Source organism: Clostridium magnum DSM 2767 (assembly GCF_001623875.1).
Taxonomy (GTDB): Bacteria; Bacillota; Clostridia; order Clostridiales; family Clostridiaceae; genus Clostridium_AM; species Clostridium_AM magnum.
The window spans coordinates 288,358-346,028 of record NZ_LWAE01000005.1; the positions used below are offsets into that span (position 1 = coordinate 288,358).

Here is a 57,671-nt window from a genome sequence, read left to right on the forward strand (position 1 = left end):
TGAAGGCCAGAGAAAACGGTTTGCTTTACAAAGCACAATGGTACTTCGGAAAATGTGTATAGCGAAATTTGGATGCCGGTAATAGAAAAAATAGTAATAAGTGTTATTATGTCTATGAATTTAATAGACAGGAGAAAGTAATGGATGAGTTTATTCGCAATGCAACTATAGAAGATTTTAAAAGAGGGTATGTATGGGATAGTAAAAAAGCAGAATTTATTTGTTTAATATGTGGAGAATACATTGGTCAAAATGATGATAGTGTAAAAAAGACATTCTACAAACCATGGAACACCTATTCAAAGAATGCTTATGCTAGGTAAGAGATATACTGGATTGACTGAAATTCAAAAAGAGTTTTTAGAAATGGTATCAAATAAATAGAAGGACAAGGAAATTGCAATGAAGCTCTCCTGCGCGGAATCAACAGTAAGGAATATGAGATTTGCATTAAGAGAAAGGGCAAGACAGGCAAGGGCATTTTTAGCGATTATGGAACTAGTTGAGGATAAGATGCCTAAAATAGCAAACCCTAAGCTTCGTGTTTTCCCTGTTAAAGAAGAGAAAAGAAAAGCAGTGTTACCAAGATTTGCTGATTTGTTTGGGCCTGATAAAGAATATACAGAAACTGAAGTAAAGAAAATTATTGAAGCTATTTATGAAGATGATGCAACAATACGACGATACCTGGTAGACTACGGATATTTGAGTAGGACTAATGATGGAAGAAAATACTACAAGAATTGTGAGGAACGTATTATGAGCAATATAAACATGATATAAAATTTTGTTTTGCAGTACTATAATAATGAGTGAGAATAAGCAGGTATGAAATGAAAAATGGAGGTGTTATGAATAAACGAGCGAGAATTAAAACAGCCTTTTTATATGGTGTTTTCATTTGTTACATACTTTTGTTAATTAAAATATTGTTGTTATCAAGAATTTCGCATTCGGAGCTTAGGTCAATCAATCTCATTCCTTTTCATAGTATAATGAAATACATAGCTGGCGGCTCTGCCACTATAAAAAGATTCGCTTTTGGTAATGTGGTTGGCAATATAGTTATCTTTACTCCTCTTGGTACATATTTGTCATTATTCAAAAATGATAAAAGAGTAATAACCAATCTGTTGTTTATATTTATAGTGAGTTTCTTCGTTGAAATTATTCAGGGGCTTTTAGGCATTGGAGCATCAGACATTGATGATATAATTTTAAATTGTTTGGGTGGATTGATTGGTATTTTAGGGTATAAGTTTTTATTGTTTATATTACGAGATGAGAAAAAAGTACATACTGCAATCATAATACTATCTGCTATCGGATTACCTCTTATATTATTTTATTTATTAATGGTGAGAATGAGATTCTAAATATCTTTATTCCGTAAAAGTATAAACCAATAAAGTAGCAAGTGAGTCCAACATGTCCTCACTAGGAACCTAGGGTGAAAAAATTTCCACTCAGGGTTTCTTGTGAGCGAGACTATGCGCGAGGCTGACTTGCTACTAAATTTAGAGTAACTTAACCAGCTCATTTAACTCTTGAGATAAAGCCTTTGCAAGCGTAAAATCAGTATTTTTTAAAGCCAATTCTATTTTTGTTTCAACTAATTTTTTCTTTTGTTCAATTTCTAAATAGTCTCTGTCAAAATGACTAGCATAAATCATCTTTCTAAATTTTCGTATACTCATTTTTCTAACTGTCTTATCTTCAATGATTAAAACAAAATCCATACAGTTTACTATAGTATAGAAATCATGAGAAATCATTAGAATTGCACCGTTATAGTTTTCTATGGCTTTTTCCAGTGCCATTTGTGAATAGGTGTCTAAATGACTTGTGGGTTCATCAAGAAGTAACAGGTTTGCTTTACTAGCAGAAACTTTAGCCAATTGAAGCATGTTTTTTTCTCCACCAGATAAAGACCCTATCTTTTGATTAATGGCTTCTTCTTCAAACCCATAGTTTGAAATATATGCTCTAATCTCCTCATAGTTTTTAAAACCAGAATCTAAAAACTCTTCAAGTATCGTATTGGATTCATTTAGTGTTTTGCCTTGAAGTTGAGATAAATAAGCCACTTCAACCTGTTCATTTATCTCAATAGAATCATGATTATTTTCAAAGATTTCTCGTAGTAAAGTCGTTTTCCCAGTACCATTTGAACCGATAAGGGCTACTTTATCAGTAGATTTAATCTCAAAGTTAACATTTTCTAGAACCATATCATCAAAGGCAACACTGTAATCATTAACCTTTAAAACAATGGTTTCTTCCAATTCATTATTTGTAAATAAACTGATATTGGGCTGTTTAATATTTACAAATGGTGCTTTAATTCTACGCTTTTCTAATCTTTCTTGAATTTTAACTCTAGCATTTAGAGATTTCCCTTTAGCAGATTCAGAATTTTCAGTTGCGATAACTCTTAGTTTTTTTATTAACTTCTCGTTTCTCTTAAGTTCTTCATTATCAGCAATAGCTAGTTCTTGTAACTCAATTTTAGTTTGAAGTAATGAGAAGTTGTAATCTATATAGCTTCCATCAAACTCTTGGAGCTCCATATTTTCAAGGTGCAGAATTTTGTTAAAACAATGATTCAATAGATATCTGCTATGCGTAATAATTAACATTGTTCCTTTGTGTGAATTAATTAGATTTTTAAGAGAATTAAGGTTTTCAAAGTCTAAAAACACATCGGGCTCATCCATAATCATTAAGTCTGGACTATTTAGCATTTCCTTAATTACTTGAATAAGCTTGAATTCCCCACCACTAAGTTCAGATATCATTAAATCTTTACACTTGATTAAGTTTGCAAGATTTAGGTTTTTATTAATGTTGTTTTCGAAATCATCTCCATTAATTGCATCAAATGCATCTAAAGCTTGTTGGTACTTTTCTAGTAAAGAATCAATATCGGTGGATGTTTCCATTTCAGCACAAATAGATGTTATATCATTTTGTAGTTTAATAAATTCTTCTCCTATATATTGGAAAACCGTAGTTTCTTTTGTTTTGTCTAGTTGTGAGAATTGACTTACATACCCAATTCTACAATTTGGGTCTATTTCTAACTTACCATCGAACATATATTTTTCTGGATCCATAATTATATCTATAAGTGTACTTTTTCCACTGCCATTTGTTCCTATAAAGGCACAATGCTCTCCATCCTCTAATGTAAATGAAATGTTATTAAATAGGTCCTTTTGCGGAAATGAGTAGGACAAGTTATCAACTTTTATCATATTATTACCTCTCTTTATCACTAAAAAAGAGCCTATAAAAATAAGCTCTTCAATATGTTCTCTTATCATTTGTAATTTTACACTTGATTTTTATGCAGTAAAGATACTCTACTGAGTTTAACATTGATAGCATAACACTTTTTTCGACTAAGTTCAATCATTTCATATCATAAAAGTTAATTTATCAAAGTTAGTAAGCGTAGAAGAGCTAAATAAGATTAAAAGCATTCCTCATGTAGTAGCTTTAGAACCAGTACTTGAAACAGGAGTTGAAATAACAAATGGCTGGAGAAGTAAGGATGTGGGATTTACTGCACTTATAAAAGAGCCTCAAATGTATAAAGTTGAAGATAAAAATAATAAACCTATAAACCTTCCAGATGGTGGCATACTTATAGCAGAAAAACTTGCAAATACTCTGGGGTAGAGACAAATGATAGAGTTAATATAAAATTTTTTTATCCTGGAAAGGAGAAAAAGGAGGTACCCGTTAAGGGGATAGTAGTTCAATACACTTCTATGGACAATTTAAATAGTTTACTTGGAGAAGGTATGGTTGCTAATTCTGCAGTGCTTAAGTTAGATAATCGGAATTATGAAAATGAGGTTAAAAGCAAGCTGAGAGATATGGCAGCAGTGAATTCTGTGGAATCAAAGACAGATGCTCTTAATGCTCCTTTGAAAAACATGGGGGCAACAAAGTCCTCCATAGGAGTAATGATTATAAAAGGCAAAATTACTAAAATAGCCCCTGAAGCAAAAAATATAACTTCATCATTGGGGGTAAATCAAAAGAGAGTCCCAGTAACTATTGAATTAAACGACACTGCAGGATTACTAAAGCCAGGTTATGATTTAGATATAAAGGTTATAACTGAAGTTAAAAAGAATACTTTAATAATTCCTGATACCTCTGTATTTGATTATAAAGGAAATTCCTGTGTATTTGTTGTTGATAACGGTAAAGCTGTTATTAAACAAATAAAGAAAGGTATAGAAAGTGAAAAATTAATTGAAGTTATAGGCGGGCTAAAATCCGGAGAGAAAGTACTGCTTAAACCAGATAATAATATAAAAGATGGAATGAAGATTAACTCTAAGTAAAGTTAAGCCTAGAGCCCTATACATTACTTATAGAAAATTAGTAATTTAGCGGCTTTAGGCTTTAGAATAAAATTAGGAGAGATTGCGATTGATAGATAAATTTGAAAGTTTGCCACAGGAGAAAAAGAAAAGAATATTAGATGCTTGTATTGAGGAATTTGCATTAAATGGGTATGATAAAGCTTCTACAAATTCTATAGTAAAAAAAGCGGGTATTTCTAAGGGGCTATTATTTCATTACTTTGGAAGTAAGAAAACTCTTTTTCTATATGTATTTGATTATTGTGCTAATTATCTGATAGAATAATATTATTTAGTAAAGAATTCAGAGCCAAAGGACATTTTTGAGAGAATTATGTGGGCTGGCATACTAAAAATAAATCTGCTTCATGAGGAACCTCACATGTATAAGTTAGTTCTTTTAGCTGTTTCAAACTCACCGGAGTCAGTTAGGCAGGAACTTATGGAAAGATATAACACTACCTATGTAAAGCACATGCCTCAATTTTTCGTAGATATAGATACGTCAAATTTTAGAAAGGATATTAATGCACAAAAAGCCATAGAGCTAATTATGATGTGTGTGGATGGAATTTCTAATAGATATATTCAAAAATATAGGAACATATCTGTAGATGAGGTTCTTAATAATGTAGAGAAGATTATGGAAGAGTATAAGGAATATATGGATATCTTGAAATTTGGAATATATTCTTAAGCAGACGAGAACTAATGTGAATTTAATTATATACTGTAAGAATGAGGAAGATGATAATGATTTATTTAAGTGTTTTTACGTTTCCAAATGATGAGATGGAGTTTGATTTTTTAATGGAGGAAAAGAGAACCTGCTATGATTCCTTTTATCCATTTAAAATATTATCAAAACATGGTTTTGAGAGAATTGATTTTGAGCCAATTACGATTTTATATGGTGGAAATGGTTCAGGAAAATCAACGGCATTAAATGTTATAGCAGAAAAGACAGGAATCAATCGAGATTCTATATATAATAAATCTAATTTCTATTCCGACTATGTTAATATGTGTGAAATGCAGCTTGAAGATGAAATTCCTGAAAATAGCAGAATTATAACAAGTGATGATGTATTTGATTATATGTTGAATATTCGTAACCTCAACGAAGGAATTGATCAAAAGCGAGAAAAACTTTTTGAAGAATATCTGGATGCGAAATATTCTCATTTCCAAATGAAGTCTATGGCAGATTATGACCAATTAAAAAAAGTAAATACTGCTAGAAGTAAAACCCAGTCACGATTTGTGAGAAGTGAATTGATGGCTAATGTGAGAGAATACTCAAATGGAGAAAGTGCATTTAGATATTTCATTGAAAAAATTGGCGAAAATGGACTGTATATATTGGATGAGCCTGAAAACAGTCTTTCTCCAAAACGTCAGATGGAATTGATGAAATTTATTGAGGACTCTGCACGGTTTTTGGGATGTCAATTTATTATATCAACACATTCACCCTTTTTGCTTGCCATGAGTAGAGCAAAAATATATGATCTCGATGAAGATCCAGTTGATGTAAAAAGATGGACGGAATTGGAAAATGTCCGTGCATATTATGAATTTTTCAAAAGATATGAAAGGGAGTTTTGACATTGTTGAGCATAGGTATATTATGTGTGTATAATCTACCTAATATTTCCCTGTGTACTACGATTGACCTTAAATATTTACAGGTTATTTTAGAGAGGCAGATTAATTCAAAGTTTACTTTGGGTTATCTGCCTATAATTTTTTTCTAAAATCACTGCCTACCACTGCTCTAAATGCGTATATTACTTGAAAGGAGATTATCAAAAGTCAAAGGATAATCTTTGTAATTATCACTCATATAAGAGTACTCTGACTAATGGCCTTTATGTTTTTCTTTTTCTTTTCCTGACTTAATTTAAATAGCCTTTCTTTTTTCTCGTCTTTTCTTTCTCTTGAAGTTATTCTTCTTTCTTCTTTGTTTACCTCATATTGAAGCTTAATTGCAAGTTGAGCTTTTGTACCTATACCTCTATTTTCTATTTCTTTTCTAATTTCTCTTTGGAGCCTTTTAGGATTTATTTTTTTTTCTTTCGTTTCGCCAATTTCATCAAGAATTAAGGATTTACTAAATTTCAAGCTGTAAAAGTTCTTCAGTATAAAATCATATACCTCATAATCCTTTGGTTCAGAACCAAATATAACCTTTGAAACTTCATAATTTTCTTCATGAATTTTTTCAAATACTCCTACCCAAAAAGCTTCTTCAAAAAATACAGTTAATTTAATGCTGGTATTCATTTTATATTTCCTCCCGTTAGATAAATTAAAATAGAGAATGGACGACCCCAGGAGGGAAGGATACTGCTATCTACAAAATATAGATAGGTTCGGACTACCTACCGAAACTGTGTTTTTATCTCCATGTACATATTATCATAGATTCAGCTTAATAAGCAATTTTCTCAAACAGAATTAATCAAGAAAATTAAGACATAATTTTACTTTTAGCAGTGGCAATATGCTATGATTCAAAGAACAAAGAACAAAGAACAAAGAACATAGATGTAAAATTGAAGAGATTTAAGAATACGCACAGTGATATATAAAGCTGTGCGTATTTTAAAATTTTAGACTTGAAACCAACATTCTTTTAAAGTTTTTATGGCATTTGGTATGTCTTCTATTTTTATTCCAGCAAAGCCTATAAAAATGATTGGTAGGGAATTTGCCGGAGGGTTTATCCAGTTAACTAAGGTTGGATTTACTTTAACACCTGCTTTCAAAGCTTTTTCAACCAGTTCTTGTTCCTTCATTTTTGTGTTAACTTTAAGTAATATATGAAGACCAGAATCAGAACCAATAACTGTTACATTTTCTCCTAAGTGTTCTGTTGCAGAGTTTACCAATATTTCTTGTTTTTTCTTATACGATACTCTTAATTTTCTTAAATGTTTTTCCCAATACCCTTCTTGCATAAAAATTTCAAGAGACTTTTGTAGTAATCTAGGTACAGGCTGTTCATAAATTCTATATTCTTTTTCATAAATATCAAGAAGCCTTTCTGGAAGTACTAGATAACTTATTCGCATTGATGACATTAATGATTTTGAAAAGCTTCCAAGGTATACGACCCTATTTATCTTGGCAAGTCCTTGTAATTATGGAATAGTCCTCCCTTTGTACCTGAATTCTCCATCGTAGTCATCCTCTATTATAAGTCCATCTTTCTCTTCAGACCATTGAAGCAGCTTTAGTCTTTTTGATATAGGCATAACCATACCATAAGTATATTGATGAGAGGGAGTAACATATACAATTTTTGATTCACTTTCATGCAAAAAATTAATATCTATGCCGTCTGTTTCTAAATTAATAGGAGTAATATTAAAATTAAAATGTTTAAATACAGCTTTTGCACCTAAATAACTAGGTTCTTCAAAGGCTATAGACATATGAATGTTTGAAAGTATGTGGGCTAATAAGGTTAAGGATTGTTGGGTTCCTGAAGATATTATTATTTGATTGGGTGAGCAAGTAACTCCCCTAGAATGATGAGTAGCAAGCAAAAACTGTCCGTTATACTTCCAGTTTTTGCAAGAGGGTCAGACACCATGACCGTACAGCATCCAAAACAATTTAGAGTACATCCATTACTTTTCATAAGAAACAAGAATCATCCTTATTACTGAAATCACACAATAAGGATGGTGCTTTTATATCTTAGATAGAACTCAGTTAGATTTTCTACTGCACTGCAATTGCAAGGTGTTTCTCATCTTGTTATAATAGTGATGGTTGCCAAGCCTATCTTTTCTTATTCTTACTTTTAATAAACTTATTAACTGCCTTCATTGCTCCCATACTACCAAACATTTGATTTATTTTTTCTCTCTCCAGTTCTCTTGAGTTGAGGCCGCTATACTTTATCTATTTTTGGAGCTTTTTGTAACTTTCTAAACGATCTATATCAATTAATCCATTTTCTATAGCTTCTCTAACTGCACATTTTGATTCATTTTCATGACGATAATCTGAAAACTTACATCTTTGAGCAAACTCTTCTATATCACTGGAGGATTTATCTAAATCAGCACTTACTATTCCAAGTTCCCTCATTCCAGGAGTATCTATCACAACTCCTCCTTGCAGTACTAAGAATAACTGTCTATGGGTGGTAGTGTGTTTTATATAAAAACTGTAACTTCTTTGTAACCACTCCTATGCAGAAAAACCTTATACTTTAGATAAGTTATCAAACAGCGGCATGGGATGTATATAGTTCCAAAGAATAAAAAGTAAAGGGTTGTTTGTTAACAAAAAAATAGTTAGGAGAATAATTATGATGAATAAACTTGAAAAGAAATTTAAGAGATGTTTGGTAGTATCTATGGCAAGTATTATTGCTATAAGTTTGATGGGGTGTGAGTGTAAAGAATTAGCTAAAGGGGATGCTGTAAATAAAGAAACAGTAGTGGAGAAAAATTCAGTAAATCAAAATAATAAGCCTGTAGATAAATCAAAAATTGATGATGGAAAAAGGAATTTTAAAGACTATATAAGCCTATTAGGTCTAAGTAAAGAAAAGCTTATCAGTACCCTTAAGGAAAAACCTAGTTCCATTGGAGAAGGTGGAGTAGAATTTAAAGAGGCTGGTATTAGAGTTTGGTTTGATAAAAAAAGTAATACACAGGTAGATCAAGTTTTTACTATGAGAAAAGATACAAATCTAATAGTATAGATATTAATAAGGATGGGGTTACAGAAGTGGGAGGGATGTATATTCCTAAGGGTTTTGAAGATGCAGCAATGGCTGAAATTCCTTTCATTTATACTTATGTTGTCTACCGAGGGGATGGAACAAAACAAACCATTGAAGAACGATACAATGATAACGGTCAGCACTTTTATATTACAATCCCGTCTAAATGGTATGCCAAGGTAACAGTTAAAAAGCTTGATAAAGGGGTTGAGTTGATAGCTAATGAAGATCAGAAGACTTTATTTGAGGTAATATCAGACGTATTCGTAGAAAAATTGAACTTGATCCATCAAATCCAAAGTATTTATGTACAGATTGGGGATATGGCTACTTATGGAAGGAGTAAAACTATGAAGCGTAAGGTCATTCTTTACTTTATGATCATCATTCTGCTCACCTTAGGACTTGTGATGATAGGGTTTGGTATTGGGATTAGGCAATATTATTATCAAGGAATTGTTAATACATTTCAAAACCAAGCGGAGGCAGTACCCTTTGTATGGGCAAAGCAAACCAATTTCACTAACACCAATTTGATGGATTTTAGTGATAAAATTATTAAAAATTATCAGTTTAAAGGAGCGGAATTACAACTATTAAAAAGAAGTGGGCAATTGATTCAATCATCTACAGGTTTTTATGAAGATAAAACCTATTCAGTAGATCCTTCTGTATTAGCATTGAAAACTATTTATAAAATTGAGAAAAATGGATATTCAGGTGAGAAAGTCATGTCTGTATATACGCCTCTTGCCTTTGATGGTCAAGTAGTGGGAGTTTTACGATATGCCACATCTTTAACAAAAGTGAATTTCTTAATTATCAATCTATTGGCCTATGGAATGATTATTTGCACAGTTGTTGCAGTTATTGTATTTGTTGTAAGCTTACACCTGGGGAATATCATAGTTAGGCCATTAAAGGATATTATTAATTTTACAAAGAAAATAGCTGCGTGGCAGTACAAGGAAAAAATTGAAAATGTTTATCCACATGAGTTTGGAGAAATAGCAAAAACACTTAATTATATGGGAGATGAAATATTAAAAACAGATCGTTTAAAAAATGACTTCATTTCATCAATTTCACATGAACTTCGAACGCCTTTGACAGGAATCAAGGGATGGATTGAGACAATGCAATCTCCAAATGGAGTGACAGATGAGGAATTAAAATTTGGATTAGAAATTATTAATAGTGAATCAGAACGTCTCATAGTTCTAGTAGAGAATCTTTTGGATTTTTCAAGATATCAATCTGATAGGATTAAGCTAATTCTATCAGAGGTTAAAGTAGATAAACTTATTCGTGAGGCGACCTTTCAACTTCAAAAGAAAGCAGAAAAAAAAGAAATCAGATTTATAGTTGAAACAATGCCTGTAATTATTACAGCAGACAGCGACAAGTTAAAGCAAGTTATGTTGAATATATTGGATAACGCTATTAAGTTTTCCTATAAAGATAGTACGATTCATGTTACTCAATCAGTTAACCATAACTTTGTTTTAATCAAAATTAGTGATACTGGTATTGGTATTAAAGAAGAAAACCTGGAACATGTCATGAAGTCATTCTATAAGATTGATCCTAAATCCATTGGTGCAGGGTTTGTAGTAAATAATATTATTTCCAGTTTGTGCCAGAGGATCATGGTGTCTGACCCTTTTGAAGAATTTGTGAACAAGTTCTGCTTGCTAAAGTAGTTGTTTAATACAATTTTATTTTATCTGGCCATGGTTCTTGTTTTGATATTCTCCAAGTTTTGTCTATGTATTGATGAGTATAAGCTTGTTCAACTAAGTGATATTTGTAGGTACCTTTTTCAGTTAATTCATAGCCCTCTTTTGTTCTGCGAATAAGCCCCGTAAACATTCCAAGCCATAATTCAAATTTAAATATATGCTCTAATTCCTTATTAAAAAGTCTTTTAAAGCTTTCAGTGTTAATTTTTAAAGTATAGGAATTCCAAAATAGCCAGTAAAGAGCATGGGTTCTTTTAGTGAAATTTAGAGTGAGAGAAGTTGGTATCTTATCATTATTAACACATTTTATATACTCTAATACTGAAAAAGTGTTAACCTTAAAGAAATCCTCTAAAAGAGTAGTAGCACTTGGACCAAAACCTATAAAGTTATCTCTTGTAATAGAAGAATATTTAGGAACACTTTTCTTGCCAAAAGTCCATACAGCAGTTCTGGTACATTGGAGCTCTTCACTTATTGTTTGAAGGTATTCCAGAAGTTCTTTTTTATGTTTTCTTCATAAAGGTTTACTTTTATTATTGGCATAGGAAAAATCAATAAAGGGATAGGTGGAAACTTGAGTTGCGCCTGAATTAAATGCCGTAATAAAATCACTTTTTAGATCTTCCTTAGTTTGTTCTTCTATGCCAAAGATAAGATCCACATCGATGGTAGTAAAGCCTGCAGCTGCTGCCATTTTTACTTTTTCAGCACCATTAATATACTCTCTGCCTAAAATCCTTAGGCATTTTTCTTCAAAGGATTGAATACCTATACTAACCATGTCAAAACCAATATTTTTAAGCTTCAAAAGAGTTTCTTCCTTAATATCTCTTGGGTGAAGTTCTATACCTATATTGGATTCTATATTAAAGTTACTTTTAAGTGCAGTTAAAATATCAGAAAGCTCTTCAAGCATAATGAAACTATTCCTACTTATTTTAGAAAAGTGTTGGAAAATTCACGTTCTCATCACTTAGTCAATGTTCAATGGTTTGAAGGACTGTTAAAAGATATAAAAATTCAAGGAGACTGAAGCTTAAAATGGCTGCACATATGAATTAGTTCTTAGTTATGTGCAGGCGTATTATGTCTCAATTGTTTAAAATTTCTACCAGTTGATATATAATATTATTAATAAATCACTTAGTAAAATATATAATATAAGAGGTGTAGATATGAAAAATATAGTATTTCTTAATTCAAGTAAAATAGATTTTGATAACAAGCTGGACTTTTCATTATTTGATAAGTTAGGTAAAACTACTAAATATGAAGATAGTAGCAAGGAGGAAATTTTAGAACGAGTTAAGGATCAAGAGATAGTAATTACTAAAGAGATGACAATTGAGAGAGACTTAATTGAAAAATTTCCTCCTTGTGTTAAATTGATCTGTGAAGCTGGTACTGGCTATAATAACATTGATATAGAAGCTGCAAGAGAAAGAAATATAACTGTATGTAATATACCGGGTTATAGCAGTGAAGCAGTAGCTCAGTTAGTTATTACATTTATATTGAATTTAACTTCATCACTTTCAGAGCAGCAAAGAATGATTGAAAATAAAAATTATGATAACTTCACTAAGTATCTTAAGGTGCCTCACTTTGAAATACAAAACAAAACTCTTGGAGTTGTTGGTACTGGTGCTATTGGTCAACAGGTAATAAAAGTAGCTAAAGCTCTTGGAATGAACATAATTATATACAGTAGAACTCAAAAAAATTTAGGAGATCCAGCTATTAAATTTGTAAGTCTTGAGGAACTCCTTAAAGAAAGTGATTTTGTCACTCTGCATTGTCCATTAACAAGTGAAACAAAGCATCTTATAAATAAGTCTAGATTAGAACTTATGAAGCCGAATGCCTTTATTATAAATACAGCAAGAGGTGCAATTATAAATGAGCTTGATTTAATTGAAGCCCTTAAGAATAAAAAGATTGCAGGAGCAGCACTTGATGTTCAAGAGCAAGAACCTCCAGAATTAGATAATCCACTTTTTAACATGAAAAATGTTATACTTACTCCACATATAGGCTGGAGATGCCTTGAATCTCGACAGAGACTTATAAACCTATTAGCTGATAACGTTGAAGCGTACCTTAAGGGAAGTCCTATTAATACTCATTAATAGACTTATACATAAAGCTTAAATTTGAGAGACTAAAGCACTAATCATTATAGGTTAGTGCTTTTTTTACCTAATAAGTCATCAATTAAAGTCCCACTAAGAGGACTGTCACAACTCGAAAATTATATAAAATACATATCAATGTATAGAAAGCTCAGTCATTTGTTTCCTTCGCTATGTTACCTATTATCCATATTCCCCTGTTTCTTATTTAAGGCAGTAGCAAAAGGTGTCTTTGAGTAAAATTTTAAGGGGATTTCAGATAAATGATGGAAGTTTTATACCAAATTCAATTTTTTAACAATATCCACGCCACAGATAAAGTAATATATGCTATAATTTAACATATAGTTCGAGCTGTGAAGCAGCACGGGTAAGCTTATTCTATAGATGATTAAATATGATGTGAAGAACTGTATGCCGTAATAGGGTATGTATGGTTCTGTAGAGGAGTATAGGCGGTGACGCCTATATTTACTCAAGAGGTGAAAATAAATGAAAAATTTCTCTATATTTATAAAATACACATTGTTTATTTTATACTTTATAATAATGAACTGGATGCTTCTAACTGCTCTTAGAGAGCCACCTATTATTGATGAAAAAATTAAACCTAAAATAACACTAATTAGCCATGTGTACTCAAATCCTTATTGGAAATATATAAAATTAGGCGCAGAAAAGGCAGCAAAACAAAGAAATGCTGTGATAGATTTTCAAGGACCAGATAATGCAAGCGTAGGCGAAGGTATAAAATTTATAAATATGGCCTATGCCGCTAAAGTCAGTGGGATTATTACCTATGTTCAGGATGAAGCTCTGTATAAACCTGTTATCGACAAAGTATTAGAAGGTAGAATTCCCATTGTAACGGTGGATTCCGATGCAGAAGATAGTAAACGTTTAGCTTATATAGGTACCGATAATGTCACTGCAGGCAAAGTTGGCGCCAAGGAAATGATTCATCAGGTTGGGCGTTATGGCAATGTGGGAATTGTTATGGGTGGAAAAAATGTTAAGAATCAAATTGAAAGAGTAAAGGGTTTCACTGAGTATATAGAGAGTAATTCAAAACTTAATATATCAGAGATTGAATCCTCAGATTCATATCTGCTGGAAGCAGAGCTTGTAACTAAAAAAATAGTAACAAATAACAAGGATATTAAAGCTATATTTTGTACTTCAGCACTAGACGGATCAGGTGCAGCTAAAGCATTAATCAGTATGGGAGCTACAGAAAAAATCAAGATTATTTGTTTTGATGATTTGCCTGAAACCCTTGATTATATAAAAAATGGAACGATTACTTCTACAATCGTACAAGATCCATATGGTATGGGATATAAAGCAGTAAATATAATAATGGATATTATGGAAGGTAAAGATACCAAAGGTATATTTCTTACAGATGTTGTTGTAGTTACTAAAGATAACATTGATGAGTTTAAAAAAACACGAGGAGAGCATGATAGTGAAAACCAGTAGTTTAAGAAGGAAGTTTATAATCTTTGTCCTTATCACAATTATTCCCATAGCTACCAATAGTATTATATCCTTTATTATAAGCAAACAAATAACCTATTCCTATGATAGTATGCTAAATAAAATGAGTATAACAAAGGAAGTTAAAAACTCTCTCAATGATTCTTTTACTAATTTTAATAAATACATACTTGAAAGTTCTAGAGAAAGTAAAGAAAAATATGAGACAAGCTACGATAAGGCTATGAATAATCTAATCTTACTTGAGGGAAAGTCTGACCTTCAAAGCAAATATATTTTAAGAGACCTGCAAAATTCTCTAAGAAGTTATAAAACCTCTGGAGATGCTGCTATTGAAATATCTTCGAAACAAGGTGGAATCGATGTATATTATGGCCATTATGTTTTTACCAAAGAAGTTTTCTCTTATAGTAACGTATTCCTAACACAGCTTAGTGAAAGTTATCTAAGTTATAATAATGAAATTTATAATAAGCTTAAAGAAAAAGAAAAGGCCATATATAAAGTATTACTATTCTACATAATAACTGCTTTGCTTATAAGTATACTCTATACTCTATTCTTTCTTAAAAATATATTGGAAAAACTTCGGGAATTAGTAGAGGCCTCCAAAAAAGTATCCTATGGTGATTTTTCATTTTATGAAGGAAAAAAAACTTTTATTTACGAGCTAGATATATTATCCGAGGCTTTCAGCACAATGATTCATGATATAAAAAAACATATAAGCTTCATAAAGGAAAAAGCGGAACTAGAAATCAACTTTGTAAAAGAAAAAGCAGAACTACAAATGAAACTTAGAAATGAAGAGATGAATTTATTAAAATATCAAAATGCTCTTAAACAATCTCAGCTAAAAGTTTTACAATCTCAAATTAATCCCCACTTTCTATTTAATACCCTTAATTGTATTAATCAGGCCGCAATAAAAGAAAATGCTCTGCAAACAGAAAGTCTTATTACATCAGTTTCGGGAATACTTCGGTACAGCCTCCGAATGATGGACAGAAATGCCTCAATGGAAGAAGAGGTTACTGTGGTTAAGCAATATATGTTTATTCAGCAATTAAGATTTGAGGATCGGATTAAATTTAATCTCCACGTAAGAGGAGATTTATCAAAAGTATTAGTTCCTGGAATGACCCTTCAGCCCTTTGTTGAAAATGCATTTATACATGGTATAGAGCCTAAAGAAGAAGGGGGCGTTATAAATATTGATATTTGGGAGCAAGGAGATGTATGTACGGTGCTAATAGAGGATACTGGTTGTGGTATTGATGAGGAAACCTTAAATAAAATTGTTTCAGAAGATATTGGATTTGAGCATATTGGACATACAACAGGAATGGGTATAAGAAGTGTAGTTCAAAGGCTTGAACTAATTTATGAACAAAAAAATATTTTTAGAATAGAGAGTGAAAAAGACGTTGGTACAAAGGTTTATTTGAAGATCCCTATAAAGGAGTTGAAGGATATATGTTAAAATTACTTATAGCTGATGATGAAAAATATGATAGAGATTCAATACTTAGTATACTCAATGCTGCATTTGCGGATAGTCTTGAAATAAGTGAAGCTAAAAATGGAAGAGAAGCAATAGAAATAGCAGAAAGGATACGACCGGACATCATTATTACAGATATAAAAATGCCTGGTATCAATGGACTTAAAGCGATACAAGAAATTAATAAGTTTCTTCCAAGTACCTATTTTATCATTCTCACAGCTTATGATTATTTTGATTTTGCAGTGGAAGCCGTTAAAAATAATGTGAAGCAGTACATTTTAAAGCCCTTCAGCAAGACAGAAATTATAGAAAAGATAAAGGATGCAGTGAATTTTGTTAACAGTGAGAAAGAGAAACGAAGACGGGAAATTGAAAATCAGGAAAAATTTTATACCCTCCTGCCTATTTTGGAAAATGAATTAAGTTATTCTATTATTAATGATACCCTTTATTTAACTGATTACCAAACTTATAAGGGATATCTTGGTTTAGATTTTAAAAATGGGTATTCCATTGTGGCACAGTTAAAAGAAGCTCCTAAAGATGAAAACTTTAAATTTCAGCTTGGAGAGTATATAAAAGAATATATTAATCATAGATACAAAGCCATTGGAAGCTATCTCTTCACAAATAATCTGGTTTATTTTATTCAATTAAAAAATTTATCAGAAGAAATGAACACAGACACAGAAGCGGAAGCAAAACAAAATGCATTTACCCTTGCAGCTGACATTAGACGGGAAGTAAAGAAAAGCTTTGGTATATCGCTGCATATTGGTATTGGAATGTGTTATGGTGGTTTCGAGCTCCTTCACAAATCCTATGAAGAAGCCCGCAGTGCTTTGGAACATAAATCAGGGGACAAGGGCATTCATTATTTTGGTGATATAAATACTACTGGAAAGTCTCAAAATATTGACAGGGAAAAAGTTGCTCTTTTTAAGGCTGCAGAGCAATATATTATAGATAATATTCAAGAAGAAATAGATCTTGAAAAAACAGCAACAAAGTTTAATTTAAGCCCCTATTATTTTAGTAGAACCTTTAAAGAAACACTTGGTTTTAATTTTTCTGATTACATAAACATAGTTAGAATAAATAAAGCAAAAGATTTTCTAATAACCACCGCTATGCCTATTAAGGATGTATGTTATTTGGTAGGATATAGGGATCCTAATTATTTCAGCAAAGTGTTTAAGAAATATTCAGGGGTCAGTCCAACAGAATTTAAAAACAATAAAACCTAGGGTAGTATTTTCTTGCGCTACTCTAGGTTTTTTTTTACATAAAAACTGCGCAATATTTGATTATGATAAGGCAAGGAATTACGTTTAGTTAAACGTATACATATTGTATTATTAGAATATACTAAATATTCGTATATTAAGGGGGAACTAAAATGAAAAAATTACTTTCCACAATGCTAGCAGGGGTACTTGCTCTTGGCCTATCAGCATGTAGTAGTAAACCTGCCACAACGGCTCCAGCAGGAGACTCTGGCTCAAAATCAAATCTCATTGGTGTTGCTATGCCAACTCAATCTCTTCAACGTTGGAACCAAGATGGTGAAAACATGAAGAAACAGCTTGAAGCTAAAAATTACAAAGTTGATTTGCAATATGCAAACAATGATGTAAACACCCAAGTGCAATCTATTGAAAACATGATTACAAAAAAATGTAAAGTTCTTGTGGTTGCAGCTATTGATGGTGCCGCTCTTACAGATGTTTTAAAAAAAGCAGCAGATAATGGAATCAAAGTTATCGCTTATGATCGATTGATTATGAAAACTCCAAATGTAGATTACTATGCAACCTTTGATAACTTCAAAGTAGGCGTAATTCAAGGTCAATATATTGAAAAGAAACTTGGACTTAAAGAAGGAAAAGGTCCTTTCAATATTGAATTGTTTGGTGGTTCACCAGATGATAACAATGCAACCTTTTTCTATAAAGGCGCTATGAGCGTACTACAACCATATATTGACAATGGCAAACTTGTTGTAGGTAGCAAACAAAAAGATTTTACAACTATCGCTATTCAAGGTTGGGATTCAGCAAAAGCACAAGCAAGAATGGATAATCTAATTACATCAACTTATTCAAAAGGAACAAAGCTTGATGTTGTTCTTTCTCCAAATGATAGTTTAGCAATCGGTATCGTTGCTTCTCTTAAAAATGCCGGTTACGGTACTGCAGATAAGCCATATCCAGTTTTAACTGGTCAAGACTGTGACAAACCAAACGTGCTTGCAATGATCCATGATCAACAATCAATGTCTATTTTCAAAGATACAAGAACACTTGCAAGTAAAGTTGTTGAAATGGTGGATGCAATACTTCAAGGTAAACAAGCTGATGTAAATGACACAAAAACATACAACAATGGTTCAAAAGTTGTACCATCATTCCTTTGCGATCCTGTTTACGCAGACAAAGAAAACTACAAGAAAATCCTTATAGATAGTGGATATTATAAAGAGTCTGATTTGAAGTAGAAATTAAAAACAGTTGTATTTTTAAAGCCGGAGACCTTTCATTAGGTATTCGGCTTTCAGATATCAAAATAAGGCATCTGAAAATAAATAACAAGTCAAAGATGCGACGGATATTTTGAGTCAGACAAGGAGACAGGTTCCGCAGATAGCCGACCCTATCTAAGGGTTCTGCCGACGCAGTATGACGCAAAATATACTAGCATACTGACTAGTTATTTCTTTGAAGATGCCTAATGTTAGGAGATGTAGGGATGGATGAATTTATACTTGAAATGAGAAATATTACAAAGCTTTTTCCCGGTGTAAAAGCCCTTGATAATGTAAATCTTAAAGTTAAGCCTAGAGAAATTCATGCTCTAATTGGTGAAAACGGAGCTGGAAAATCAACCCTTATGAATGTACTCAGTGGAATATATCCATATGGCACTTATAGTGGGGAGATCATATATGAAGGTAAGGAATGTAAGTTTAAGGAAATAAAAGATAGTGAAAAAACGGGAATTGGTATCATTCATCAGGAATTAGCCCTAATCCCTTATCTTTCAATAGCAGAAAATATATTCCTTGGAAATGAGCAAGCAAAACATAATTTTATTAGCTGGGATGAAACCCACGCAAATGCAAAAAAATTAATGGAAAAAGTGGGTCTAAACGACGATTCTAGTACACTGATTAAAGATATTAGTGTTGGTAAGCAGCAACTTGTTGAAATCGCAAAAGCCTTAGCAAAAAATGTTAAACTTTTGATTCTTGATGAACCTACCGCTGCATTGAATGAACAGGATTCAAACAATTTATTAAACTTATTATTAGAATTAAAAAAAGAGGGAATTACTTCTATTCTTATTTCTCATAAATTAAGTGAGCTTTTAAAGATTGCAGATTCTATTACCATTATCCGTGACGGTGGAACAATAGAGACTTTAGATAAAATGGATAAGGATTTAAGTGAAGATAGAATCATTAAAGGTATGGTAGGCCGTGAACTAACAAACCGATTTCCTATTCGGGAATTCAAAATTGGAGAGATTGTATTCGAAGTTAAAAATTGGACTGTATATGATCCTATTATTGAAGATAAAAAGGTCATTGATGATGTAAGCTTTAAGGTTCACAAAGGCGAAATCGTAGGTTTTTCAGGTCTAATGGGATCTGGAAGGACGGAGCTTGCCATGAGTATATTCGGCAAAGCCTATGGCAAACGTATAAGCGGGAAAATTATAAAAGAAGGTAAAGAACTTGTTCTTAAAAATGTTCGTGAGGCCATAGATAATGGACTTGCATATGTTACAGAAGATCGTAAAACAGCAGGTCTTGTTCTTATGCAAGATATTCGGAGAAATATATCTCTTGCAAATCTTAATAAAATAAGTAATAAACAATTTGTGGATGACCACAAAGAAATTCAAGTAGCTGAGGAGTATCGAAAAAAATTAAATATTAAATCTCCAAGTGTTTTTCAAAATGCTGGGAATCTATCTGGTGGGAATCAGCAAAAGGTAGTGCTTAGTAAATGGATCTTTGCAGATCCTGAAGTATTAATATTAGATGAGCCTACTAGAGGAATCGATGTGGGTGCTAAGTTTGAGATTTATACAATCATTAATAAGCTGGCAGATAAAGGAAAGTCCATTGTGTTTATTTCCTCAGAACTTCCTGAAATACTAGGAATGTGTGATCGAGTTTATGTAATGAATGAAGGCAAAATTGTAGGTGAGCTTTCTAAGGAGGATGCATCACAAGAAAGTATAATGAAATGCATAATGCAGAGCACAAACAGCAACGTACAAGCAGCATGCCAGCAAGATAACAGGGAGGTAAAATAATGGAAGCAGTTAAAAAAATGTTCAAAAATAACATAAGACAATATGCAATGATAATTGCTTTAGTACTAATAATGGCCTTTTTCCAAGTTGCAACAGGTGGGATACTTTTGGTTCCTATGAATGTAACAAATTTAATACTTCAAAATGGATATGTATTCATTTTAGCAATCGGTATGACGCTCGCTATTTTAACAGGGGGAAATATTGACCTTTCTGTAGGCTCCTTATGTGCTTTAATTGGCGCTGTATCTGGTACACTTATCATAACTATGAAAATGAATGTGGGACTTGCTATATTAATTGCCCTTCTACTTTCAGCGATTATTGGAATATGGCAAGGTTTTTGGATCGCCTATATACGAATACCAGCCTTTATCGTAACTCTTGCAGGAATGCTTCTTTTTAGAGGGCTTACCATTACAATGCTCAAGGGACTAACTCTTGCACCATTTCCTGAAAGTTTCCAAAATATTAGCTCTGGGTTTGTACTGGATATTTTTGGTGGATTTGGGACAAACTTAAATTTTACAGCTATCCTTACAGGTATCATTATATCTATTCTATATGTAGTTCTACAGTTAAAAAAGAGAGCAAAGCAACAAAAGAATGATTTTCCACTTAGCCCGTTACCACTTTTTATAACTCAAATTGTAGGTATAGTGGCTGTAATTAATTTGTTTTTCTTCTGGCTTGCGGCTTATAAAGGCATTCCAATTGCATTGATCTTTATAGGAGTTCTTATTTTAGTCTACTCCATATTTACAACAAATACTGTTTCTGGACGTTACCTTTATGCAATGGGGGGCAACGAAAAGGCCGCAAAACTTTCCGGTATCAATACAAACAAGGTGCTTTTCTTCGCCTATGTTAACATGGCTGTTTTATCTGCAGTGGCAGGTATGATGTTTGCCTCTCGTATTAACTCCGCATCTCCTCAGGCAGGTTTAAACTTTGAACTAGATGCAATCGCAGCCTGTTTCATAGGTGGTGCATCAGCCTATGGTGGCGTAGGTACAGTTATGGGGGCTATTATTGGTGCTTTGGTTATGGGCGTTCTCAATAATGGTATGTCTATACTTGGAGTAGGAAGTGATATGCAGATGTCTATTAAAGGAATTGTACTTTTGGCCGCTGTTGCCTTTGACGTAATCTCCAAAAATAAATCAAAATCTTAGGAAAAATGGGAACGTATATAGATTTGTGTAAAGCAAATTTATATATGCTCTTTTTTTACATTTGGAAAGAAGTTTAATGCAGTCAAATAATTTTTAATTATTGATTGATTTAGGAGTGGAGAAATTTCCACGCAAAAAGAAGAAATCATAAAAGTCTTATGAAGCAAAAAGGACGATGTTATAAAATGGTAATTAGCCAAATGGGAAAAACTGATTGTAAATAAAATATGCTGTTTCATTGGAGATGGTGAGATTGGCCCCATCTGCAGTGAATAGCAGTCTTTCTATGCTTCGTCCCAGGGCATAATTAAAAAAAGTACCAATTTTATATTGATACTTTTTATTTTACGCTATGAAAATTAGTATGCAGTTTATAGGGAGGCTAAAAATGTTTCATATGTGTCATCAAACAAATCATATGGATAGGGATTGCCACCATTTGTGCTTTTGCATTGATTATCGCTATATTCTTGCCCAATTGCAAAAAGATCACCAACAGTTATAGGATGTCCTACTTCGCAAGCTATTTTACAAAAGGCATCCATTGGGTCTTCAGCTAAACGGGTTGCAAGCAGCCTCTTTTTTAGCAAAGGATCTTTTTTAGCATCAGAATAGAGTAACTCCAATTGAATAACTATTTTGTTCATAATTACAACTCCTTACTTTAAATTGATAATATTATTATAGCACTATAGGAAAGTTCAAGCTAATGGATGGATGGATACTAACTAATTAGTCTAATTTTACATAATTATGATATAATGTTTATATATTTAAAAAATTCAACAATTAATATATAATGGTAATATGAGGGATTGTAGGAGACTCTTTTACATAAATAGTTTTACAAGAAATGGGATGGTTGGTTATGGATTTAAAAAATGATTTTTTGATTAATGAATTACAAAGGATTGGAAAGCTTGGTGTTTTTATCTACGACATAAAAAAGGATATATGGAATAGCTCCGAGTTACTTGACAAATTAGCTGGAATTAGTGACAGTTACATAAAAAATACTAAAGGTTGGTTAAATACTGTTCACCCTAGTCAAAGAGCTGACATGGAATCATATGCCAATGAAGTAATTAAAACTGGAAAAGATTTTGATATAGAGTATAGGTTAGCATGTGAAAATGATGAAATTGAAAAATGGGTAGCAGCAAAAGGAAAAGTATTTTTTAATGATCAGGGTGTGCCAGAAAAATTAGCAGGAACTATTCAGGATGTTAGTGAACTTAAAAAAAGTGAAGAAAGGTATAAAAAACTTTATAATGAAGAACTACAAAAAAGCATAGAAGAGGAAAGAAGAAGGCTAAATGAATTAAAAGAGGCGGACAGAATTAAAACGGAATTTTTCACCAATATTTCTCATGAGTTAAGAACTCCAATAAATGTTATATTTTCAGCTTTACAAATGGAAGAACTCATGTTAAAAGATTATTTAAATGATAATATCCCTATAGATAAATTTAAATATATAAAGATGATGAAACAAAATTGTTATCGTCTCTTAAGATTGATTAACAATTTAATTGATATAACAAAAATTGATAATGGTTATTTTAGTTTAAATGAAAGCAACGATGATATTATAAATCTTATTGAAAACGTTACCTTGTCTGTAGCTGGTTATATTGAGAACAAAGGTATTTCTATTACCTTTGATACTGATGTTGAGGAAAAAATTATTGCTCATGATCCGGAAAAGATAGAAAGAGTTATCCTGAATTTATTATCAAATGCAGTAAAGTTTACTCCCTGTAACGGTAATATAATTGTGAAAGTAGAGGATAATACTAATGATATATGTATAAGGGTAAAAGATACTGGAAAAGGTATACCGGATAACAAACTGGACTCAATATTTGAACGTTTTGTACAAGTTGATAAATCTCTTACTAGGAATCATGAAGGAAGTGGAATAGGACTCTCTATTGTTAAATCGTTAGTTGAGCTGCATAGCGGAAAAATAATTGTTAAAAGTAAAGAGGGGATAGGGACTGAATTTGTTATAAATATACCATGTAAATTAATTGAAGGTGAATCTTATGCTGAAAGCACATGTAATGCTCAAATAGGTAAAAGTTATATTGAAAAAATTAATATGGAGTTCTCAGATATATATAATTAGTTATTGAATAAATGTAAAAAGCAATTACTTTAGCAGTATGTTATAATAAACTAAAAATTACAAATAACTATCAGTAAGAGAGGTGCTAGATTATGGCGAAAAAGAGTACAAGAAATAGCGATATTTTATATAATTCAAAAGAAAAAACATCGCCTAAGATATATTCTTTGTTGGTGAAATTGGTAAATGATGATAGGGGAGATTTAGCGGAAATAGTCCTAAGGATTGATTACTTGCTTCAATATGCCAGCTCTTGTATAAATCAAAAGGATTTTGAGGAAGCAAGAGAAGGATTAGATGGGGCTAAAATGAGAATAGATATATTAAAGAAAGAGATGGTGGATATAGAACATTTAGAATACCTATATGAGGGAATACATAAGAAGTGTAAAAAATGATAATTTTTTTCGCAAATAATCTGATATTTGTGAAGACAATCATATTAAAAAGAGTTTAAAAGCTATGGAATTATATGATGAATAGTAGAATAGAATTTTACTAGTCATATTTTCTTTAAGAGGTGAGTTAAGTTGGGATCTAATATTATACTACTAGCAATATTGGCCGCTTCAATACTAGGAAAAGCCAATTCTGTAGCCGTTGCGACCTGTATACTTTTAATTGTTAAGCTCTTAAGTATGGATAAATATATTTTTCCCTACATCGAGAATAACGGCATGTCGCTAGGTCTGGTTTTACTTATTGCTGCTATTTTAATTCCAATTGCAAATGGCAAAGTTACAGCTGATAACATAAAAAGTGTATTTACCTCCTGGGTTGGCATAGCAGCATTAATAATTTCTCTCTTCACTACCTATTTAAGTGGCCTTGGATTACAATATCTTACTGTTCAAGGTCACGGCGATATAATGCCAGCTCTGATATTAGGAGCGGTAATAGCTGCTGCTTTTTTAGGTGGAGTACCAGTAGGGCCTTTGATTACTTCCGGAATGCTTGCGTTAGGTCTAAAATTATTTCATAAATAATATTAGTAAAAGTAGAGTCGCCACATAGATATGAAGGACTTTAGAAAAGATTATATAAGGATTAAAATAGGATGGTAGTTACAACCATCTTATTTTTTATAGAGATTACTTTTTTAAAATAATAAAAAGTTATAAAAATACAAAAACTAATCAAAGCATTAAAACTTGCAATATCATGATAAAAGAGTTATCTATGAAAGATAAAAAACTAGCTAAAGACATTATAAAAAATGTCGGTGGCAAGGGAGATGTAAATAGATTAATGCTCTTCTGTGGATTTAAAGATAAAGAAAGTTAGGTGGTTATAACATATGAAAAAAATTAATATTGGAAAATCTGCTTTTGAAGCTTCAGAAATTGTGCTAGGCTCTATGAGAATTGATAAAATGTCTGTGGAGGATCTATCTAATTATGTGGATACTGCTATAGAGGAGGGAATTACTCTTTTTGATCATGCTGATATTTATGGTAGAGGCTACTGTGAAGAACTTTTCGGTAAAATGTTAGCTTTTAGAAAAGGGCTTCGTGAGAAAATTCAAATTCAAAGTAAATGTGCTATTCGACCTGGTTATTATGATTTCTCTAAAGAACATATATTAGCTTCCGTGGATGGAAGCTTGAAGAGATTGGAAACAGATTATTTGGATATACTGCTTCTTCATAGACCAGACACACTAATGGAGCCAGAAGAAGTTGCAGAGGCTTTTAATATTTTGCAATCCAGTGGTAAAGTTCACAATTTTGGCGTTAGTAACTTTAATAGTATGCAAATTGAATTATTAAAATCTTATGTGAAGCAGCCACTTATTGCAAATCAAATGCAATTTAGTATTATGCACCCTAGTATGGTGACCAGTGGTATTCAAGCTAATACACTATTTGAAGGATCTGTAGATAGGGGTGGTAGTATATTAGAGTACTGTCATCTTAAGAATATTACAATACAAGCATGGTCTCCATTTCAATATGGTTTCTTTGAAGGTGTTTTTATTGATAATGACAAATTCTCAGAGTTGAATCAGGCAATGGGACGTATTGCAGCAGAAAAAGGTGTCAGCAAATCCGCCATTGCCGTTGCTTGGATTCTAAGACATCCTGCTAAAATGCAGACAATTGTTGGAACAACCAATAAGGAACGTTTAAAAGATATATGTACAGCAAGTAGGGTAGAGTTATCAAGAGAAGAATGGTATGAAATTTATCGTGCAGCAGGAAACAAGTTGCCGTAGTATAATAAAACTAGCTTAGCATATTGATACTAGGATAGTTTTCAGTGTATAATGAATTAAGATACATATGACATCTATATGGAATAATTCGGGAATCAAGGGAAAACGATTGCATTTTGTAAAAAAATGTGATATAATAAATTATGTTTTGGTGCACTGTCTGAGATTTAGCTTTTGCTGCTTTTTCTTGGAGTTAACCATATGAAGTGAAAACTTGAAAAAAAAGTATCGTACTGAAAGCATGAGGGTTAGTCCCAAATGAGAAGGCGAGAGAATAGTTGTTGTAAACTCGGGGAATCCATTTGTATGTGATTTTTTGCGATTTATTTACTATCCTTGTACCTTTCTAGGGCACAAGGATATTTTTATTGCTATTTTTAAAGAGAGGATTTTTGAGATGGAAAAAAGAATCGCTATTATTGGAACTATTGTTGAGAATAAAGATTCTGTAAAAAAATTAAACGAAATTTTACATGAATATAGTGATTATATCATAGGTAGAATGGGAATCCCCTACGCAGAGCGTCAAATTCAGATAATAAATATTGTTATGGATGCTCCTAATGATGTTATCAGCGCTCTTTCCGGAAAATTAGGCATGTTACCCGATGTAAACATCAAAACAATTTATTCAAAGGTGTCTCCCAGACAGTAAATGAATGAAATTGGAGGGGTTATTAATGTATAATGTTAAATCTAAAATTGCAACTGAATTTATTAGTGATGAGGAAATTCTGGACACACTTGATTATGCGAAGAAGAACAAAAGCAACCGTGAACTTATAAGTAGTCTTATTGAAAGAGCAAAGGACTGTAAGGGCTTAACTCACAGAGAGGCAGCTGTATTATTGGAATGTGATTTGGAAGACCTAAATGAAGAAATGTTTAAACTTGCAAGGGAAATCAAACAGAAATTTTATGGTAATCGTATAGTAATGTTTGCACCTCTTTATCTTTCAAATTATTGCGTAAATGGATGTGTTTATTGTCCATACCATCATAAAAATAAACATATAGCAAGAAAGAAATTGACACAGGAAGAAATCGTGAAGGAGACAATTGCACTTCAAGATATGGGCCATAAGCGTTTAGCTTTAGAAGCAGGGGAAGATCCTGTAAATAATCCTCTTGAATATATTCTTGAATGTATTAACACAATATACTCAATAAAACATAAAAATGGAGCAATCAGACGTGTAAATGTAAATATTGCTGCTACTACAGTAGAGAATTATACAAGATTAAAAGAAGCTGGTATTGGAACATATATACTTTTCCAAGAAACATATAATAAGAAGAGTTATGAAGAACTTCACCCTACAGGACCAAAGCACGATTATGCATATCATACTGAAGCAATGGATCGTGCAATGGAAGGTGGAATCGACGATGTAGGACTAGGTGTTCTATTTGGTTTAAATATGTACAAGTATGACTTTGTAGGATTACTAATGCACGCTGAGCATTTAGAATCAGCTATGGGAGTAGGGCCACACACAATAAGCGTTCCTCGTATCCGTCCAGCAGATGATATTGATCCTGAAAACTTCTCAAATGCAATATCAGATGAAATTTTTGAAAAAATAGTAGCAATTATTCGTATTGCAGTGCCATATACAGGTATGATTGTATCTACTCGTGAATCACAAAAAACTCGTGAGCGCGTGCTTGAATTGGGTATATCACAAATCAGTGGAGGTTCAAGAACTAGCGTTGGTGGTTATGTTGAACCTGAAACAGAAGAGGATAACTCTGCACAATTTGATGTTAATGATACTCGTACCTTGGATGAAATTGTAAATTGGCTTTTAAAAATGAAGTATATTCCAAGCTTCTGTACTGCTTGCTATCGTGAAGGAAGAACAGGAGATCGTTTTATGAGTCTTGTTAAATCAGGACAAATCGCAAACTGTTGTCAGCCAAATGCTTTGATGACTCTTAAGGAGTATTTAGAGGATTATGCTGCCGATGAAACAAAGAAAAATGGAGAAGCATTAATTGCTATAGAAACTGAAAAGATACCAAATGAAAAGGTTAAAGCAATAGTTAAGGAACATTTGACAGAATTAAGAGAAGGAAAAAGAGATTTTAGATTCTAAGATAAGCTGAAAATACTATCAAAATTCATTAACATAATATGAATTTTGATAGTGTTTTTCTTTAATTCTATATCATCATTTTCCGATATTTTCCCAGTGTTCATAAGCTTCAGTAAGTTCCATAAATGCACTTGATTTATTCTTTGTCACAATAGCACCACGTAGACGGGCTATGTTCATGTCAAATTCATTTATTTCATCCTTCTCTGCGCTAAACTGAACTCGCTTCACTACTTTTTTCCACGACATTGATAGTTCATCAGTTTTCTTATTTGCTTCTTCCCATTTTTCATCTTGAATATCTTGTTTAAGTTCTTGAATAGACCCAGGTATATTATCGTTATTTCCTAAATGATATTTTAAAATGTTATCACTGTTCATTACTAATATAAAGAAAGCTAATGTTACTATAGGGATAGCTATTACAAAAAATTTTCTCACAATAATTTCCTCCTTTAGTAAGGACCTTTATAATCACCTATATCTGTTACTTTTTTTATGTGATCATCATACTTATCTATATACAAAGAACCAGAAGGGGTTAGTGTAGCAAGAAAGACTTCTGAAACCTTCTTAATACCTTGCTTTTTTAGCTGGCTTTTAAGCCAGTTTTTATCCTTGTCAAGTTGCCTTAAATTTTCTGATATGATCATTCCATCATAAATAAGCTCTGTACTTATGCCTGTTGACGTTTTAGAAATATTCATATCCTTGGCTGTTAAAGGCTCGTATTCAGCCTTTTTAAGCACAGATAATTGGCCATTTGGTTCAATAATTGCAAAGTCCACTTGTGTTAAATCAAATACATCTTTGCTTCTTAGTAATCCCATAATATCAGCTGCTGTGTATTTCATTTTTCTCATTGCTCTTTCCATTATTTTGCCATTCATGATAACTATTGTGGGCTCACCTTCTATATATTTTGCTGCATATCTCCACTTCATAGAGATATACTCCATTAGATATCCAAGTAATGCCCAAGAAAGCAAGCCTACCCAATGAGGCCAAGCACGACTTGATAAGTCAGTAGTAAGGCTTGCAGCAATAGAACCTATTGTTATACCCAGTACATAATCAAAAAATGTTAATTGGCTTATTTGTTGTTTACCTAGTATCTTGGCAAAAATAAGTAAAGTAAAGAAAGCGATAATAGATCGCACAAATACAACTAAACCCTCATTCAATGGTTATACCTCCTAAAGCCTAATAGCATTTAATATTTACTTTCATAAAGTGTATTATTTGTATAATAAACATTTTTATGCAAATATTAGAAGATATCAAATAATAATTATAGGTAAGTGAAATGAAAAACAAAATACTTCTTACATTGTATTATTCATAAGCTTAACATAAAAAACTATGTTTTCATTTTTTATCTCTGCCCATATTCTGCCACCATGTAATTCAACTATGCTTTTTGATATTGCAAGGCCTAAACCACTACCACCTGTGGATTCAGAGCGGGATTCATCTGCTCTATAAAACCTGTCAAAAATCTTTTCAAGTTGAGTCTCATCTATGTTTTCACATTTGTTTTCTACAGATACCATTATATATTCATTTTCATTCCACAAACTTACGTTTATTTCTCCTGGTTTTGGTACATAGCGTATGGCATTCATTAAAAGATTTTCAAAAACTCGTGCTATTTTGTCGCCATCCACCTTAGCTAATATCTTTTTGTTCCATAATCCTTTGTTTATCACTACATTGCTTTCTTCGCATATTACATATAGTTCCTCTATAAGTTGTTCTAATAGTTCATTTAAAGAAATGTACTGCAAATTTAAAGTTATTCCTTTATTACTTAGCTTTGTGTACTCAAAGAGGTCATTTATAAGCACCTCTAATTTTTCGGATTTACTATAGGCTATATTAATGAAATCACAAAGTTCATTTTCATCCTTATATTTTCTATCCTTTACAAGTGCTAGGTATCCTTTAATAGATGTAAGTGGTGTTCTTAAATCGTGGGACACATTGGTTATGAGTTCACCCTTTGTTTTCTCTGCATTTCTTTCGCCCTCAATTCTTCGCTTAAGTTCTTTTGCCATAGAATTTATATTATCTGCAAGCTTAGACAACTCATCTTTTCCCTGGATTTCTATGCTATAATCTAAATTGCTTTTTGCTATTTGAAGAAGTCCTTCAGAAATTTTTTCTATATACCTCATTTTTTTGCTGGTAAGAAAATAAAATAATGCTATAAAAGCAACTAAACCCTGCAAGACAGACATAGGGGAGCCGCTAGGCCTTACATATGTGGTTTTCGCCTGAGGCATACCGGTTATTATTAAATAGGCATCTCCATCAGAAAAGTTTATCCCATCTATATCCACATATTCCTGTACTTTATTTAATACTACTCTCTTTTTGGTAATTCCATTATCTGTATCAATTATAGTTGAATTATTATACTCATTTCTATATTCGGAGGCCTTTTTTATTATTTGTTGTATATTTAATTCAGTTTCCTTTGCATTACTTGATTTATATAATATCTTTCCATGAATATCTGTTAAGTATATTTTAACTGTTGTATTATTTGAAGTATGACCTTCTGCAGATTTTACAATTTTAGTTATATTTTGAGTATCTTTTATACTTAAAGATTTGCCTTTAGTCTCTTCTTTTACGTAATCACCAGCATCAGATATACGCTCTATTCCACTACTATAATCTATTTTTTCCATGGCGTTTTTTTCTTTATAATAGCCATCATACCAACTGGATACAATGGTAGCAGCAAATAAACACACTGCAAAAGCTACCACCAACTCCATCCTGATGCTTCTACTTATTTTATCTCTTGAAAAATAATAAAATCTAAATAAACTACGAAAGAGCTTTCTATTTTTCAATTTTGTATCCAACTCCCCATACTGTTTTAATATACTTAGGCTTTCTGGTGTTTTCCTCAATCTTTTCTCTTATCTTTCTTATATGTACCATAACCGTATTATCTGATTCATAAAATTGTTCCTGCCATACACTTTCATATATTTTCTCAGTGCTAAATACCATTCCTCTATTATTAGCAAGAAGTTCTAATATCTCAAACTCTCTTTTTGTTAGGTTTACAAGTTTATTTCCTATTTTAACTTCATGATTATTTGTATCTATAATCAAATCATCAATTTCTATTATTTCATCAACTTTAACTTTTTGAGAATTATTTAATTTTGTATATCTTCTAATCTGTGATTTTATTCTAGCTATAAGTTCCAAAGGATTAAAAGGTTTAGTTAAATAATCATCTGCTCCGGTAGTAAGACCAAGTATTTTGTCCATGTCTTCACTTTTAGCAGAAAGCATAATGATTGGCATATTTCTACTTTCTCTTATTTTTAAACAAGCCTTCATTCCATCCATTTTAGGCATCATTATATCTAGTATTATCAAGTGTACTTCTTCAGTTTCTAAAACTTTTAAGGCGTCTAATCCGTTACAGGCTTTAATGACCCTGAAGCCCTCATTTTCTAAATATATACCTATCAAATCTCTAATTTCTTTTTCATCATCTACTATGAGAATAGTTTCTTTTATCATCTTTCACCATCTCCAAATACATTATATTCATTTAGATTATATCAAAATATATAGATATAAGATTGATAATTAAGAAAAACTTAAGAATTTAACTATTTTTATCTTAAGATTTTCCTAGTAAACTTAAGTCATAGAATTAAGGCATCTTCAAAAAAATAACTAGTCAATATGCTAGTCTATTTTGCGTCATACTGCGTCGGTAGAACCCTTAGATAGGGTCGGCTATCTGCGGAACCTGTCTCCTTGTCTGACGCAAAATATCCGTCGCATTTTTGACTTGTTATTTTCTTTCAGATGTCTAATACAAAATTAAAGGAGTGGTTGTATTTTGAAACATTCAAAAAGAGTTGCCATATTTTTCTCACTTATGCCTGGAGCTGGACACATGTATTTAGGACTTGTTAGACAAGGGATACAATTAATGCTATTATTTTTCGCAATAATATTTATGTCAGCATCCTTTGAGATGGAGTTTCTTGCTGTTTTTCTTCCTATAATATGGTTCTATAGCATCTTTGATGTAAGATTAAAAAGTCTAAAAGAAGATCCATTAATAGATGCAGACTTACCTATCTTTGCTGATGTGGCATCTATGAAACATTTTTCTAATAGCAGCTTAGTAGAAAAGTATATAGCGTATATTTTAATAGTAATGGGCATTTTTTCTATGATAAATAATTTAATAATTCCTGTATTAAGCAGATACATCGATTACTATTATATAAGATGTTTTAAATCTCTAGTTATATCCATAATACTAATATCAATTGGAGCCTTTATGCTTAAAGGAAAGAAATCAAAGATAAAGTCAGGTGATACATTATGCAATCAAGAAGAGTAGGGACTCTTACCTTAGGTATACTTCTAATAATTTTAGGGATACTATATCTTTTAATTACAGTTTTTAATATGCCTTTGGAGAAAAAAATATTAGACTTTTGGCCGTTGATATTGGTATCTCTCGGCATTGAGGTATTAGTATTAAATGATAGGGCATTGAAAAAAGATTTGACTCTGAGATATGACGGTATGAGTTTTCTTCTTATTATAATAATGTTATTCTTCTCTTTTAGTACCTATACTGCTAGTAAATTGTTAGGAGAATTTCTCGATCCAAGCTCACCGCTGTTTTATAGAAATTATATTCATTAGAGTATAGTAAGATGTACAACGGGTGTAAAAGATTAGTGTATTGAAAGGTATAGCTAAAAAGCAAGCAAAGTATGGTTTTACTTTGCTTGTTTCTATATAGGCAGCTAATTTAATATGTGATTAGTAGTTCATGCTAAAGTAGGACCCATTCCATGATTGCCTAAACAAAACGTCCCTGTTTAGGTTTTGCGATTTCTTTAAAATCACTTACTAACATTTCTAAATGGTTTGTAAGCTTCTGACCTTCCATTGGCTCACCATGACTTGGGATTGCCAGTGAAGGTTTTAAATCTTTGAGAACCTTCACTGAGTTTTCTGCTGTATTCCAATCTGTAGTTAGATATTTAGGTGGTCCGCTTATATGCTCACTTTGAGTTAATACAGATATAAGAGATTCTTGTTTTACTGTACAAAAGGCATCTCCAACTATAAGTGAATGATCCTTTTCTCTAAAAAGGGAAATATGGCCTTCAGTATGCCCCGGTGTATGTATCCATTTCCAGTCAGGCATATTTGGTACGCTGCCATCAGGAGGAAGCTCTTTAGCACGGTCTCCTAGGTTGATACTTGTATGAGGAAATGTTGGAGACATTTTTGCTACCATGCCTTTATCTACAGCAGCATCTCCTACAGGATAATCCTTTCTACCAGTCACATAGGGAAGTTCTAACTTATGAATATATACTGGAACATTCCATTGATTAGCAAGTGTGATAACTGATCCAACATGGTCAAAGTGTCCATGAGTAAGTATAATTGCTTGAGGACGACAATTCTTTCCAAAACGTTTTTCAGCAGATTCTAATATAAAGTCTGCAGAGTTCTCAAGTCCTGTATCTACAAGGACCCAGTTGCTGGAGTTTCCAACTATACAAGCAGTTACAATAGTAAACTGTAATACTAATATATCTGAGGTCACTTCTTGTGATGATGTAGAAATAGCAGATAAGGTTTCAACCATTTTAGTTCCCATTTTTAATACCTCCAAATATTTGACTTACTTTTATAAAGTCTATTATTTGGAGTATAAATTCTTTTATACGATTAATCTAATGCTTGAAAAAACCATGAAGTGTAAACTTGAATCAGATGGGGTTTCAAACCCCACCTGATTCTTAGTTGAACGAATCCAGGGGCGTAGCCGCTCTTTACTCCCACTTTGGAGAAGATGGGAGTATTAGAGCGGGTAGTCATCGGATAAACTAATATGTCTATTAAGTAAAGTATTCTATTACAGCATTTTTAAAATTAGTAGTGATAAGCTCGGAAATATATTCCTTAAGTTCTGAACTTTTTTCTTTTGGATATACATATTTAAACTTACCATAGGGTCCCCATTTTAACTGTCTAGTTTCATCATTCATATCAAGTTTAGTGTTAGGAAAGCGAGTGAGGATTAATTCCTTGGCTGTAGATGTATATCTATGCTGTATCAGTTCAAAAGTAATTTCAGTATCGAAATCCTCTAGCGTAGATTTTAATGTATGAATTAATTCCTTATAATCACTTTTCCAGTTATCATAAATCATAATAGGTGCAATAATAAATCCTATGGGATAGCCACTGGTTGCAATTTTCTTTGCAGCGGCTACTCTTTCCTCAAAACTTGAGGTGTTATGTTCAAATTTACTTATTACATATGGTGTATTTACGCTGAATCTAAATTTTGTATGATTATTGTGACTTATATCTAAAAAAGAATCTACATTATTAAATTTAGTAATTACTCTAAGTCTGCCTTTCTCGCTGTTACCGAAAAATTCTATACATTTTTTCAGATTGCCAGTTAAATGTTCAAGGGCTACTGGGTCAGTGATACTTCCACATTCAAAGGTTGTGGTATTAGGCAAATTACTGTTTATATGTTCTTGAATAACATTCAATATATCCTCTACGTTTACAAATACCTTCATGAAAGGTTTTTCACCCTGTGTAGTCTGAAGATAGCAATATTCGCAGCTTCCTGGACAGGAGCTTGATAAAGAAAATTGATAATCTGCAGAGGGTTTACAGCTTTTTAATTTTTTTTCTGAGTTTATAGTTACATAAATAGTTCGTTTTGCCTTTGAGTAATTCTCGCCAGGGGTCGTACCTTCTATTACAACTTTCCTGGAATTAATAATAGGAACATTGAATTTTTTTAAATATTCCATTGTAGTTTTTGAAGAAGGGTATTTTGTGCTTCTAGGGTCTATATAAGCAACATCTGGTATAAATAAATTCATTATATTCACCTCACAAATAGTGTTTCAAGATAACTTATAATATATTCTTATGGTTTTAAAGCAAAAAAGATTGTCTACTTTACGACAACCTTTTTGTTATTGAAAAACTATAATATTTTAAAATTTTGATGTACTATATTGTGAAAAAATTTATCATACTACTTTCCACTGCATCTATTTTCCAATGGAGTATAGGCACGTCTTTTTGAAATACATTTGTATGCAGGTCTAATAATTTTACCGTTACTTGCAATTTCTTCAATACGATGTGCACTCCAGCCTACTATTCTTGAAATAGCAAAAATAGGTGTAAACATTTCAATTGGTATATCAAGCATTCTATATACAAAACCGGAATAAAAGTCAACATTAGCGCTGATGTTCTTGCTGACTTTGAAAAACTTCTCCATTACTTTAGGAGCAAGCTCTTCTACCTTTGCATAAAGATTGTATTCATCTTCTAAGCCTTTCTCTTTTGCAAGCTTTTTAACATGAGACTTAAAAATAACAGCTCTTGGATCAGAAATTGAATAAACAGCATGGCCTATTCCATAAATAAGACCGGATCGGTCAAAAGCTTCCTTCTTAAGCAGTTTTAAAAGATAATCTTCAATCTCTCCGTCCTTTTTCCAATCCTTTAAGTTGAGTTTCATGTCATCAAACATTTCAACAACTTTAAGGTTTGCACCACCATGTCTTGGGCCTTTTAGAGAACCAAGAGCGGATGCAATTACTGAATAAGTATCTGAACCAGTTGATGTAACAACATGTGTAACAAAGGTAGAATTATTACCACCTCCATGCTCAGCATGAAGTACAAGAGCAAGATCTAGAAGTGTTGCCTCAAGTTTAGTATATTTGTTGTCAGCCCTAAGCATGTGTAGGATATTTTCAGCGGTACTTAAGTAAGGCTGAGGGCTGTGAATAATAAGACTTTTATTGCCGTAATAGTGGGAGAGTGCCTGGTAGCTGTAAACACCAAGTAGTGGGAAAGAAGCTATCAGTCTGATACACTGCTTTAAAACATTGTTTAAGGAAGTATCATCCGCTTTTTCATCAATACTATAAAGAGCTAGTACACTTCTTGCCAGCGAATTCATTATATTCTTGCTTGGCATTTTTAGTATCATATCACGGACAAAATCCTCAGGGAGACTTCTATATTTAGAAATAAGTTCCCTAAAAGAAATAAGATCTTCTTTGGTAGGTAATTCGCCAAAAAGTAATAAGTAACAAGTTTCCTCAAAACCAAAGCGACCTTCACTAAGGAATCCATTTGTAATATGTTCTATGTTGATCCCTCTGTACATTAAACTTCCTGGTATAGGAATTATATCATTTTCGTCGATGATATAGGAATGTACATCTCCAATCTCTGTTAAACCTACAAGTACTCCTCGTCCATCTATATCTCTAAGGCCACGTTTAACTTGGTATTTACTGTATAATTGCGGATCAATAAAATTCTTTAATTTTTCAGGGAGATTCTGTTCAAATTTTTCTAATGGCATATTGTCCATAATATCATACCTCACAGATTATTATTTATAACATTATATACTAATAAAAATATAATTACAATCAATAAATTCAGAAGGTTCAGTCAAAATTTCGTAAATAGGTAAAGAGAGTACTAAGATTAGAGTGGCTAAGAGATTAACTATAGAAAATTAATGAAGTGGAAACTTGAATCAGATGGGGTTTCGTCTACGACCCGGGGCTTTGCCCGTTAAATGCCATTTAGGCATTTACCCCCCACCTGATTCTTAGTTGAACGAATCCAGGGGCGTAGCCGCTCGCAACGTACACTTTGGAGAAAAGCAGAGAGCCCAAATCTCTGATTTGGTGCGAATCGCTTTCACAGAGTGCGTATGGGAGTATTAGAGCGGGTAGTCACCGGATCAATATAGAAATAAATTTTTAAGGACAGGGGATAAGCCCTTGTCCTTAAAAATAAGTTATTGAAGAGTGTTATAAATTGCTTTTATGACCTCTTTCATAGTTATGTTATCTTTAGGCCTAATATTATTATTTGAATCTACATCAATAAGGTCTAGGGTCTTTGCAAGAGATACATATCCTACGTAATCTGATGATATGAAAGATTTATCTGTTGGTTGGAAATTAAAGGCATCTTTTAGTTTTCCAATTTTATCGTAGTGTAGTAATTTTACTAAATAGATTGAAGCCTCTTCTCTTGTAACTAAATCTGATGGCTTAAATTCTCCTGAGTTATCAATTATTCCAGCATTTACAGCTAGCTGTAAATATTTATAATCAGCTGAATCTTTAGCAATTGTAGTGGAGATTTTTAAATCCATGGTATCCGTATTTCCATAGTAACGATCAAGATTTTTTACATTAGTTAACATTTTGATGAATTGTAGTTTTGTAATATTTCCTTCTAATTTAAAATCTTTAGTATCAAGTATTCCATTAGAGGCTAATATAGTAGCTTCTTTCTCTACAGTAGAGCCTTTTATTGCACTTTGGAAATCATTTAAATTATCATCTATTTCTTGACCATAATAATTTAGTAACTTACCAGAAAATGCATCAATGTAAGTGGAATTGAAATAATATGAGTTATTTATAGAATATACAAGTTTTGTTTCTTTTTCACTATTTTTAGAATCGATATCCTTAGAAATCAGCATATACATAAGTTCTGGTATATTATTTGAAAGAAATGCTTTTTTTGCATTATCTGAACTTATTATATTTGAAGTTGCAGGCGCAGAAACTGAGTGTTCCCAATTGCAATTTAAATTAAGCAGCTCTCCTGTTTTGGCACTGAAATTTAAGTTTACACCATCATTCTTATAAGGTATACCATTTACAATTCTTTGAAAGTTAAAGCCTATATTGGATTGTGGATAAGAAGTAGAAGTTATATTAGAAAAATCAATAATTTTTTGTTCTGTTTTTATTTCTTTAATTTTTTCAGGATAAAGCTTAGATATAATTTGTATTGCTTTGTCGTATGCCTGTTCAGAAGTTAATTTCGGTTCAAACTTTTCTTCATTATCATTTGAAAACCTATTAAATGTATAGATATCAACAACTTCACCATTTGAAGAATTTATACAAATCTGATGATTGTTATTATCGTCACTTGAATTATTTATATTAAATGAAAAATCCAATGTCCTAACTATATTTCCATTAATTCCAGAGGAGCGTGTACCATAACCTGAAGAAACTATAGTAAAATCTTTATTGTAAAGTAATTTAAGCTTTTCTTTTGCAATTTCTTCTGCTTCATCGTTACTTAAAGTTTTTTCTGACTTTCCTGCAGCTTTATAGTTCTTATAAATTTCTTCTTTTTGTTCAGCGGTTATATCCTTGGATTTTACTTTTTTTCCGGTAAGTTTGTCTATATTAAGCACTTCGCCTGTTTTAGCATCAATTGTATTTGAATCATCAGAATTATTAGAATAAACAAGTTTGGTCTCTTTTTCTATTTGAGGGTTAAGAGTATCTGATGAAGGAATATAAAATAGACTCATCTTAGTATTTTCACCCACTAAATCTGCACCTTTTTTCTCATCGATAATTCCATCTTTAGAAGGTAAATTTAAGTTATCTGTCCACTGAATAGAATAAGAAGTAACTTTACCAGTAAGTCCATCTACACCCACGGAAATATGATCTCCATATACAGGAATATTATTATCTAGTCTATTGTAGAAAAAATTGAAATTTTGATTATTTATAGCTTTAGCTTGATTATCTTTTAAAAATTTAGAGGTTTTAAATTCTTCAGGAGCAATTTTTAAAAGGAAAGCTTCAGCAGTAGCTTTAGCTTCATCTTCAGTAATATTAGACACTGGTTTAATACCACTATCCTGAATATTATAGGTATAGCTGCTCAAATTAATTATTCTACCAGTGATCTGATCAATTAATATGAATCCATTAGATTGATTACTGCCATTATCTATGTTAAAGCTTATACTCCAATAACCATTAGCGCCTTGTCCACTAAAATCAGATGAGCGTGAATCTATCCTAAGATTAGAAGTAGAATCATTAATAGTAATATCAAAATAATTTTTGAAAGCATCTTTAGCTATTTGTTTAGCTCTATCTTTAGAAATTTTAGCAGCAGATTGAGTAGAATTTACTGCATAAGTACTTGATAAAGTATTAGCAGAATTTGTTGCTGCTCTAACGATTATAGGTTTTGAATATGTAATAATAGCAGTTATTACTGTTAGAATTATAATTTTTTTACTTTTCAATTTTGTTTCCCCCTTATTTAGCTAGCTCTTATTAAAAAATAATATGGTATTTGTAATTATATCATGTAAAGTTATTTAATGTAAAATAAACAATAAATAAACAATAATAAACAATAGATAAACAATTGAGAACTTAGACTTATGATAGGTATTTCGGTGGATTTATCTTCCGTACTATTAACTTTATAAGTAAACGAAAGAATTTTACAAATGTTTATTGATTTTATATGATGTAATAAAAAAACAATTGTGGTAAAATATGATTTGATATTCATTTAAAGGTAGTGAAGTCATATAGTAGAGCTAACAATGCTGTAATAATCATAAATTATTAGCTAATGCTGAAAATACTAAAAGAAAAGAGGTGATGAAATACATTCTAAATATGAATTAGATTAACCTTAATATTAGAAAAAGGAGGACAAGTATGAGTATAACTGAAATATCAGTAAAAAGACCAACTGCAATATGGATGGCAATAGTATTAATGCTTGCACTAGGTGTTATTGGTTACAAAAATATGGGTTCAAATTTATTGCCATCCATGAATATACCTGTTATATCAATAACCACTTCCTATAATGGAGCTAGTGCAGAGGATATAAAGAAAGATATTATAAAACCTATTGAAGATGCTGTATCTGGAATTAGTGGTATTGATACAATTAATTCTAGTGCAAAAGAAGGATATGGTACAGTGACAATAACCTTCAAAATGACAGCAGATACAGACACAGCATACTTAGATGTTCAGAAAGCAGTTGAAAATGCATCCAGTAAGCTTCCAAAAGATGCTGACAAACCTATTCTATATAAGATGAGTGTTAGTGATCAGCCTATTTTAATCCTTTCTATGAATGGAGCTGCTAATTATGACGAGCTTTATAACGAATCTGACAGATTAAAAGATGAAATTGAGAAGGTAACAGGAGTAGGAAAAGTTACATTAGTAGGCGGAGACAAAAAACAATTAATGATAAAACTTGATAAAACAGCTATGAGTTACTATGGGGTAAGTGTTAATTCTATATCACAAAGACTTCAATTAAATAACTTAAACATACCAGGCGGAGAAATTAAGCAGGAAAATATGGATCAATCTGTAAGAGTAGTTGGTCAATTCAAAAATATTAATGATGTTAAGAACTTGCAGATACCAACTTTATCTGGAGGAAATATACATCTTTCTGATATAGCTAAAATAGACTTGGAAGTTCCAGAGTCTAATACAACAATAAGATTTAAAAATAATAAGACCATAGGAATAATGGTTACTAAGCAGAGTGATGCTAATATAGTAGAAGTAGCTGATAACGTAAAAAGACAATTAGACGAAATCAGAAAAACTATGCCTAGAGGAATGAACATAGATGTCGCATTTGATAATACTATTTTTATTACTTCTGCCTTGACCCAGATAAAACATAATCTTTTAGAAGGAATATTAACCACTGCAGTAGTACTTTATTTATTTTTCCGAAGTCTACGTTCTTCAATGGTAGTTTTAGTTGCTATACCAACATCTCTTATATCTACTTTTTTCCTTATGTATGAATTTAATTTTACTTTAAACTTAATGTCTTTGTTAGGGTTATCTTTAGTTATAGGTACTTTGGTAGATGATTCTATAGTAGTATTAGAAAATATACAACGGCATTTAGACATGGGGAAAAAACCTATAGATGCAGCCATTTCTGGTCGAAAGGAAATAGGTCTTGCAGCCATTGCTATAAGTTTATGTGACATTGTTATATTTATACCTATTGCATTTATGTCTGGGATGATAGGACAAATTTTTAGAGAGTTTGGACTGACAATAGCTATATCTACAATGTTTTCCCTTATAGTTTCCTTTACAGTTACTCCAATGCTTGCATCTAGATTACTTAAAAAAACAGATGCTGAGAAGAAACTAAAAGCAGAGGAAAAAGGCTTATTTAGTAAAGTTTTAAAATTATATAAAAAATCTCTTCTTTGGTCATTAAATAATAGATGGAAGGTCTTACTTATATCTATAACAGGTATAGTACTCAGCATAGTGCTTCTTTTAGCTGGAATGATAAATACAGAATTTATGGCTAAATCTGATGAGAGTTTTATCTCTATAGATATATCACTAAGTCCTGGTTCTACACTAAAACAAACAAATGAAAAGGTAGTTGAAGTAGAAAATTATTTGCATAAAATGAAAGAAATAAAGAATTATTTTACAATAGTTGGGGGGAATGGTGAATCGGGTTCTGATAAAGCTGTTGCTAGACTTTATGTTAACTTAGTTCCTAAGAAAGAACGTAAAAAGAGTCAAAGTGAGGTTGCAAGTCAGGTTCGTGAGTTTGGCAAAAAGATACCTGGAATAGATTTTCAGGTAACAGAATCAGATAGCAGCAGCGGAAGTGGTAAACCAATATCTATTAAAATAAAAGGAAAAGATGAAGATACATTAAAAGCATTATCAAATGAAGTTGAAAAACTATTAAGATCAGTGCCAGGAACAACGGATATAGGAAACTCAACGAAAATAAGAAATAGCGAAATAAGAATAAGTGTAGACAGTCTAGCTGCTTCTAACTATGGACTTACTACTTCAGATATAGGTGGTGTTATAAGAGTTGCACTTTCAGGTAATCAGGTAGGAGTTTATAGAGCAAACAATGAAGAAAATGATATGACTCTTAAATTTATGAAGGGAGAAGTAGAAAGTATCAATGACATTAAAAATATAAGAGTATCCAATTCTCAAGGACAACAAATATTACTAAGTCAAGTTGCAACTATTGAAAAATCAGATATCCCTCCATCTATACAGAGAGAAAATAAACAGGATGTAGCTGTTGTGGATGCTAATGTTCAGGGAAGAGTAGTTGGACCAGTTATCAGTGATATTAAAACTAAATTGAAATCACTTAAAGTACCGGCCGGATATACCATAGGCTTTGGAGGAGAAGATGAAAATATGAATGAAGCAGGTAGTTCTCTTGCATTAGCATTAGGTGCATCTATAGCGCTTATATACATGATATTAGTAGTGCTTTATGAGTCCTTCTTAACACCAGCTATAAGAATGGTTGCACTACCCTTTGCTGTAATGGGAGCTTTAATTGCTTTAGCGTTAACCAGACAAAGCTTAAATGTAATGTCGGGAATTGGGATAATAATGCTTGAAGGATTATCCTCTAAAAATGGTACATTATTGATAGATTATACTAATACTCTTATGAAAAGGGGAATGAGTTTGAAGGATGCCCTTATAGAATCGGGTATGACAAGATTGAGGCCTATAATAATGACATCTGCAACAATGATAGTTGCCATGCTTCCAGTGACGTTGTCCTTAGGTGAAGGAAGCGAGATGAAAAAGAGTATGGGTATAGTAATAATAGGGGGGATGATTGTGTCGACCATAGTAACTCCTATTGTATTACCAGTAATATATACACTTATAGAGGATTTGAAAAGTTTTATTTTTAGAAAAAAGAAAGATAAAAATGTAAAGGAGGAAGGAGAGTATGGACTTTAAAAAGTTTAAAATAAAAAGGCCAAATATAAAAAGGTTTAAAACTAAAAAAACTTTAATAGTTATAGCTTTACTTGTGGTTGCAGCAGTAGCAGTTAACGGTATTACTTCTGCTAAAAAAAATAAAGGGATAGAAGTAAAACAAGATATTAAAAATGTCAAAGCACAAAAAATAAATCTTGGAAGTATATCAGCAGAAGTAGAATATGCAGGTAATTTAAAACCTGCAAAAGAAGTAGCGGTATTTTCAAAAAATGGAGGCAAAATTGCTAGTGTTAATGTTAACGTAGGAGATAGAGTTACTGCAGGACAAGTTTTATATACTTTAGATAAATCAGAGCTTGAGGCAAATTTGAGGTCACAACAGGCAGCACTAGAGGGTGCATATGCAGATTTAGAAAAAACCAGTGATTCTAGTCAGGCACAACAAATATCACAAGCAGAACAAGTGGTTGGAAAAGCTCAAGTACAGTTTACAAGTACAGAAGATAACTATAATAAAATGGAAAAGTTATATGAATCAGGAGCTATATCTAAAAAAGAATTGGATGATTCAAAAAAGCAATATGATGATGCTTCTATAGATTTAAAGGCGGCTAAAGACAGTTTAAATATAATAGAAAATAAAATAGGTCCACAGTCTACAAGGTCTGCAGCTTCAAGAGTGGACCAGGCACAGGCAGGAGTGAACACCGCACAAATACAGGTGAATAATGCTACAATTATATCACCTATTACAGGAGTGGTATCTTCAAAAGATGCAGAGGTTGGTCAGATGGCATCTGGACAATCTGGTTCAGTTACTGTCATAGATTCCAGCTCGTTAACTGCAGAAATAACTGTTCCAGATAAAATGCTTGGGAAGATTCAAATAGGACAATCAGTGCCTGTAATTATAACCGCATTAGATAATAAAAAAATATCTGGTGTTATAGATGTAATTAGTCCTAATATTAATTCTAAGGATAACTCTTATATAGTGAAAGTTAGGGTAGATAACTCAAAGGGTGAACTACAAGCTGGTATGTTTGCCAAAGTATCCTTACAAGCTGAAGGCAAAGATAATGTCTTAACTGTTACTAATCAAGCTATTAAGATAGAAAATGGTGTAAACTATATATATGTAGTTGAAAATAGCAAAGTTAGAAAAGTATCCATAGATACGGGAATTTCAAATGATAAGTCTACAGAAGTAATAGGTAACATAAAAGCCGGTGCCGATATAATCACAGAAGGTCAAAACCTATTAGATGATGGAGAAAAGGTAAGTATAGTAAAATAGAGTCTACAGATAAACACGGCGGAATCTAACTTATACCCCCTAGTATAAGTTAGATTCCGCCGTGTTTATCTATTTACGCAGACACTTATAAATCTCTATTATGATAAAATCTAATGGAAAAGCATATAGATATAAGCAACAAGATAAACGTTACTGCAGTAATAAACATGCCTATTATCAAATCTGGTTGACTATTTAAATAAACTATAAAACTTGGAGGTGTGCTTCCTTTGGGTATTATTTTAGATAAAGTAGTAGGGATGGCAAAGATAAGGAAAAACACTGCTGTAATGAAGTATCTTGATTTTTGGTATCCAAGCTTGAAATAAAAAGGAAAGTATAAGCAAGCAAAAAGTAGGACTCCAACTACGGGAACTAAAATATCTTCTAAACTCATTAGTTTATTAAACTTAGCAAATCCAGAGATGTTTAATATTGTTGTAGTTGCAAAAGTTAAGAGTATTCCTATAAAGATGAAAGTAATCGTTGATAGATATTTTGATATAACTAAGATAGATCTATTTATAGGCAGACTGTTAAGCATTATTTCACATTTGTTTTTATCATCATAACCACAAGCTCCTATTACAAGCATATAAGAAACCATGATAGGAATCATGGTAAATACCATCGGAGAATTAGTATCATATTTAAATAGAAAGCTAAAGAATATGGCATAAAAAACGGAAAATACCACATACTTTTTTTGAACAAGGATATCCTTTAAAACTAAACTAAACATTTCTATAACCCCCTTACCGTATAGACCATAATATCTTCTAGAGTAGCTCTTTCTATCAAAGCGTTATTTTTAAATAATTTTCTCATATTTTTACTGTTACTTGTCAAAGCTTCAAACCCATAGGAACCTTCTCTGATGCCTATAAATTCTTTTTTTATATCACCATCTAAAAGCAAGTTATCACCTTTTATGATACTGTAATTTTCAAGAATATTATCTTTCATATCAGAAAATACTATCTTTCCTTTATCTAAAAAAGTAATATAGTCTGCGATTTTTTCCAAATCTGTAGTAATATGTGTTGAAAAAAATATCCCTTTATTTTCATCCTGTATAATAGAATAAAGAATATCCAGCATTTCACTCCTGAAAATAGGGTCAAGACCTGAAGTGGGCTCATCCATTATAATAAGTTCTGCACCATGAGAAAGTGCAATTGCAAGAGAGTATTTCATCTTCATTCCCTTTGATAGCTCTTTTATCTTTTTATTTACTGGTAAATCAAAGTCTTTTATATATTTATCAAAAAGCTTATTTTCCCAGTTTTTATAGAATGGGGCAATGATATTTTTCATTTCTAACAAATTTAATTCTTCATAGAAATAGTTTTCATCATAGACAAAGCCGATTTTTTGCTTCACTTCCTTTTCACTCGTAATATTATCAAGTCCAAAAATTTTTACCTCTCCAGAATTTTTCTTAATAAGATTCATTATAAGTTTTATAGTAGTACTCTTACCAGCTCCATTTGGACCGATAAATCCCATAATAAAGCCTCTTTCTAATTTAAAGCTTATATTATCCAGTGTAAAGTCTTTGTATTTTTTTGTTAGGTTATTTACCTCTAAAATGTTATCCATAATAATCCTCCAAAATTATTTGTTGCTTTCATATAAAATATCCAGCATTTCTTTTAAATCCGCTAAAGATAAACCTATAAGTCTGCTTTCCTCCACAGCTTCTAGTAATTTATCCTCAATCAGCTTTATTCTCCGCTCTCTTAAAAGCTCCTTATTTTGTCCTGCTATGTAAGAGCCTTTTCCTGGTATAGTTTCAATAAAGCCTTCACGTTCCAATTCCTCATAGGCTCTTTTAGTAGTAATTACACTAATCTTTAGCTCCTGTGCCAAACTTCTTATAGAAGGTAGGGAATCACCAGCACAAAGTTCTTCATTAAAAATAAGATTTTTTATTTGTTTTGTAATCTGCTCATATATTGGCTCGCCAACGGAGTTTGAAATAACTATTTTCATAAAAATGCTCCTTTAAAAGAGTGTGTATATTAAATATACTGTATATAAACAGTATATACATAACATCTCTATTTGTCAATATTATCTAAAAATAATAGAAGAACAGAAGTATTCCCGAGGGAAACCTTCTATTCTTCTATTATTTTTATGCCAACTATATTCATTAAATATTTTGCGTTTGTCGTTGTAGATTTTCCTATTTTTATTTTGTAGTCAAAGAATATCTTATTATTTTTATAGTTCTCAGAAAAGTGATAATTTTTTATTCTATTATGCTTATCTAGAACACATAGCTCCAAGTCATGAGTTGTTAATGCTCCTATTACTCCTGCTGCGTTTAGATTAGCTAATACATTTTTCGCACCTATTATTCTATCTAATGAATTTGTTCCCCTAAATATTTCATCAATGAGAAATATCATTTCTTTTTTCTTGCTAGAGTAATCAATTATGGCTTTTATTCTCATAAGTTCTGCATAAAAAGTAGAAATTCCATTTTTAAGATCGTCGTTTATTCTCATAGAAGTAAATATATTTAGCAGAGAGCAATTCATTTCTTTAGCACAGACTGGGGCTCCACTGTAGGCCAATACTAAATTAATTCCTATAGTCCTCAAAAAAGTTGTTTTACCTGACATATTTGATCCTGATATAATGAATATGCTATTTTTCATATCTAAATCGTTAACTACTCTGTCATTGCTGTTTAAAAGGGGATGTCCTAAATCCTTTGCGGCTAGTACTAAATCTGAAGTGTGAATTTTAGGAAAACAAATATCTTTATTTATATGCATTAGGACGCTTAAACTCATAAGACTTTCAAATTTTCCTATAGCCTCAAGCCAGTCTGCAATTTTACAGCCATACTTCTCTTTCCAGCTTTCTAGTGAAAAAACACATTGATAATCCCATAAAAGAATAGTATTTAATAAAATATAAAGTATACCATTATATCTTAAGTTAATTCTATCTAGAACTTTATCTAGTTCCTTTATGGCAACCATAGAAGAATGTTTTTCACCAAATAGTTTCAGCTTCAAATTTTTTAATTCATCTGACTTAAATTCTTCCTTTTCTAAAAGTTTTAGTATGTTGACATATGTATTTAAATTATATTTAAAGTAATCAACTGATTGTAAAATATAATTGATTTTTAAGATACCAACTGCCCATATCAAGAACTGAATAATAGTTGCCGCAACAACTAAAACATAAAGTTCTTTAATTTTAAAAAGCAGAATTGCTGCAGACAATGGAACTGTAATTAAAGGAAGAACATAGATTATATTTTTTGTTTTTTTAGACTTTATTAATAGAGTATTGTCTTGAGAATATTCAATAAGTTTCTGAGGATTTTTTAATTTGTCTTTATGTTTACCCGTTGTATACTCCATTTGTTGACATAGATCCAGTTTATTCTGTAATTCCTTTATAGCTTCTTGACGAGAAATTATTTCTTTTTCCTTACAGTCTGGATCCAATAATAATTTAGCTAAATTATTTCTACCCTTTGGTGTATTGGTAGTATTAATTAATTGAAATAAGGACTCTTTTCCTACTATATCTAAATCTGAGGAATATCTATGATTACTGTCTATAAATTCTTCTCCTATATCTTTAAAGTCAATCCAGCTTCCGTTAATTCTAGACAAATATTTATTATTTATTCTTATAATTCCTTTAGAAAAATCTATTTTATTTTTGATTACTCTATGGCAAACTACTAAAGCTATAAATGATGTATATGCTAAAATAGTTATAAATAAATATTTGCTATTGTAATTAAGTTTTATAGTGATATAAGTATAATAAATAGATATTGCAATTGCCAGCAGTCGGATGTTTCCTATAACACTAGACTGCTTTTTATATTTCAATACATTTTCCTCATGCTTTTTTATCTTTGTTGTAAATTTATCAGTAAGCATATAATCATTCCCTCCATACTACATCTAATTCAAGTCTTAATTGAAGAATAACTATTTTGCAAGTTCATAAATTGCATGACCGTAAATTTTTGCATTGAGTAGTAAATCCTCTATTTCTATATACTCATTTGCTTGATGGACAAGGTCAGGCTTTCCAGGGAATAGTGGTCCAAAGGCAACTATGTTTGGCATTTCCTTAGCATAAGTACCACCACCAATTGCGATAAGTTCTGCTTCCTTACCGGTTTGTTCAGTATATACCTTTTGTAATGATTTTATAAGGGGATGATCCGCCGGGAAAAATAAAGGCTTTTGGTGCTCCATGTTTTCCACCTTTATATTAGCGGAGTCTACTTTTTTATTAAATGGATTCATCATATCTTCATATTTAAAGGTTACAGGGTATCTCAAATTAAGTGACATTGAAACTTTTTTTTCATTCATGGATATTGTACCTACGTTAAAGGAAAGTTTTCCAGATTCTTTATCTTCAAGACCCACTCCAAAAGATTTACCATCTGTTTCAAATCCCACATACTCATTAAAGAAGTTTATATAATCTGCAATATCACATTTTCCGATAGGAAGTTCTCCAAGAAATTTAAGCATCTGCATAATAGCATTCTTTCCTAAATGAGGCAGACTCCCATGAGCACTAACTCCTATAGATTCTACGACCAACATACTATCTTTTACTTCTGCTTTAACAGCATAACCTGTGCTATTCTTGAATTCTTCAGCAGCCTTAACAATAGCTTGTGGATCTTTAGCAGAAATTAGAGCCTGGCAGTAATCTGGAACCATATTTGCTCTATGACCGCCTTTTAAAGCTTTTATAACTACATCATTTGTACACTTAATATTTAAACCTTTAACTACATCAAATACTGTAATACCTTTTTCGCCGTATATTATTGGATATTCTGCATCTGGTGTAAAGCCGGATACAGGTGCTTTTTCTCTTTCTAAATAATAAGGCATTTCCGTGCAGCCTGTTTCTTCATTTGTACCAAATATAATTCTAACTCTTTTTGATAATGGAAGACTCAAATCTTTTATCGCTTTAAGCCCATAGAGTGCAGCTATAAGTGGTCCTTTATCATCTGTTGTTCCTCTTCCATAGATTTTACCATCATGGATTTCCGCACCATAAGGTGGATATATCCATCCGTCTCCTTCAGGAACTACATCTAAATGACCGAGTACTGCAACATAATCTTCTCCCTGACCATATTCAGCATATCCAACATATCCATCCATGTTAACTGTTTTAAAACCAAGATTTTTAGAAATTTCTAAAGCCTTATCTAAGGCCATAGCTATACCTTCACCATAAGGCATACCACTCCTTCCTACTTCCTCAACACCTTTAATCTTTACAAGTTCTTGTGTTGAGCTTACTATCTCTTTTTTAAGTTCATCAATCTTTTTGTTTATCTCCATAATAGCATCCCCTTATTTTTTAGACCTTCCATCAAAAGATATCCAGCTCCTTTTTAATAATTTAAAAATAACTAAACCTTTTTGTATGAAGAACTAGATTTTTCTCTTTACAATAATAGTATTATACTCCTTATTTGCCTTCTTTTATACAAAATTTATACATTATTCTTGTGTTATCAGAAAGCTTCCTTTCTATAATTACTATGGGGAAAACTCAATGCGATAAAAATATTGACGAAATATATCTAAATATGATATTTTGGTATAACAAACTAGACTTTTTGCAAAGTTTGAAGGGGGAGAAAATTTGAAGGTTAAAAAAATAAGTATTAAAATCTATGCAATGCTTGTGCCAATAATTACAATATCAGTATGTATGCTTACTTTCATAGCATATTATACTAGTAAACAGATAATTAATGATGAAATTGACAGCAAAATGAAAAGCCTTTTAAGCAATAATATTGGTAGTATTCAAAGAGGACTTACAGCCAACTCAAAAATTGCAGAGTCCATGGCGAAAACAATTGAAAGCTCCTATCAAAATTTAAAGAAAGAAAACGTGACAAAATTGTTAGAAGAAATGATAAGTTCAAATGCTGATACTATGGGATCAGGTATATGGTTTGAACCAAATAAATTTGATCCTGCATTAAAGTATTTTGGACCTTATGTATATAAAGAAGGAGATAAAGTTGTTTTTACAGACCAATATAGTAATGAAGAATATGATTATTTTAAATATGATTGGTATAAAGCGGGGGTTAATACTAAGGATGTAGTTAAGTGGTCTTCTGTATATTATGATGAGGTTTCAAAATCCACTATGGTTACAACAACAGCTCCTTTTTATGATGCTAACAATATGTTTATGGGAGTAGCTACTGCGGACATCAATATAAGTACAATTCAAAAAAATATTACAGACATAAAAATAGGACAGCATGGAAGAGCATTTCTTATAGACGATAAGGGCAATTATTTGGCAGGTGCAAATATTGAGGCCGATAAAATTATGAAAAGTAAGATTACAGAAGATAAGAATGACTCTTTAAAAGAAATAGGAGAACTTATACTTAACTCTAAGGAAGGCAAAGCAGAGATAACAGATAACAATGGCAAGAACATAGTTTATTTTGCTGAAGTACCTGAAACTAACTGGAAAATAGCTATTTATGTACCAGAGAAGCAGTTATATAAGGAATTGGCTTCATTAATGAATAAAATGATAGTAATTGGTGTTGTGTGTATACTAATATTAATTTTATCAATTGCTTTCCTAGTAAGATATTTAAAGAATAATATAAGTAAGGTTAACTTCTTGGCAGAAAGCTTAGGTTCAGGAGATTTAACAAATAAAGTACAAATAAATTCAGAAGATGAATTTGGTCAAATGGCGCTAAATCTCAATAACATGGTGGAAAATATTAAAGAAATTGTAAGTAATGTGGTTAATTACTCTAGCGATTTGAGTGCTTCAAGTGAAGAACTATCTGCAACAGTAGAAGAGGTAACTTCGCAATTTGAAACCATTAATGAATCAATAAAAGAAATTAATACAGGTGTTCAAGAAACTACCGCTACAGCAGAAGAAATATCTGCATCTATGCATGAAATTGGGGGCAGCATAAATACTTTATCTGATAAAGCTGCTGATGGAAGTACTAATTCGATAAAAATAAAGGAAAGAGCTTTTCAAGTTCAACAAAACAGTAATAGTGCAATTGAAGAAACTGAAAATATTTATGTAGAAAGAGAAAAGAAGATTATTGAATCAATTAGGGAGAGTAAAGTTGTTCAAGAAATCAATTTAATGGCAGATACAATAGCTGATGTAGCAGAACAAACAAATCTACTGGCATTAAATGCAGCCATTGAGGCTGCAAGAGCAGGTGAGCAAGGAAAAGGCTTTGCGGTGGTAGCTGATGAGGTGAGAAAATTAGCAGAGCAGACCTCTCAAGCTGTCAATAGTATAAAACAGGTGATTGGCAAAGTAGAGAATGCCTTTACTAATATCTCTTATGATAGTAATGAATTATTAGTATTTATGAATGAAAATGTAAGAACTCAGTTTAAAAATTTTGGGAATATTGGAGCACAATATCAAGAGGATGCTCAATTTGTCAGCAGTATGTCTGAAGAGTTAGCAGCAATGACTGAAGAGATAAATGCAACAATAGGAGAGGTGTCTTCAGGAGTACAGAATCTAGCTCAGCTGTCACAAAACTCAGCTGAGAATTCAGAGCTAATTCGTGAAAGTGTAAATGACTCAACAGTAGCAATGGAACAGGTGGGAGAAACAGCTCAAAACCAAGCTGAACTAGCTCAAAGGTTAAATGAATTAGTACAAAGATTTAAAGTTTAATGAATAATTATAGATAAATGTGCTTAAAAGTTGACTTATTATGCTGAATATAATACCAATCTTCAATGTGTTAAATATTTTTAAGTAGTCTAAAACTCATGATTTGCTGAAAACTAAGAACCTTAGATAACTCGCTATGCTCAGACAATCTAAGGTATTAAGTTTTCAACAAATCCTTCGTTAAGACTACTAAAAAATATTTAAATCTACTTTCAGATCGGTATTATATCCCTCCGAATGAGTCAACTTTCTGTTGAGGGTATCTATATTAAATTACGTAAACCTTAATTTTAATCCTTATACAATCTACTAATCAATTTTTCAAGATAAACGGATTTCATCTGTTTGATGGCCATTGCTTGCTTTATTGGAGGTAACTTCAAAATAACAGATAAAACAGCTGCCATTGCTCTGTGACTTGCAATGGCCTGATTATCAAAAATTAGTTCTTGAAGCTGACCCTTTTCTATTGCCATCAAAACAATTCTATGTACTGAATTTACTGGAGTGATAATCTGTTCCTTTCGACGTTGTAAAAAAATACTTTTCTTATGACAGTTTCTCACACATATGCCGCAACCAAGGCATATTTCTTCATTAATTTTTGCTATCTTTCTATTTAACTGGGTATCTTTGTTGATTTTTGCCATTTCAATAGCTGCTATAGGGCATGCTTTAGCACACTTACCACAGCCTACACAGCTATCCTGTATAACTTTAGGAATAAAAGCTGTTGTCTGCACAGGGTGAAGCATACCAAATTTTCTTGCCGCAATCATACCTTCGCAACAACAACCACAGCAGTTGCATAAAAAAGATGATCCAGATCTAACATTTTCAGCACACTGAACTAAATTATATTCATAGGCTCTATGAATAATCTCTAACCCTTCTGATGTATCTATTTTTCTACCATAACCGTGCTTTGCTAGAGAATAGGCTGTACTACCAAAGGTTATACAGGTATCTAGAGGTGCACTGCAACTTTTTCCAAGATGCTGCATTTTATGACGACAGTAACACATGCTTACACTTATATTTTTCGCTGTTTTTATAAAATAACTAGCTCTTTCAAAATCCATAATTTCAACTTGATTTTCATTGGATAGTACTACCTCTTGAACAAGGGCTTTTGCTAATTTTATTTCGCTGCTAAAAAATAAATTTTTAATAAAATCTTCTTCTACATTTAAGTATTGATGAAAAAGTTCTGACAATAGTTTTTGATCCAAATTGTGATTTGTTCTCATTAAGGAAAATTCAAAAAAGCCCATCATTGGTGGTGGCAGGACATATTGTTGTACACCATCACAATCCATATCTAATAAAATTGCATTTTGGGAAAGTTTATCTAGTATTTTTTCTGTTGTAACAGTATCCATTTTCCATATTCTACTTGCAGTTTTTACAGTAAAGGGCTTAATAGGAAGCTTAGCAACTAGTTCTGCATCTTTTTCGCTAAAGAGCATGCTTAAAATTTTATATAAGGTTTCAGAGGGAGGTGCTCCCTGAGGAAATCTATTAATTCTGTCTACCAAACTTTTATAAGCTGATCTAGCTGTAATATGGGACATAAATTCACATCCTTTACTTTGTATCTTTAATGTAATTGCTATGTAAATAAGTGTCATGTACAAAAATAATATCATAAAAGATGATATTATTAAATAAGATTAAGAGTAGATTTTATTAGTTATAGAGTTAAAAATGAATAAAATCAAATTATTTCCAAGGAAATAATTTCAAAACCACCGGTAATTTTAATCACTCTTTTGTGGCTTTTAGAGAAGATTACAGTATATTTAAGTTCAAATTACAGGTTTATTTGTTATAATTAAAATAAAGGTAGAATTGGAGAGATTTAGAGTGGTATCTTTTAAGGAGAAAATTAAACAAATAAAATACCAAATAATTTACAGAAGAATATAGAGGACTAGCGGTTTTCACTAGTTCTAAGTAAAAGATGTCACATTTATTGCAAGAGGAGCTCATTTAAAGGCTATGAGGGAAAAAGGGCTTATTATCTACCCTAAGTGCAGGAGAAAGGCTGGAAGAGCTTTTATCAAGAATAAAAGTTATAGATGGATGTATTTATATTAGTGCATATATATCTGAATCTGGTGAAATCACTTAAGGTATAATTAGTAGAGGAAAATCTTAATATTTTGGCTGGGCTTCAATTAGATACAACAGCATCAATGCAAAAGGATATGAAAGATGGTAAAAACAATGAAAAGAATGAACTTATATTTGATGTTGTAAGGATTGCTGAAAAATATAGAGTTGACGGTTCCAAATTATAACAAAATAGCAAAGCATTTTGGATATTAAGTTTAGGCATCTTCAAAAAAATAACTAGTCAATCTGCTAGTCTATTTTGCGTCATGCTGCGTCGGCAGAACCCTTAGATAGGGTCGGCTATCTGCGGAACCTACCTCCTTGTCTGACACAAAATAGCCGTCTCATCTTTAACTTGTTATTTTTTTCGGATGCCTTAATGCGTTGGTAGTTTAACCAACGCATTTTTCTCATAAGTTCTATAATGATTCACTAGTTATCATAGTACCAACGCCTTCTTGGGAAAGTAATTCTAAAAGTAAAGAGTGGGATAGTCTTCCATCAATAATATGAGCTTTATCTACGCCTCCTTGAACTGCTTCTAAACAGCAGTCTACCTTGGGAAGCATACCACCATTTATTACTCCCTTTTTTTTAAGACGATTTATATCATTCAAATTTACTTCTGCTAGCAAACTTTCCGGCTCATTAATATCTTCAAGTATTCCTGGAACATCTGTAAGAAGGATTAGTTTTTCTGCATTTAGTTTTACACTTATTTTTGCAGCAGCATAGTCAGCATTTATATTATACACTTGTCCATCGGTTTTGTTTAAAGCTACTGTGGATATTACTGGGATATAACCTCCGTTTAAGTTGTGTTCTATTATGCTCTCATCTACATTGCATATTTCACCAACGTATCCTAGGTCTACTCCGTCATTTTTCTCAAGCTTTTCTGCTGTTAACAAATTACCATCTATTCCTGATAGACCAACAGCTTTTCCACCCATTTGATTAATTAGAGCAACAATGTCTTTATTAACTTTCCCAGCAAGTACCATTTGAACAATGTCTATAGTCTCTCTATCAGTCACTCGAAGTCCATTTATAAATTTTCCTTCTTTGCCTATTTTATTTAACATATTATTAATTTCAGGACCTCCACCGTGAACTACTACTACCTTTATTCCCACACAGTTTAACATAACTATATCTTTAATAACTGAATTTTTCAATTCATCATTTATCATAGCATTTCCACCATATTTAACAACTATGGTTTTACCATAAAACTCCTGAATATATGGTAGAGCCTGCACTAGTATTTCAGCTCTTTTAATATTTTTTTCTCCAACTCCGTTAAACATACTCCTACACCTCTTAATAAATAAATTAATTCATGCATAATTATACAGACAACTCTATATTTTGTATTTTAAAACTACACAAATAGTTAGTTGCTTTTCGGGCTGTTGCATATATATACTTTTTTCTTGTTTATTATACCACAAAAATAAAAAAATCTCAGCTTTAATGAAATTTTTTTATAATATATTTTTGTTTATATGTTCAAATTATGTAAGAGTTGTTAGTTTTTAAAAATCAAAAATAACTTGGTAATCATTGCTATTAAAGTTTCGTGTTTTAAGTACGATAATAAGAGTAAAATTAAAAAAGTTAATGGAAAACCTGAAAAGAGCAAACTTAAAGAAATTTAGGGACGCAAAGTTATGGGCCTAAAAGGAAGTTCAACCTTATGGCTGCCAGACTGCCAGGCACTCCTAAGATGGAGAGCCTTTTTCAATCCATATTAGGAGGGATTTATATTGAAAAAATTTATAAGTTTAGTGCTGTTTTTATTAATAACTGCATCAATGGCAAACTTTCAAGTTTATGCTAAGCAAAATTCTAAGGTTGCAAAAGTAACTGATAGTCAAACAATTAGAGGAACATGGCTTTGGAATACTAAAAGTATAATTAATGAAGGTGAAGATATAATAAGGTTCTTGAAAGATAATAAATATAATGAGTTATATCTTCAAGTAAATACGGATATAAAAAAAGAGGTTTATAATAAATTTATAGAAAATGCATCTAAAAATGGAATAGGAGTATATGCATTAGATGGCAATCCTATTTGGATATTTAAAGACAAGCGACAAAGTCTAAATAAGTTTTTTGATTGGGTTAAAAAATACAATGAAAGTTCTTTGCAAAATCAAAAGTTTATAGGAATTCATTTAGATGTAGAGCCTTACGTGCTACCTGAATGGAGCACAAAGAGAGATATTTTAGTAGGAAATTATCAGGACTATATACTATACTCCTTAACTGAAGTTAACAAATTGAATTTACCCTTTGCTGTAGACGTTCCTTTTTGGTTTGACGTAGTAAACTGTGGTAAAGAAAACTTAGCAGAATGGGTTATTAGTAAAGTGGATGAGATAAATATCATGGCTTACAGAGATAAAGCCTATGGTGAAGGAAATATAATCGATATATGCAAAAGTGAAATGGAACTCTCTAAAAGATATAATAAAAAGTTGAAAATATCTGTAGAGATTGGGGATACTAAAGAAGGAGACTTCATTACTTTTTATCAAGAAGGTACTAAGTATATGATAAGTGAATTAGATAAGGTGAATAGCTATTATAAAAGTTTAGGGTATAATTTTGGATTTGCGGTTCACAGCTTGGACTACTTAAGAGCAAAAAAGTAGAAAATATTAGATGAGTTGATTAGAGAATATATACATTCTCTAATCAACTCATTCTGTTTTGTTTTTATAATCAATGGAAAGGAGCAGTTCTAAATAGACATACATTTCTGCACAAATTCATTTGTTACAAGTATGTAAAGTATGAGATTAAAATCAGTATTCAAGGAATATATAAAAAGTAGGATAATGCTTCTTTGCTTTCAGTGGCAAAGTCTATGTTTCTCTTGTGGTATGAGTTACCATACTCATCTCCTTGATTGTCGCATATATATCCATAATTAAAGCTATTAGGATCTACCCATTTCATAAATATATAAGCATGGCTTGGATCACTGCCATCAATAGAAGTGGTAAAACAAATATCACCAGGTAAAAGCTTAGATAAGTCATAGTCTAAATTCCAACCATAGGATTTTAACTTTTGGGTCAAAGTTGAAGTATTACATACGGATTCAGGTAAATCAGAAAGGCCAACTCTTCTCAATGCTTCACTTGAAAAATAAACACAATTATTACTAAGATCTCCATTGTGTAATTCTATAGCCCTATTCATCACAGAATCTCTGTTATCTTTGTTCATCATGTAATTATAAAGATTAGTTTGAAGTTGAGATTGTGTTCTCATGGAGTTAGATATTGACTTAACTGGTTCAAATGCTTTTATATCTAAGCTTAATATCACACTTTTTTCATAACCTTCAACTTTGCCAGAATAAGTGTACTTACCAGGTATGCTTGTACTTTTTAAAAATTTGTCCCATGAAATTGCAACTAACTTACTTCTGCCATTTGACATACTTGCATTTACTTTGTCCGGTAATCTATATTCATCTTCTTGATTTATAGACACATCTATGTCCTCTATAAACCTTATAATTGGGCCTGTTTTAAAAGCTAAGTTAAGGGGAGTTTCTAATTTTTTATTATGTTTAGATAATAAATCACTTATAACTAGTGCATACTCGCTATCAGGGTTATAGGGCTGATTTGGAGTTACATACATATATAAATTGTACTCTTCAAAAGAAACAGTAATAGGTATTTCTTTTTTATCTTTATCTAAAATTTTAACTTTATTTTTAGTAGATTTAGTATCTATAGGCTGACTAAATTTTATTGTCCATTTTTTATTTAGAGATACATTATTTATAATATCGGAATTCACTAACTTAGCATCTAGTGACATTTCCTTTGCAACTGTTTGATTCTTGTACACATTAGCTTCAATATCTAA

56 protein-coding genes, 1 pseudogene and 1 riboswitch (1 of these 58 running past the window's edge) are annotated in these 57,671 nt (G+C 31.7%); of the genes and pseudogenes, 33 read left to right on the forward strand and 24 right to left on the reverse strand.

The window, feature by feature from the left end:
- Nucleotides 1-140 precede the first annotated feature (140 nt).
- The 3 genes from CLMAG_RS33890 to CLMAG_RS20310 all read left to right on the forward strand — a co-directional run bounded on the left by CLMAG_RS33890 (nucleotide 141) and on the right by CLMAG_RS20310 (nucleotide 1,376).
- Nucleotides 141-323, forward strand: coding sequence for a hypothetical protein (locus CLMAG_RS33890; protein ID WP_242873090.1), 183 nt, complete (start codon nucleotides 141-143; stop codon nucleotides 321-323).
- Between the two features lie 115 nt (nucleotides 324-438).
- Nucleotides 439-783, forward strand: a complete 345-nt coding sequence (locus CLMAG_RS33895; RefSeq protein ID WP_242873091.1) for a DUF2087 domain-containing protein — start codon at nucleotides 439-441, stop codon at nucleotides 781-783.
- A 68-nt stretch (nucleotides 784-851) separates the two neighbouring features.
- Nucleotides 852-1,376 (forward strand): VanZ family protein, encoded by a 525-nt coding sequence (locus tag CLMAG_RS20310; RefSeq protein ID WP_066627055.1) that lies wholly within the window; start codon nucleotides 852-854, stop codon nucleotides 1,374-1,376.
- A gap of 141 nt (nucleotides 1,377-1,517) precedes the next feature.
- Here CLMAG_RS20310 and CLMAG_RS20315 read toward each other — a convergent pair whose 3' ends face one another.
- Entirely contained in the window at nucleotides 1,518-3,257 is a 1,740-nt protein-coding gene (locus CLMAG_RS20315; protein WP_066627056.1) for an ABC-F family ATP-binding cassette domain-containing protein, read from the reverse strand.
- 301 nt (nucleotides 3,258-3,558) lie between these two features.
- Between CLMAG_RS20315 and CLMAG_RS34450 the strand changes: the two genes are divergently transcribed.
- From CLMAG_RS34450 to CLMAG_RS20330, 5 genes are all read left to right on the forward strand, one after another.
- On the forward strand, nucleotides 3,559-3,684 hold the full coding sequence (locus CLMAG_RS34450; RefSeq protein ID WP_278331221.1) for a hypothetical protein: 126 nt from the start codon (nucleotides 3,559-3,561) through the stop codon (nucleotides 3,682-3,684).
- Between the two features lie 92 nt (nucleotides 3,685-3,776).
- Complete coding sequence (locus CLMAG_RS20320; RefSeq protein ID WP_066626752.1) at nucleotides 3,777-4,361, forward strand: efflux RND transporter periplasmic adaptor subunit; 585 nt, start codon at nucleotides 3,777-3,779, stop codon at nucleotides 4,359-4,361.
- An 88-nt stretch (nucleotides 4,362-4,449) separates the two neighbouring features.
- On the forward strand, nucleotides 4,450-4,668 hold the full coding sequence (locus CLMAG_RS33900) for a TetR/AcrR family transcriptional regulator (protein WP_242873092.1): 219 nt from the start codon (nucleotides 4,450-4,452) through the stop codon (nucleotides 4,666-4,668).
- A 33-nt stretch (nucleotides 4,669-4,701) separates the two neighbouring features.
- Nucleotides 4,702-5,079, forward strand: a complete 378-nt coding sequence (locus tag CLMAG_RS33905) for a hypothetical protein (protein WP_341420691.1) — start codon at nucleotides 4,702-4,704, stop codon at nucleotides 5,077-5,079.
- 56 nt (nucleotides 5,080-5,135) lie between these two features.
- Nucleotides 5,136-5,990 (forward strand): AAA family ATPase, encoded by an 855-nt coding sequence (locus tag CLMAG_RS20330; RefSeq protein ID WP_066626754.1) that lies wholly within the window; start codon nucleotides 5,136-5,138, stop codon nucleotides 5,988-5,990.
- Nucleotides 5,991-6,224: 234 nt separating this feature from the next.
- Here CLMAG_RS20330 and CLMAG_RS20335 read toward each other — a convergent pair whose 3' ends face one another.
- The 4 genes from CLMAG_RS20335 to rsgA form a co-directional block, all read right to left on the reverse strand.
- On the reverse strand, nucleotides 6,225-6,668 hold the full coding sequence (locus CLMAG_RS20335) for a YjdF family protein (RefSeq protein WP_066626756.1): 444 nt from the start codon (nucleotides 6,666-6,668) through the stop codon (nucleotides 6,225-6,227).
- 329 nt (nucleotides 6,669-6,997) lie between these two features.
- Nucleotides 6,998-7,468: an aminotransferase-like domain-containing protein gene (locus CLMAG_RS33270; RefSeq protein ID WP_073393152.1), complete on the reverse strand. Its 471-nt coding sequence runs from the start codon at nucleotides 7,466-7,468 to the stop codon at nucleotides 6,998-7,000.
- Nucleotides 7,469-7,528: 60 nt separating this feature from the next.
- On the reverse strand, nucleotides 7,529-7,936 hold the full coding sequence (locus CLMAG_RS33275) for an aminotransferase-like domain-containing protein (RefSeq protein ID WP_066626761.1): 408 nt from the start codon (nucleotides 7,934-7,936) through the stop codon (nucleotides 7,529-7,531).
- Between the two features lie 361 nt (nucleotides 7,937-8,297).
- Nucleotides 8,298-8,558 (reverse strand): GTPase RsgA, encoded by a 261-nt coding sequence (gene rsgA, locus CLMAG_RS33910; protein ID WP_278331263.1) that lies wholly within the window; start codon nucleotides 8,556-8,558, stop codon nucleotides 8,298-8,300.
- Between the two features lie 151 nt (nucleotides 8,559-8,709).
- Between rsgA and CLMAG_RS20355 the strand changes: the two genes are divergently transcribed.
- Nucleotides 8,710-9,108, forward strand: a complete 399-nt coding sequence (locus CLMAG_RS20355; protein WP_066626764.1) for a hypothetical protein — start codon at nucleotides 8,710-8,712, stop codon at nucleotides 9,106-9,108.
- Between the two features lie 35 nt (nucleotides 9,109-9,143).
- Nucleotides 9,144-10,832 (forward strand): HAMP domain-containing sensor histidine kinase, encoded by a 1,689-nt coding sequence (locus CLMAG_RS20360; RefSeq protein ID WP_423231087.1) that lies wholly within the window; start codon nucleotides 9,144-9,146, stop codon nucleotides 10,830-10,832.
- A 4-nt stretch (nucleotides 10,833-10,836) separates the two neighbouring features.
- Here the strand turns inward: CLMAG_RS20360 and CLMAG_RS32605 are convergent, their stop codons facing one another.
- Nucleotides 10,837-11,001 (reverse strand): hypothetical protein, encoded by a 165-nt coding sequence (locus CLMAG_RS32605; RefSeq protein WP_161487008.1) that lies wholly within the window; start codon nucleotides 10,999-11,001, stop codon nucleotides 10,837-10,839.
- Between the two features lie 127 nt (nucleotides 11,002-11,128).
- Here CLMAG_RS32605 and CLMAG_RS20365 point away from each other — a divergent pair, with 127 nt between their 5' ends.
- The gene (locus CLMAG_RS20365; RefSeq protein ID WP_066626765.1) at nucleotides 11,129-11,356 is read left to right on the forward strand and encodes a hypothetical protein; all 228 of its coding nucleotides are present in this window, start codon (nucleotides 11,129-11,131) and stop codon (nucleotides 11,354-11,356) included.
- Between the two features lie 32 nt (nucleotides 11,357-11,388).
- Here the strand turns inward: CLMAG_RS20365 and CLMAG_RS20370 are convergent, their stop codons facing one another.
- Nucleotides 11,389-11,790, reverse strand: coding sequence for a radical SAM protein (locus CLMAG_RS20370; protein ID WP_066626766.1), 402 nt, complete (start codon nucleotides 11,788-11,790; stop codon nucleotides 11,389-11,391).
- Between CLMAG_RS20370 and CLMAG_RS33920 the strand changes: the two are divergent.
- The 8 genes and pseudogenes from CLMAG_RS33920 to mmsB all read left to right on the forward strand — a co-directional run.
- Nucleotides 11,785-11,907, forward strand: a pseudogene (locus tag CLMAG_RS33920) (PadR family transcriptional regulator); the annotation flags it as partial. The gene CLMAG_RS20370 and the pseudogene CLMAG_RS33920 overlap by 6 nt on opposite strands.
- A gap of 142 nt (nucleotides 11,908-12,049) precedes the next feature.
- Entirely contained in the window at nucleotides 12,050-13,003 is a 954-nt protein-coding gene (locus CLMAG_RS20375; RefSeq protein WP_066626768.1) for a D-2-hydroxyacid dehydrogenase, read from the forward strand.
- Between the two features lie 495 nt (nucleotides 13,004-13,498).
- Nucleotides 13,499-14,488, forward strand: a complete 990-nt coding sequence (locus CLMAG_RS20380; protein ID WP_066626770.1) for a sugar-binding protein — start codon at nucleotides 13,499-13,501, stop codon at nucleotides 14,486-14,488.
- Nucleotides 14,469-15,989 (forward strand): sensor histidine kinase, encoded by a 1,521-nt coding sequence (locus CLMAG_RS20385; RefSeq protein ID WP_082832020.1) that lies wholly within the window; start codon nucleotides 14,469-14,471, stop codon nucleotides 15,987-15,989. Before CLMAG_RS20380 ends, CLMAG_RS20385 begins: the two co-directional genes overlap by 20 nt.
- On the forward strand, nucleotides 15,983-17,260 hold the full coding sequence (locus tag CLMAG_RS20390) for a response regulator (protein WP_066626774.1): 1,278 nt from the start codon (nucleotides 15,983-15,985) through the stop codon (nucleotides 17,258-17,260). Before CLMAG_RS20385 ends, CLMAG_RS20390 begins: the two co-directional genes overlap by 7 nt.
- Before the next feature lie 152 nt (nucleotides 17,261-17,412).
- Nucleotides 17,413-18,510: a multiple monosaccharide ABC transporter substrate-binding protein gene (gene chvE, locus CLMAG_RS20395; RefSeq protein ID WP_066626775.1), complete on the forward strand. Its 1,098-nt coding sequence runs from the start codon at nucleotides 17,413-17,415 to the stop codon at nucleotides 18,508-18,510.
- Between the two features lie 251 nt (nucleotides 18,511-18,761).
- Nucleotides 18,762-20,336 (forward strand): multiple monosaccharide ABC transporter ATP-binding protein, encoded by a 1,575-nt coding sequence (mmsA, locus tag CLMAG_RS20400; RefSeq protein WP_066626776.1) that lies wholly within the window; start codon nucleotides 18,762-18,764, stop codon nucleotides 20,334-20,336.
- Nucleotides 20,336-21,511 (forward strand): multiple monosaccharide ABC transporter permease, encoded by a 1,176-nt coding sequence (mmsB, locus tag CLMAG_RS20405; RefSeq protein WP_066626777.1) that lies wholly within the window; start codon nucleotides 20,336-20,338, stop codon nucleotides 21,509-21,511. The genes mmsA and mmsB overlap by 1 nt, the downstream gene beginning before the upstream one ends.
- Before the next feature lie 371 nt (nucleotides 21,512-21,882).
- Here the strand turns inward: mmsB and CLMAG_RS20410 are convergent, their stop codons facing one another.
- Nucleotides 21,883-22,158 carry a hypothetical protein gene (locus tag CLMAG_RS20410; RefSeq protein WP_066626778.1) on the reverse strand — a complete coding sequence of 92 codons (276 nt, stop codon included), beginning with the start codon at nucleotides 22,156-22,158 and terminating at the stop codon, nucleotides 21,883-21,885.
- Nucleotides 22,159-22,379: 221 nt separating this feature from the next.
- On the opposite strand from CLMAG_RS20410, the gene CLMAG_RS20415 reads away from it, so the two are divergent.
- From CLMAG_RS20415 to hydG, 7 genes are all read left to right on the forward strand, one after another.
- Nucleotides 22,380-23,642 carry a sensor histidine kinase gene (locus tag CLMAG_RS20415; protein ID WP_082832035.1) on the forward strand — a complete coding sequence of 421 codons (1,263 nt, stop codon included), beginning with the start codon at nucleotides 22,380-22,382 and terminating at the stop codon, nucleotides 23,640-23,642.
- A 92-nt stretch (nucleotides 23,643-23,734) separates the two neighbouring features.
- Nucleotides 23,735-24,040, forward strand: a complete 306-nt coding sequence (locus tag CLMAG_RS20420; RefSeq protein WP_066626782.1) for a hypothetical protein — start codon at nucleotides 23,735-23,737, stop codon at nucleotides 24,038-24,040.
- Between the two features lie 132 nt (nucleotides 24,041-24,172).
- On the forward strand, nucleotides 24,173-24,628 hold the full coding sequence (locus tag CLMAG_RS20425) for a DUF441 domain-containing protein (protein WP_066626784.1): 456 nt from the start codon (nucleotides 24,173-24,175) through the stop codon (nucleotides 24,626-24,628).
- 175 nt (nucleotides 24,629-24,803) lie between these two features.
- Nucleotides 24,804-24,926, forward strand: a complete 123-nt coding sequence (locus CLMAG_RS34455) for a hypothetical protein (protein WP_278331228.1) — start codon at nucleotides 24,804-24,806, stop codon at nucleotides 24,924-24,926.
- Nucleotides 24,927-24,939: 13 nt separating this feature from the next.
- The gene (locus tag CLMAG_RS20430; protein ID WP_066626786.1) at nucleotides 24,940-25,857 is read left to right on the forward strand and encodes an aldo/keto reductase; all 918 of its coding nucleotides are present in this window, start codon (nucleotides 24,940-24,942) and stop codon (nucleotides 25,855-25,857) included.
- 397 nt (nucleotides 25,858-26,254) lie between these two features.
- Complete coding sequence (locus CLMAG_RS20435) at nucleotides 26,255-26,512, forward strand: TM1266 family iron-only hydrogenase system putative regulator (protein WP_066626788.1); 258 nt, start codon at nucleotides 26,255-26,257, stop codon at nucleotides 26,510-26,512.
- A gap of 25 nt (nucleotides 26,513-26,537) precedes the next feature.
- The gene (hydG, locus tag CLMAG_RS20440; protein WP_066626789.1) at nucleotides 26,538-27,956 is read left to right on the forward strand and encodes a [FeFe] hydrogenase H-cluster radical SAM maturase HydG; all 1,419 of its coding nucleotides are present in this window, start codon (nucleotides 26,538-26,540) and stop codon (nucleotides 27,954-27,956) included.
- 75 nt (nucleotides 27,957-28,031) lie between these two features.
- Here hydG and CLMAG_RS20445 read toward each other — a convergent pair whose 3' ends face one another.
- The 4 genes from CLMAG_RS20445 to CLMAG_RS20460 form a co-directional block, all read right to left on the reverse strand.
- Nucleotides 28,032-28,397 (reverse strand): DUF4363 family protein, encoded by a 366-nt coding sequence (locus CLMAG_RS20445; RefSeq protein WP_066626791.1) that lies wholly within the window; start codon nucleotides 28,395-28,397, stop codon nucleotides 28,032-28,034.
- A 14-nt stretch (nucleotides 28,398-28,411) separates the two neighbouring features.
- Nucleotides 28,412-29,140, reverse strand: coding sequence for a YetF domain-containing protein (locus tag CLMAG_RS20450; RefSeq protein ID WP_066626792.1), 729 nt, complete (start codon nucleotides 29,138-29,140; stop codon nucleotides 28,412-28,414).
- Nucleotides 29,141-29,281: 141 nt separating this feature from the next.
- Nucleotides 29,282-30,820 carry a HAMP domain-containing sensor histidine kinase gene (locus CLMAG_RS20455; RefSeq protein WP_066626793.1) on the reverse strand — a complete coding sequence of 513 codons (1,539 nt, stop codon included), beginning with the start codon at nucleotides 30,818-30,820 and terminating at the stop codon, nucleotides 29,282-29,284.
- Complete coding sequence (locus CLMAG_RS20460) at nucleotides 30,810-31,505, reverse strand: response regulator transcription factor (protein WP_066627057.1); 696 nt, start codon at nucleotides 31,503-31,505, stop codon at nucleotides 30,810-30,812. Before CLMAG_RS20460 ends, CLMAG_RS20455 begins: the two co-directional genes overlap by 11 nt.
- Nucleotides 31,506-31,836: 331 nt before the next feature.
- Here CLMAG_RS20460 and CLMAG_RS20465 point away from each other — a divergent pair, with 331 nt between their 5' ends.
- Complete coding sequence (locus tag CLMAG_RS20465) at nucleotides 31,837-32,349, forward strand: hypothetical protein (RefSeq protein WP_066626797.1); 513 nt, start codon at nucleotides 31,837-31,839, stop codon at nucleotides 32,347-32,349.
- Nucleotides 32,331-32,660 (forward strand): hypothetical protein, encoded by a 330-nt coding sequence (locus CLMAG_RS20470; protein WP_066626799.1) that lies wholly within the window; start codon nucleotides 32,331-32,333, stop codon nucleotides 32,658-32,660. Before CLMAG_RS20465 ends, CLMAG_RS20470 begins: the two co-directional genes overlap by 19 nt.
- A 160-nt stretch (nucleotides 32,661-32,820) precedes the next feature.
- Here CLMAG_RS20470 and CLMAG_RS20475 read toward each other — a convergent pair whose 3' ends face one another.
- The 4 genes from CLMAG_RS20475 to CLMAG_RS20490 all read right to left on the reverse strand — a co-directional run bounded on the left by CLMAG_RS20475 (nucleotide 32,821) and on the right by CLMAG_RS20490 (nucleotide 39,129).
- A complete protein-coding gene (locus CLMAG_RS20475) occupies nucleotides 32,821-33,633 on the reverse strand; it encodes an MBL fold metallo-hydrolase (protein WP_066626801.1) in 813 nt (270 codons plus the stop codon).
- 241 nt (nucleotides 33,634-33,874) lie between these two features.
- Nucleotides 33,875-34,885: a spore photoproduct lyase gene (gene splB, locus CLMAG_RS20480; RefSeq protein ID WP_066626805.1), complete on the reverse strand. Its 1,011-nt coding sequence runs from the start codon at nucleotides 34,883-34,885 to the stop codon at nucleotides 33,875-33,877.
- A 158-nt stretch (nucleotides 34,886-35,043) separates the two neighbouring features.
- On the reverse strand, nucleotides 35,044-36,405 hold the full coding sequence (locus CLMAG_RS20485; RefSeq protein ID WP_066626806.1) for a citrate/2-methylcitrate synthase: 1,362 nt from the start codon (nucleotides 36,403-36,405) through the stop codon (nucleotides 35,044-35,046).
- A gap of 438 nt (nucleotides 36,406-36,843) precedes the next feature.
- Complete coding sequence (locus CLMAG_RS20490) at nucleotides 36,844-39,129, reverse strand: S-layer homology domain-containing protein (RefSeq protein ID WP_066626807.1); 2,286 nt, start codon at nucleotides 39,127-39,129, stop codon at nucleotides 36,844-36,846.
- A gap of 427 nt (nucleotides 39,130-39,556) precedes the next feature.
- Here CLMAG_RS20490 and CLMAG_RS20495 point away from each other — a divergent pair, with 427 nt between their 5' ends.
- The gene (locus tag CLMAG_RS20495) at nucleotides 39,557-42,646 is read left to right on the forward strand and encodes an efflux RND transporter permease subunit (RefSeq protein ID WP_066626811.1); all 3,090 of its coding nucleotides are present in this window, start codon (nucleotides 39,557-39,559) and stop codon (nucleotides 42,644-42,646) included.
- Nucleotides 42,636-43,925 carry an efflux RND transporter periplasmic adaptor subunit gene (locus CLMAG_RS20500; RefSeq protein ID WP_066626820.1) on the forward strand — a complete coding sequence of 430 codons (1,290 nt, stop codon included), beginning with the start codon at nucleotides 42,636-42,638 and terminating at the stop codon, nucleotides 43,923-43,925. The genes CLMAG_RS20495 and CLMAG_RS20500 overlap by 11 nt, the downstream gene beginning before the upstream one ends.
- An 85-nt stretch (nucleotides 43,926-44,010) precedes the next feature.
- On the opposite strand, the gene CLMAG_RS20505 is transcribed toward CLMAG_RS20500, so the two are convergent.
- From CLMAG_RS20505 to pepV, 5 genes are all read right to left on the reverse strand, one after another.
- Nucleotides 44,011-44,667, reverse strand: a complete 657-nt coding sequence (locus CLMAG_RS20505) for an ABC-2 transporter permease (protein WP_066626822.1) — start codon at nucleotides 44,665-44,667, stop codon at nucleotides 44,011-44,013.
- Nucleotides 44,668-44,669: 2 nt separating this feature from the next.
- Nucleotides 44,670-45,527: an ABC transporter ATP-binding protein gene (locus CLMAG_RS20510; protein WP_066626824.1), complete on the reverse strand. Its 858-nt coding sequence runs from the start codon at nucleotides 45,525-45,527 to the stop codon at nucleotides 44,670-44,672.
- Nucleotides 45,528-45,542: 15 nt separating this feature from the next.
- On the reverse strand, nucleotides 45,543-45,920 hold the full coding sequence (locus tag CLMAG_RS20515; protein ID WP_066626830.1) for a GntR family transcriptional regulator: 378 nt from the start codon (nucleotides 45,918-45,920) through the stop codon (nucleotides 45,543-45,545).
- A 128-nt stretch (nucleotides 45,921-46,048) separates the two neighbouring features.
- A complete protein-coding gene (locus CLMAG_RS20520) occupies nucleotides 46,049-47,848 on the reverse strand; it encodes a MutS-related protein (RefSeq protein ID WP_066626835.1) in 1,800 nt (599 codons plus the stop codon).
- Between the two features lie 51 nt (nucleotides 47,849-47,899).
- Nucleotides 47,900-49,291 (reverse strand): dipeptidase PepV, encoded by a 1,392-nt coding sequence (pepV, locus tag CLMAG_RS20525; RefSeq protein WP_066626836.1) that lies wholly within the window; start codon nucleotides 49,289-49,291, stop codon nucleotides 47,900-47,902.
- A gap of 307 nt (nucleotides 49,292-49,598) precedes the next feature.
- Between pepV and CLMAG_RS20530 the strand changes: the two genes are divergently transcribed.
- Nucleotides 49,599-51,656 (forward strand): methyl-accepting chemotaxis protein, encoded by a 2,058-nt coding sequence (locus CLMAG_RS20530; RefSeq protein ID WP_082832022.1) that lies wholly within the window; start codon nucleotides 49,599-49,601, stop codon nucleotides 51,654-51,656.
- A gap of 290 nt (nucleotides 51,657-51,946) precedes the next feature.
- Here CLMAG_RS20530 and CLMAG_RS20535 read toward each other — a convergent pair whose 3' ends face one another.
- On the reverse strand, nucleotides 51,947-53,230 hold the full coding sequence (locus CLMAG_RS20535) for a 4Fe-4S dicluster domain-containing protein (protein ID WP_066626837.1): 1,284 nt from the start codon (nucleotides 53,228-53,230) through the stop codon (nucleotides 51,947-51,949).
- Between the two features lie 591 nt (nucleotides 53,231-53,821).
- Between CLMAG_RS20535 and CLMAG_RS32610 the strand changes: the two genes are divergently transcribed.
- Entirely contained in the window at nucleotides 53,822-53,959 is a 138-nt protein-coding gene (locus tag CLMAG_RS32610; protein ID WP_161487009.1) for a hypothetical protein, read from the forward strand.
- 234 nt (nucleotides 53,960-54,193) lie between these two features.
- On the opposite strand, the gene argB is transcribed toward CLMAG_RS32610, so the two are convergent.
- Complete coding sequence (gene argB / locus CLMAG_RS20540; protein WP_066626838.1) at nucleotides 54,194-55,084, reverse strand: acetylglutamate kinase; 891 nt, start codon at nucleotides 55,082-55,084, stop codon at nucleotides 54,194-54,196.
- 320 nt (nucleotides 55,085-55,404) lie between these two features.
- Nucleotides 55,405-55,493, forward strand: a riboswitch (cyclic di-GMP riboswitch).
- A 50-nt stretch (nucleotides 55,494-55,543) separates the two neighbouring features.
- On the opposite strand from argB, the gene CLMAG_RS20545 reads away from it, so the two are divergent.
- Nucleotides 55,544-56,437 carry a hypothetical protein gene (locus tag CLMAG_RS20545; protein WP_066626839.1) on the forward strand — a complete coding sequence of 298 codons (894 nt, stop codon included), beginning with the start codon at nucleotides 55,544-55,546 and terminating at the stop codon, nucleotides 56,435-56,437.
- A 160-nt stretch (nucleotides 56,438-56,597) separates the two neighbouring features.
- On the opposite strand, the gene CLMAG_RS20550 is transcribed toward CLMAG_RS20545, so the two are convergent.
- Nucleotides 56,598-57,671: the 3' portion of an Ig-like domain-containing protein gene (locus CLMAG_RS20550; RefSeq protein WP_161487010.1), read on the reverse strand. Its footprint extends 138 nt past the window's final position; 1,074 of the gene's 1,212 nt are visible here — the last part of the coding sequence; the start codon falls outside the window, past its right edge — the gene reads right to left on this strand; the stop codon is at nucleotides 56,598-56,600.

Coding starts and splice junctions, on each gene's coding strand:
- CLMAG_RS33890 (WP_242873090.1), top strand. CDS start 141: ATGGATGAGTTTATTCGCAATGCAACTATAGAAGATTTTAAAAGAGGG.
- CLMAG_RS33895 (WP_242873091.1), top strand. CDS start 439: ATGAGATTTGCATTAAGAGAAAGGGCAAGACAGGCAAGGGCATTTTTA.
- CLMAG_RS20310 (WP_066627055.1), top strand. CDS start 852: ATGAATAAACGAGCGAGAATTAAAACAGCCTTTTTATATGGTGTTTTC.
- CLMAG_RS20315 (WP_066627056.1), bottom strand. CDS start 3,257: ATGATAAAAGTTGATAACTTGTCCTACTCATTTCCGCAAAAGGACCTA.
- CLMAG_RS20320 (WP_066626752.1), top strand. CDS start 3,777: ATGGACAATTTAAATAGTTTACTTGGAGAAGGTATGGTTGCTAATTCT.
- CLMAG_RS20330 (WP_066626754.1), top strand. CDS start 5,136: ATGATTTATTTAAGTGTTTTTACGTTTCCAAATGATGAGATGGAGTTT.
- CLMAG_RS20335 (WP_066626756.1), bottom strand. CDS start 6,668: ATGAATACCAGCATTAAATTAACTGTATTTTTTGAAGAAGCTTTTTGG.
- CLMAG_RS33270 (WP_073393152.1), bottom strand. CDS start 7,468: ATGTCATCAATGCGAATAAGTTATCTAGTACTTCCAGAAAGGCTTCTT.
- CLMAG_RS20355 (WP_066626764.1), top strand. CDS start 8,710: ATGATGAATAAACTTGAAAAGAAATTTAAGAGATGTTTGGTAGTATCT.
- CLMAG_RS20360 (WP_423231087.1), top strand. CDS start 9,144: ATGTATATTCCTAAGGGTTTTGAAGATGCAGCAATGGCTGAAATTCCT.
- CLMAG_RS32605 (WP_161487008.1), bottom strand. CDS start 11,001: ATGTTTACGGGGCTTATTCGCAGAACAAAAGAGGGCTATGAATTAACT.
- CLMAG_RS20370 (WP_066626766.1), bottom strand. CDS start 11,790: ATGCTTGAAGAGCTTTCTGATATTTTAACTGCACTTAAAAGTAACTTT.
- CLMAG_RS20375 (WP_066626768.1), top strand. CDS start 12,050: ATGAAAAATATAGTATTTCTTAATTCAAGTAAAATAGATTTTGATAAC.
- CLMAG_RS20380 (WP_066626770.1), top strand. CDS start 13,499: ATGAAAAATTTCTCTATATTTATAAAATACACATTGTTTATTTTATAC.
- CLMAG_RS20385 (WP_082832020.1), top strand. CDS start 14,469: ATGATAGTGAAAACCAGTAGTTTAAGAAGGAAGTTTATAATCTTTGTC.
- CLMAG_RS20390 (WP_066626774.1), top strand. CDS start 15,983: ATGTTAAAATTACTTATAGCTGATGATGAAAAATATGATAGAGATTCA.
- chvE (WP_066626775.1), top strand. CDS start 17,413: ATGAAAAAATTACTTTCCACAATGCTAGCAGGGGTACTTGCTCTTGGC.
- mmsA (WP_066626776.1), top strand. CDS start 18,762: ATGGATGAATTTATACTTGAAATGAGAAATATTACAAAGCTTTTTCCC.
- mmsB (WP_066626777.1), top strand. CDS start 20,336: ATGGAAGCAGTTAAAAAAATGTTCAAAAATAACATAAGACAATATGCA.
- CLMAG_RS20410 (WP_066626778.1), bottom strand. CDS start 22,158: ATGAACAAAATAGTTATTCAATTGGAGTTACTCTATTCTGATGCTAAA.
- CLMAG_RS20415 (WP_082832035.1), top strand. CDS start 22,380: ATGGATTTAAAAAATGATTTTTTGATTAATGAATTACAAAGGATTGGA.
- CLMAG_RS20420 (WP_066626782.1), top strand. CDS start 23,735: ATGGCGAAAAAGAGTACAAGAAATAGCGATATTTTATATAATTCAAAA.
- CLMAG_RS34455 (WP_278331228.1), top strand. CDS start 24,804: ATGATAAAAGAGTTATCTATGAAAGATAAAAAACTAGCTAAAGACATT.
- CLMAG_RS20430 (WP_066626786.1), top strand. CDS start 24,940: ATGAAAAAAATTAATATTGGAAAATCTGCTTTTGAAGCTTCAGAAATT.
- CLMAG_RS20435 (WP_066626788.1), top strand. CDS start 26,255: ATGGAAAAAAGAATCGCTATTATTGGAACTATTGTTGAGAATAAAGAT.
- hydG (WP_066626789.1), top strand. CDS start 26,538: ATGTATAATGTTAAATCTAAAATTGCAACTGAATTTATTAGTGATGAG.
- CLMAG_RS20470 (WP_066626799.1), top strand. CDS start 32,331: ATGCAATCAAGAAGAGTAGGGACTCTTACCTTAGGTATACTTCTAATA.
- CLMAG_RS20475 (WP_066626801.1), bottom strand. CDS start 33,633: ATGGGAACTAAAATGGTTGAAACCTTATCTGCTATTTCTACATCATCA.
- splB (WP_066626805.1), bottom strand. CDS start 34,885: ATGAATTTATTTATACCAGATGTTGCTTATATAGACCCTAGAAGCACA.
- CLMAG_RS20485 (WP_066626806.1), bottom strand. CDS start 36,405: ATGGACAATATGCCATTAGAAAAATTTGAACAGAATCTCCCTGAAAAA.
- CLMAG_RS20495 (WP_066626811.1), top strand. CDS start 39,557: ATGAGTATAACTGAAATATCAGTAAAAAGACCAACTGCAATATGGATG.
- CLMAG_RS20500 (WP_066626820.1), top strand. CDS start 42,636: ATGGACTTTAAAAAGTTTAAAATAAAAAGGCCAAATATAAAAAGGTTT.
- CLMAG_RS20505 (WP_066626822.1), bottom strand. CDS start 44,667: ATGTTTAGTTTAGTTTTAAAGGATATCCTTGTTCAAAAAAAGTATGTG.
- CLMAG_RS20510 (WP_066626824.1), bottom strand. CDS start 45,527: ATGGATAACATTTTAGAGGTAAATAACCTAACAAAAAAATACAAAGAC.
- CLMAG_RS20515 (WP_066626830.1), bottom strand. CDS start 45,920: ATGAAAATAGTTATTTCAAACTCCGTTGGCGAGCCAATATATGAGCAG.
- CLMAG_RS20520 (WP_066626835.1), bottom strand. CDS start 47,848: ATGCTTACTGATAAATTTACAACAAAGATAAAAAAGCATGAGGAAAAT.
- pepV (WP_066626836.1), bottom strand. CDS start 49,291: ATGGAGATAAACAAAAAGATTGATGAACTTAAAAAAGAGATAGTAAGC.
- CLMAG_RS20535 (WP_066626837.1), bottom strand. CDS start 53,230: ATGTCCCATATTACAGCTAGATCAGCTTATAAAAGTTTGGTAGACAGA.
- argB (WP_066626838.1), bottom strand. CDS start 55,084: ATGTTTAACGGAGTTGGAGAAAAAAATATTAAAAGAGCTGAAATACTA.